This is a genomic window from Streptomyces sp. NPDC026301, from assembly GCF_055567935.1.
The window spans coordinates 279,960-336,534 of sequence record NZ_JBVHPN010000002.1; the positions used below are offsets into that span (position 1 = coordinate 279,960).

A 56,575-nucleotide genomic window follows, 5' to 3' on the forward strand; every position below is an offset into this window, starting at 1 on the left:
TGGCCTTCGGCCTGATGCTTGCGGCTGGCCTGCTCGTCCTGAGCCTGTGCGTCCCCACGCTTGCCGGGCCGCTGCAGACGGCCATCGCCGGAACCGCGCTGTACGCCGCTCTCGTCCGGCGCCTCATCCGTCGGCTCCTCCGGTAGCCGACGGCCGCTCTGGCTGGGATGTCTCCTCCCGCCGTGTCGCTACTCGGCGGGAGGAGACAGATAGTCGCGCAGCTCGATGTCGTTGACGGTGATCCCTTTGCGTTCGGCGAGGCGCTGCAGCTGTTCTTCCCGCATGGGAAGGGACGCTTCGCCGTCCAGGAACTCTTCCAGCCATTCACCGGTGTGCCGGTTGTACGGGAGTAGCCTCGTCGCGGCGCTGCTTGCCCAGACCGAGGTTCGATTCACTGAGAAGCCTGTGCCCTCGGCCACTTGGCGAACCCGCGCTTCGCACTGTTCGACGAACTGCTTCGGCGGGTGGTCTGAGCCATTGCTGAAAAAGGCGGAGATGGCCCCGGGCTCCAATCGGTCCCTCTTGGCTGTGATGCCTGCCGCCTGGATCGCGGACAGTGCGCTGTCGAAGAGGTCGGCTGGTCCGTAGAGGATCACGTTCACTACGCCGCGTACGTCTTCCATGGCACAACTCTACGGGCGGCTCAGATCGGGCCTCTGCTCAAGTCGGGCGAGCAACCGCAACCGCTGCTGAGCCTGCACGCTTTCACTGTCTTCCTGAGCGCGGCCGCTGGCGGATCAATCGTGGGCCTCCTGACGTCTGCTCAGACTCACTGCTTGCCGGTGCCGCGGCCGTCGGTGGGGGTAGCTTCTGCTTCGACGTGCCGAGCCTGCACAAGCTCGTCGGTAAGGAGCCACGCGGCCGCGGTACGGCACGACGGGGCCCAGGAAACAGATCCGGGCCCCCGTTGGCCAGCGACGTCATGCGCTCACGTGGTCTGGTCGTCGCAATCGTCGATTCCACCTATCGGGATCGCTCGGTCTCGCGCAGGGCCTGCTCGATCTGTGCGTTGGCCTGGTCACGCTTGCCGTCCAGCACCTTGGCGTAGAAGCGGTAGAGCACAGCCACGCTGTGGCCGGCGCGACGGGCGACTTCGGTGGGGTCGACGCCGGAGGCCAGCCACAGCGAGACTCCTGCGTGCCGGAGTGAGTACGGCACCTTCGCGAGCGGCGTCTTGACATGTTCCTCGGAGAGCGCTGCCTTGCGGGCGTCCTTCCAGACCTCTGCGTACTCCTTGGTGAGCAGAACGCCCCCGCGCGACGCTCGGAACAGTCGGCCGTCCGGGGCGGTTCCGTAGCGCGCCAGGTGACCACGTAGGAGAGCGACGAGCACCGGAGGGATGGGTACGTCCCGAGTCGCCGAGCGGGCCCGCCGCTTCAAGCCGCGCTCCTCGTACGACTTCCCGTCGTCCGTCCACGAAGACCCTGACCGGGGCGAACTGCCGGAGAGCAGCAGAGAGCCCCAGCCGTTTTTCGGCAGCGTGCAGTCGGCCTTCCGGAGGTTCATGGCTTCCGCCGGCCGGGTGGCCGCGTAGTAGCCACAGCCGTAGAACGCCTGCAGGTGCTCACCGCGAGGGCCAAGCGTGCCCACTGCGTCTATCAGGGCCTTGGCCTGGCGTGGATTGGGGACGTACCGCCAGTCGATCTCATCGTCGGTGTCCGGGGGAGTCCAGTCCACGAACTGCAGTGGATTGGTGGGTAGCAGTTTGCGCTCGACCGCGTAGCGCAAAGCGTTGTTGAAGACCATCCGCTTCCGCTTGGTGGTGTTGGCCGCGGCGGTTTTGCCGTCGAGCTTCAGGCTCAGCGCCTCCAGAGCGAGCCGGACAGTGTCGGAGTCCTCCAGCCGAGGCATCGGGAGAGACTTCCTGGCGATCCATTCCAGGGCTACGGCGATAGGCGCCGCTGGCTCACCGCGCTGGTCGGAGAAGTTGAAGGCCCAGCAGGACAGTGCCCGACGGAGGACGGCGGGCTTTGGTGCCCCTTTGGAGTCCACCACCAGCGCAGACGTGACGGTGGCGAGCGCGTCGGCACGTGTGGCGCGACTCTTCGCGGAGGATCGCTTCCACTTCATCTCGGCGTAGTGCCTGGCGTGCTCGTACCAGGTCGGTTGCGGCTCCTGAGCGCGCAGTTCAGACTGCGGCAGTCCGGTCTTCACGTCGAACATCTCGCCGCGCTGAGCTGCGGCCATCAACTGTGCCCGCCTGCCATCGGCGAGCGTCTTGGTCCGGAATGCCTTGGAGTGGGGGCGCGGACCGACCTTCCACCGCAGCTGAAACGGCTTGGGGCGGTCCTGCCTCTCACGGATCGAGTAGATGGTGAACTCGAAGGTCAGCACCGAGGGGGCTCCTGAGAAGGGAAGGGGCCCGGCCATGGTGCGGCCGGGCCCATCGGGTGGGTGTCAGACTGCGCAGTCCTGTTCCTGGCTGGCCCACCAGGCATCCAGGTCACTGCGGCGTACGCGGAGCTGGCCGTTCGGGAGCTTGTAGAGCTTGGGTGCCTTGCCGCGGGCGCGCATGCGGTAAAAGGCGGCGCGGCTCATGTCGATCTCTTCGAGAACTTCGGGGAGCTTGAGCATCTTGGCCTTGGGCATGTCAGTGCTCCTCTTGGTGCGAGATGTGCTGCCGGGCTGGGATGGAGCGATAAGCGCGGTAGGGGTGGTAAGCCCTTTGACCTGCGGTTTCGTGGAGGCGGTAAGGGGGCCGGGAAGCGGGGCGATAAGTCTTGGCGCACTGGATGGCTGGCTTATCGCTCCGCTAACCGCTCCTCTTTCCGCGCTGGTGTTTCCACAGGTCGGGAGGCTTATCGGCTATCTCGCCTTATCGCGCTCAGCCCGCATAGCTCACGACGGTGGTGGGGCGACCACCCGTCGGCTTCTGATGGCGGCTGTAACCGGGAAGGTCGAGCAGTTCGGCGACCAGCCGGTCCCGCTCCGCTCGCGTGGTGTTCTTGAACAGGCGCCGGATGCGGTCGGCCGTGAGCCCGTCCGGTCCGGCGGCGCGGACCGCCTCGGCGAGCTTGTTCACCTTCGGGTCGCCGGTGGTGTCGCCGAGGAGGTGAACGGCCGAGGCGCGGGCGTAGTTGAGGAGCTGCCAGGCGGCGCGCATGTGGGCTTCGGAGATGGTGTCGGTGTGGTCGCACAGGGCGTAGACCATGGCGACCCGCTGGACGTACGGGGCGGCGCGGGCGGTGAACTGGGCGATGACGCCGCCGGCGGAATCGTCGCTCAGCGCCGGGTAGACCTCATCGCAGTACAACTCCCAGGCGCCTGAGCTGAACTTGACCTCGTCGACGCGAGAAGCGTCGGCGAGAACCGTGCGCCAGCCGGCGGCGAGGTTGGCCACCAGCTCAGGGCTGGCGCCGCGCGAGCCCGGCAGGACGAGGTTGCGGTGGCAGAAGATCGGCAGGAACCGGTTGTACGTGCCGCCGGCCATCTCCGAGTCCTGCATCTTGGCCCGGAACTCCTCCGGAGTGATGTGCCCCAGAATCGCGATGTGCGGATCCGTGGCTGTCAGCGAGTCCCGGACCATTGAGCCGAGGGAGTCCCCGTCCCATGCTTGCCGCAGCACGCCGGGCAGGGAGCTGCCCTCTCGGCGGCCGCGGCTCATGGTCACCGCGTACTCCGATTCCAGCACCCACAGCCGCTTGTCGATGCTGGCGTGCGAGGCGTCGTCGCTGTCGTCGTCCTTGACGTACTCGATCAGCCCTTCCCCGGAGTTCAGCCCGCGCGGGGTGTGCTCGGGGCCGAAGAAATCCGGCAGGGCCTCCGCCAGCACCCGCCGGGCGGTCGACGTCGCCGACCCCTTGCGGCCCGACGACGTGGGGCCGATGGTCAGGGCCCAGATCAGGGTGGGGTGCCGGTCGTTGCCGATCATCAGGTGCGGGCGCCGGCCGATGGCCGCTCCGGCTGCGGAGAGGAGGTTGGCCAGCACCGCGACCGGATCTGCCTCCGTGGTGGGGTCCAGCTCTCGGACCGTCTCGCCCACCCAGCCGCAGAACACGTCTGGATGCGGCGTGGGGCCAGGCCGGTGCGGGCGGTGGAGGCCCGGACGCCGGTCGTACAGCGGATTGGGCGGGCCGCTCGGTGCCGCGTCCTCGTCGGACGGTTCGGTGGGGCGTGCGGTCAGCTCGGTGATCTGCCGCAGCACCGTGGCGCGGAGCTCGTCAGCGTCGGTGTTCGGGGCGGAAGCCGCCTGTACGAGACGCGTACCGGCTTCGATCAAGCGGCGGCGTTCGGCCTTCTCCCGCACGATCTCTGCGTAGTACTCGGCGTTGGCCGCGGTCGGCACGGCCTGGACGAGGGTGTGGAGGTAGGACGCTCCGCCGACCTTGCGCAGGTCTCCGCGCTTGTTGAGATGGTCCGCAACGGTGATCGGGTCGGAGGACTGCCCGCGGTCGTACAGGTCGCAGATCGCGCGGTGGATCATCTCGTGCGCGGGCCGGTAGTAGTCGCCGGGGTCCATCGTTTCGATCACGTCCGCGATGGCCTGAGCGGAGAGCAGCATGGCGCCCAACGCGGACTGTTCGGCTTCGAGATCCTGGGGCGGCTGGGAGCCGGCCAGGGGTGCGAGGTCGCCGTGGAGAGACCGCACATTGTCGTACGGTGCCGGTGCGGCCTCAGGTGACATGATGGGTGTCTCCTGTTCTGTCTTCGGACGGGCAGGGAGAACCGGGGCGGCGGCGTGTCCTTGCACGGGAGTGCCGCCGCCTCGGCGCATTCAGAGTCAGGTCGCGGTCATCCGCCGCCAGGCCGCGTACTCCTGGCGGACGTACGGCCGGTAGCTCGGGTCCCACAGCGGGGAGTCGGGCGGGATCGGGCCGTTGCTCGTGGCGAACGGTCCGCCGCCACGTTCCCGGTCGTACTGAGCGAGCCGGTGAGCCGCCCTGGCGGCGAGGGTGCTGGCCTCCGCAATGGCCTCGGGGATGCCCTCCCCCTCGGTCTCGCGAAGGGCGAGCCGGTCCAGCAACGCGGCCTTACGGAGCCAGAACTCCCGGCTCAGCCGCATGCCGGAGGCGTGGGTAGCCACCTGGTCAGTGACCCAGGTCATTTCGGCGAGGAGGTGCGGAGCTTCGTCGTACGCGTCGATGGACGTGGTGTGTTCGTGCACGAGCGGTCCCTACAGATTGTGGACGGCGTAGACGACTGCTGCGGTGAGCTGGTTGACCTGGTGGGCGATGCCGGTGGAGGCGAGGTAGAAGCCGAACATCACGGCGATGAAGGCGGAGCCGTAGCCGAGGGTCTTGGAGCGGAGCAGGAAGATCAGGACGAGACCGAACAGGGCGACGAGGGAGACGGTGACAGCCACGAGGGCCTCCTCTGTGGGGTGAGAGGTGAAGGTCAGCGGGTGCCGGTGCGGTGGATGCGGGACGCGATGTTGAAGAGGTGGCGGCCGATCCGTATGCGCTTGCGGTCGCCGTGGCAGCGGCGGCAGAGCTTGCCCGGCCGCAGACGGCCCTTCCGGTCCTTGATGAGCTGGAAGCCGAAGCCACGGCACTTGCGGCAGTCGCCGAACGGGCTGACCGCGCAGAGCGCGGCGTAACACAGCGTGTAGCCCGTGAAGAGCGTGATAGCAGCTGAGGTGAGGGTCATCGCGGGTCCTCTCTGGCGTTTTCAGGGCACGCTCGAAGGAGGCCGCTAGCCGCTAGCGGCCTGGTCAGAGTGGAAATGGGGCGCTAGCGGGGCCGCTAACGTTAGCGAGGGTTGCTGCTAGCGCTAGCGGCCCCGGAGCGTTATCCGGCGTCGCGGTTTCCGTCACGCTCCGCGACAGCGGCGGTAATGTGGGCGCGCTCGATGCCGCGCCGGTTGACGACCTTGCCGTTGATGCGGCGGCCGATCTGGACGGTCTCGATGCCGTACGGCTTGAGCGCCGAGGTGAGCTGTTCGGCGGCCCACTCGCCGTAGACGTCCGGCCGTAGCTCCGCCAGGCGGGCCACGACGGTCTCGCTCCAGACCTTGGCTTCCTCGACCGGGATGACGCCGAGCAGATCGCGGAGCAGGTCGAAGGAGGCCACGGCGGTTTCCGGTTCCTCGCCGAGGGCGTGGCCGGAGAGGGTGCCGGCGTCTTCGCGGGCCTTGCGGGCCCGCAGCGCGATGTTGTCCGCGCCGACGCTGTCGACATAGGTGGAGGCCACGATCCGGGCATCCGCGCCTTCGCCGACGAAGTAGTGCACGCCCTTGTCGGCCCAGGAGAACATCGTGGCCCGCACCCCGCGCTTGTACGCGGAGGTGCCCAGCACCATGTCGTTCTCCAACTGCCCCATGACCTTCAGGCACCACCGGGCCGAGGCGTTCGCGCTGATGCCAGTGGGCAGGGCCTTGGCGTCCGGGCGCTGGGTGGCGAGCAGCAGCACAATCCCGGTGGCGGGGCCGCGCTTGACCAGGTCGGTCGCGATCTCCTCGAACTCGTCCTTGTATTTGGGGTGCTCGAAGAGGACCTGGCACTCATCCACCCCGACCACGATCGGGTGCAGGCCGAGCTCCTTCTTGTCCGCCAGCTCGCTGGTCACCTTCGACTCCGGGCAGATGTCCCGCGGCAGCGAGCGGATCATCTTGGTGCGACGCCGCAGCTCCTGCCGCAGTTCGCGGAAGTCGCGGATGGCGTACTCGATGACCTCGTCATCGTCGCCGGCGCCGTGGCGGTGGGAGACGCGGTCGCCGACCGGATCCAGGTCGCCGGTGCCCTTCATGTCGTAGGTGTGCAGCTCCGCCCGCGGATCCAGCGCCGCGATCAGCAGGAGCAGGCGGAGCAGGAAGGTTTTGCCCATGCGCGGGATGGCGCCGATGATGCCCGCGATGTACATGAGCGTGACCTCGACCCAGCGCCCGCGCGGATCGGTGCCGAACGGCACCGGCTTGAACAGGTCCACGCTGCCGCCTGCCAGCAGCGGCCACATGGGCTTCTTGGCCTTGGACATGTCCTGATCGCCGACCCACAGCACCAGCCGCCCGGTGTGCTCCTCGGGCACCGCCTCGGGCCACACGCAGCCCAGCGGGCGGCGCAGGCCGGAGGCGAGCTTGTCCCGCCGGTCGATGACATCGGTGACCGTCACCCCGTACGGCAGGTCACCCTCGGCCCGCCAGCCGGGGCCGTCCCGGGTGATGGGGGCGGTGAAGGCAAAGCCGTCCCGGCCCTTGGACTGGGCCTGGTTGATGGCCGGGATGCCCAGCGCTCCCAGCGCGCGCAGCACGATGTCGCTGGTGAGCTTGGGCGCCTTGGACGTCTCGACGGCGCGGGTGATGACCGGGGCGTCCGCTTCGGTGCCGGCCGCCCCCAACGCCAGTACCAGGGCGCCGAGGGAGACGGCCTGCAGCCACCCGGGCGCCAGCACGTACAAGGCGAGAGCCGTACCGAGGCCGACCAGGGAGCCGAGAAGGGCGACGAGGGTGCGCAGCCGGACGCGGCCGTCACGTTGCCGGGAGAGCTTGAGGTACTCGGCCGCGTCCTCCCGCCGCACCGCGGCCAGCCGGACCGGCTCACCCTCCTTGTCGGCCACCCACCGCATCGTCCCGCCCAGGAAGCGGGCAGTGCCGCGGGGCGATTGGAAAGCAAGCCGGACGCCATAGATGGGGGTGCGGACGCCGTGGTAGGCGGCCATGTGGCCGTAGTGCCCAGCCACCCACCGCGTCGCGGTGGTCAGCTCCTGCCGGGAGCGCAGCCAGCCGGGCAGCACCGGCCGACGCTTGGCGCCGGACAGCCGGGCCAAGAGGCCGGGGCCGGCCGGGCCAGGGCCGTCGACCGGCACCACCGCGTCCGGATCATCCGAAGCCCCGGACGCCGTACGAGCGGTACGAGCGTGGCGTGCCTTGTCCAGGTCGACGATGTCCGCGCCGCAATCGGGCTTGTCGGAATCGGACTCCTCGGAATCAGGCTCGTCGGAATCAGGCTCCAACTCCGCCTCCAGGCGGCGGAACAGTTCGTTTTCGTCCTCGTGCTTCAATGCGAATGTCCTTCCGATGCCGTGAGGGACGAGTGGGGCGGCCGGTCGCTTGGCCGTGGACGGCCGCCCCACATCAGGACGTCAGGTCAGCCAACGCCTCGCGTACAGGTGCGCGAGGGATTGGCAGTCGTGCAGCGGATCAATCAGGCGCTGAGTTCGAGCACCGCGGCGATGACGGCGTCCTCGAAGCCGTCTTCCTCGGCCAGCCGCCGGCGTGCCGCACGGATGCGATCACCGCCCCACGTCTCGCCGTGTCCGTACGACTTCGCGAGCTCGACGGGATCCGGCGTGCGGTTGTCCAACAGGACTGCGGCAGCCTCGCGTTCGGCCTTCTCCCTCTGCGCCGCACGCACTTCTCGAGGGATACGCGCCTCGTTGTTCGAGGCGCGGTCGTCAGAATTCGAGGCGCCTACGCGGCCGGCTTTCGAGGAACTTTCCGAGGCGGTCCGCGTGTGCCTCATCCGATCGCGCTCGGAGCGGGAGCGCCGTGCGGCTGCGGCCTCGCGCTTGGCCCGCTCGTTCTCCTCATGGGCTCTGGCCTCGGCTTCCGCCTTGATGCGCAGCATTTCGCGCTGGGCCTCTCGGTCACGCTCAGCGGCCTCGATCTCGGCCTGGACCCGGCGGCGCTCGGCCTCACGCCGGGCCGCTCGTTCCTCCTTTTCGCGTTCAATGCGGTCCAGTTCGCGAGCCTTCTCGATTTCTGCCTGCTTGACCTCGCGGGCGAGGCGCGCGGCGTGTTCGCGCTCCTCGCGCTCGGCCTCACGCTGTGCTTGTTCTCTTGCCAACCGGGCCTGTTCGCGAGCCTCTTCGCGCTCCGCTTCCTCGGCCCGCGCACGCTCTTCGCGGGCCTGCCGGGCACGAGCCTCGCGCTCGGCAGCTGCCGCATCCTGATGCGCCTTGATCGTGCGTTGATGCTCTGCGGTCTTCCGCGCGAGGTAAGTGCGGTACCCGGCGGACGCCTCGGCCAAGGTGATGAGGAGAAACGGTGCGACCGAGTGGAGCAGCAGCCCGCCGGCGTCGGCGTGGACCGGGATGAGACGGAAGTCGTCGTCCGGGTACAGGCTCTGCCAGCAGTTCATGATCCAGGTGGACAAGCCTGCGAACCAGCGAAGCATGAACGGCCAGCCGCTCGGCCGGTAGCCGCCTTGCTCGGCCAGCACCCCGTCGACGTACAAGACGGTCAGGAGAGCCAGCGACGCCAACGGATCGAGCATCCACGCGACCCAGCCCGGCACGTCATGCTCGGTAGCGAATCTCGTGACGTTGATGCAAGTGAACACCAGCGCCCCGAACCCGAGGACCAGCAGGGAGCGGGTCACGAGCTGCCCGGTCCTCTCCAACTGCTCGATCGCTCTTCGGGCGGCGGTGGCTTCCTGCTCCGTCACGGACCGCCCGGGAGCCGGCGACGGTACCGGTGCCGGGCTGGAGCAGTCAGTCAGGGATTCCGTCACCGTCCGCGTCCCCCTCCTCGGGCCCGCACTGGCACACCTCCTCGGTCGCGCCCTGCCCCATCCAGCAGGCGCACACCACGGTCAGCCCTCCGACGGTCACCGCCTCACCCGGAAGCAGCCGGCAGCGGTCGCACGTGCCAGCGGTCTCCGACTCGTCGGTCATGACCGCGAGGGCGGTGGAGGGGTAGTCCTGGGTGAAGTCGTAGTCCTCGTAGTCGAAGTAGCCGTTCATCAGCCGAGTCCTTCCGTCGGGGTGTGGTCGTAGTGGCCCGCGAAGGCCATGCAGCTCTGGTGGGCGGCCAGCAGATCGGGCGTTTCCGTCTCGATCGCCTCCACGGTGATGCGGGTGACGAGATCCATCAGCTCCGGCTCGTCGGCGAGGATGTCGCGCGCCGCATCCAGGCGAGCGAGGCGCTCCTCGTCGGATTCGCCCGGCACCCCGAGCCACAGCTCGGTAGGCGTGCCAATGACCAGGTCCATCGGGTCGTCGTCGACGTCCTGGAGGCTGTCGATCACATAGGCCATGAGGCTCTCCTGATCTGAATGAGTAAGCAGGGAGACCCGGGGCGGCAGTGGTGTCCTTTTGCACGGGAGTACCGCCGACCCGGCATATCTGTGCTGAGCCAGCCGCTGTTCTGCGCGAGGCAGCCGCGGCAAACCGCTCGTCGGAGACGAGTGGTCATGGCCGCCGGTGGCTCCTCGCTAGGGAGCCACCAGGGCTAAAGCCACTGGTCAGGGCACGGTCTTGCTTGCCAGGCGCCGTGCCATTCAGTTCTCAAGGAACGTCCTCTTCCAGCTGGCCCCTCGGCGTGCGACGACGTCGCCTTCCCGGGCTTCCGGCTGGTTCGGTACTGCGGGTTCGCGCGGCGCTGCCGGTGCAGGCAGGCATGGGCGAGCAGGGCAAGACGGTCATCAAGACCTCTTGTCCTCAACTCCTCTTTAGGAGTTGCTATGAACATAGGGCTCGCTCCGGTTGTCGTCAACTCCTCTTGAGGACTTATGCTGAATCCGTCCGACGGAGAGGGACGGTGAGCACCGCATGGCCAAGAAGTACGAGCGGATCGCTGACGCGCTGCGGCAGAGCATCCGTGCAGGCCAGCTGAAGCCGGGAGACCGCCTGCCGGCCGAGACCACGCTCGCGGAGCAGTACAAGACCAGCGTGCCGACGATGCGCGACGCGCTGGGAGAACTGCTCGCCGAAGGGCTGATCGACAAGCGGCACGGCGTCGGCAACTTCATCCGCGAGCCGCGGCCACGGGTGGAGCGCAGCAACCAGCGTCATCAGTGGGAAAAGAACCGCGCGCGACTCTTGGAGTCCGAGCGTCTGAAGACCGGCTCCACTGAGCACGACACCGGCCTGACCGTCTCTGATCTCGCCTTCAAGGCCACCTACCGGGAAGTGAAGGCCGACGAGGACCTGGCGGCGGTCTTCTCCGTGCCGGTCGAAACACGCCTGCTGGAACGGGAGTACCGGACCTTCCCCCGCGAAGGCGATGCACCGCTCAGCCTCGTCTGCTCGCACCTTCTCTACGACGCGGTGTCGTCGAATCCCGACCTCCTCGACGACTCCAACGAGCCGTGGCCTGGGGGTACGCAGAACCAACTGCTCACGGTCGGCATCGAGCTGGACCGCATAGTGGAGCGGATCACCGCCCGGCCTCCGACAGCAGAGGAGGCCGAGGAGCTCGGCCTCCAGAAGGGCGTCTCAGTGTTCGTTCTCCGAAAGATCTCCATCGATACCGAGGACCGAGTGGTGGAGGTCTCCGACGTGATCCTGCCCGGCGACGTCACTGAGCTGGTCTTCACGACGCCCCTGGACCGGTGGTGATGATGCCGAACATCATCACGGTCATGACGGCCGTCCATCCGCCGGCCGCCAAGTACCTCGCCGACGCCTACAAGTCGCTGACGGAGCAGGAGCTGCCCGACGGCTGGGACTGGCAGTGGGTGATCCAGGAGGACGGAGAGACGGACGAGGTTCGCCCGCACGTCCCCGATGACCCGCGCATCAGCTTCGGCCAGGGCCGCCACGGTCGCGCCGCGATGGCCCGTACTCTCGCCCTCTCGCGCGCCAAGGGCGAGTACATCAAGGTCCTCGACGCGGACGACATGCTCGCCCCCGGCGCCCTCGCCCGTGACCTGCGCGCTCTGACCAGCGACCCGTCGATCGGCTGGGCAACGGCCCGCGTCCTCGACCTGATGCCCGACGGCTCGACCGTCGGCTTCGACCAGGACCCGCCGGAGGGCCCGATCGAGCGCGGCGCCGTGCTTGAACACTGGGAGGCGCACAACTTCCGCGCCCAGGTCCACCCCGCCACCCTCTGCATCCGCCACGACCTCCTCCTGGCCCTCGGCGGCTGGATGGCCCTGCCGGCCTCGGAGGACACGGGCCTGCTGCTGGCGCTGAGCGCGGTCAGCCGCGGCTGGTTCTCCGCAGAGACTGGCCTGCTGTACCGGAAGTGGCCTGGGCAGGTCACGAGCCAGGCTGCGCACTCCGATGAGGAGGAGCGGGAGGCACGGTTCGCGGTTGTGCAGGCTCGGGCTCGGGCCCTGGCGGCTATGACGAATTGGCGTCACGGATAGGGCTGATCCACTGCAACCGAATGGTCCTGCCGGTGCGTTTCTAACCCACCGGCACTGCCCTTCCGGGGTACTCCACCACCTACTCCATGTCTCGCGCTTCTCGCATCCCAAGGGCCATACTGGAAGTTACGGCAGTTGGCACGCGAGCCCCCGCATCGCGACGCTCGTAAGACCCCGAATGAAGATCTACTGGGCATCTTCGGGCGGATGGAGCGGCAGCTAGTAGAGCGCGCGGCTTGTTCCGCCGTGGAAGGTGGTTTTGAGATGTCTGGAACGCTTCACGCGACATCGAAGGTCGACGAAAAGCATGCAAAGAGATGGGCCGACCAGCTTCGGCCGCACCTCTTTCCTGGCGAGGCCTTGGTCATGCTCTCCAAGACTTCTCACGCCAAGCCCATGGCCAATGCGCTGGCCCTCACAACGACACGCCTTATGGCGTTCGACAGTAGCGGCGGCGGCAGTACGCCAGGGCCACGGATCGAGATGATGTTGGCTGACGCCCGGGCGGCAGAGATGCGATCCCGGATGGGGAGCAAAACACTTCACCTGGTCAGCGCTGATGGTGAAGACATCTCCTTCGGCGCCATTTCGGCAGCAGATGCCGACGAGGTGTTGAAGGACGTCCAGCAGGCTATCGAGCAGGGGCCGGACGTTGAGGTGCACGACCGAGTCGAAGCCGAGCAGCAGCAGACCACTGACGCCTGGGCGAAGACTCTCCTCGTAGGAAAGAAAACCAGCCGAAAGGCGCGGAAGGTGATCGAGGAGCACTGCTCGCCCGGCGAAGCGCCATGGTTCATCCTACATTCTGCTGCCGGATCGGGCGTTCTCGCCGCATTCTCCGACCGCTGCATGATCATCAAGACCGGCGGGATGACCAGCATGATGGCCGGAAGTTTCGGCGGATCACGGATTTCCACCTTCCCCTACCAAGAGGTCACCGCCGTCGAGTACAACTCCGGCATGATCAACGGCGTTCTGGAAGTCCTCACTGCCAGCTATCAAGGGACGGCCAACAAAGACTTCTGGCGAGGCGCTCTGTCTTCGCCGAATGCCAACGCCAATAACCCATACGCCTTGAGCAACACACTTCCGTTGTCCAAGCGCGAATACGCCGCGGCCCTGAACCCTCTCAATGAAATGCGTAAAATGATCACGGAGAGGCGCCAGGTTCCCCCTTCCTCGACAGTGCCTCCAGCCCCGCTCCCCAAGTCGAACGGACTGGCCGAGGAGCTCTCCGAGCTCGTCGATCTGCACTCCTCAGGCGCTCTCACTGACGAAGAATTCACTGCGGCCAAGAAGCAGGCGATCGGCCGCCATCGCTCGTGAAGCTACTGAGCCGGCCAGCACAACAGGAGAGCGGCCGCCTTCAGGGTCGCTCTCCCACTCGCACAGCCACTGCCTATCGGCCGAGGTCAGGTTCCCTCGCGGAAGCCCACTGACGTGGGTGTGGCCCGCTTCGCGGCTTGTGCACGGTCCGTCAGACGCCCAGGGCCAAAAGGTTCGCCACTGGCCTGCGCCTCCACAGCAATAGGAGGCAGCCGACGAGAAGGAGAATGCCGGCTTCGGCGAGCGCGAGGGCGGAGGCGGCGGGGTGGATCGGCCAGGCCCAAGGCTGTGCCGTGCCACCCGGGCGGCGCCCGGCCGCTGCGCAGAAGAGCGGGAGCGCGGCGATGGCGATGGCCGCGATGCCCGGTCCGACCAGTGCCCGCAGAATCAGCGCCACGCCGAGGAACCCGATGCTGTTACGGGCCATGGAGAGCACATCGGGCCGGTCGAAGACGGCGTGGACCAAGGCGGCCAGCACGGTGATGACGAGGACGTAGGACAGGCACAGGACGAGGGTGCGCGGGCGGGCCGGCCGGACGGCGACTTCTTCGGCCATGGTGTCGCCCCGTTCGATGCCGTACAGCAGCACCACGGTGGGCAGCATGCCCAGGATCTCGCCGAAGAGGAGCTGGCCGGAGGGTCCCACGATGGTGGGTACCGGGATCGCTTCGTCCTGGGCCAGGGCGGTCAGCAGCAGGGCGGCGAGCATAGTGGCAATCACCTGCGGCACGGCCTTGGTCTTAAGCCACCAGCTCACTGCGCGCCTCCCGAGGCCTGGGCGGGCAGCTTCAGCTGGGGACGGGTGGTGCAGTCGTGCAGCGCGCGCTCGTTGCGCTGGTACCAGGTGTGCTGTTGGGCTGCGGGGACGGTGCGAATATGAGCGGCGACGGTAGCTTCCTGCTGGCCATAGCGGTTGGCGACCTCGCTCGGGGTGGCTCCCGCGGTCAACGCCAGCCAGGAGGCGAGGGGGCCGAAGGCGGCGTCGCCGGGGAAGTCACCCTTGGCGGCGCAGGCCGGCGGATTGGCGGGCAGCAGCCCGCCGGCGACGCCGAAGCGGACATTGTCGGAGGTGGGCTGCTCCCAGGAGCCGATGTACAAAGCGCCGGCGCCAGGGTGTTCTGCCATGGTGAGTCGGGCCGACACGCTCATACCAGCGTGCTGCAGGCGCTGCCGGGCATCGGCGGCGTCGCGGGTGATGGCGGTCAGGTGGCTGCGCAGCTCGGGCCAGACGCACACCTGCGGCTGGGAGCCGCTGCAGCTCAGCGCGGCGGTGGAGCGGGCATTGGTGGGCTCGGCCGGCAGGCCGTAGGCCAGCGTGCCGCTGCCCAACAGCCCGGCCACCAGTAGACCCGTGGCGCCAATGCGGACCGCTCGCTTGCCCGCGGCTGTCAGGGCGAGCCCGGCCGCCAACACGACGGCCAACGCAAGGACGGTGGCGCTGGCGATGGCACGCCAGCTGAGGGTCTGGTCCAGGGAGCAGCAGCCGTTGACGCCGCCGGTGACCATGTGGCGAAGCCACAGCGGTTCGAGGGTGGCGGGGTAGGCGGTGAGGACGAAGCTGAGGATCAGGGCGAGCGGGGCTGCGATGACCAGCGGCAGCTTGCGGCCGAGGAGGAAGCCGGCCATGGCGTTGGCTAGCACGATCACCAGCCACATCGCGGCCACGCCGAGCGGAGGCGTGCCACCGTGGGGAGCCGTTTCGGTCACGGTGAAGCCGACCGCTACGGCCATGCCGAGCAGGCCGAGGACCAGAACGGGCAAGAGCAGGGGCAAGGCGATGGCCAGGCCGGAGCGGGCCGGTGCCCAGGCGGCGATGTTGCCGCGGGTGATGCGGGAGCCTTCCCAGGCGCCGGCGGCGGCGCAGGCAGGGGTGACAAAGGGCAGGGCGAAGGCGGCCGCGCCGAAGGCGCTGGGCCAATAGCCCGCGGTGACCCCTGCGACCAGGTCATCCCGCAGCAGGAAGGCGACGAAGGCCGCCAGCAAGGGTGCGAGCCAGGCGGCGGATGAAGAACGGAGGACGGTGCGCCAGCGCATGGCCTCAGACCTCCTGTTCGATCAGCTGGGTGTAGGCGCCCTCGGCCCGGCGGGATTCGGGCACCTCGGGGTGGGCCAGGGCCAGGAAGCCGGCGGTGTCGCCCTGGAAGCGGACCTTGCCGCGGTCCAGGACCACGACGTGGTCGTAGACGGCGTCGAGGTCTTCGGTCTGGTGGGTGGAGACCACGAGGTGCACGTCGGTGAGCAGGTCGTCGACCACTTGGCGGAAGACCTTGCGCTGGGAGGGGTCCAGGCCGGCGGTGGGCTCGTCCAGGAGGACGAGTTCGCTGTGGTGTACGAGCGTCCCGGCGATGCCCATGCGCCGCAGTTGCCCCCCGGAGAGCTGGTGGCTCTTGCGGTCGGCGAGACTGCCGAGCTTCACGCGCTCCAACGCCGGGGCAGAGCGATCCCAGGCCTCACGGCGGGCCATACCCTTGAGCCAGCCGATGTAGGCCACGTTCTCCCGCACTGTCAGTCCCGGCATGGGCTTGATGTTCTGCGGGAGCCAGCCGACTGCGGATCGGTAGGCCGCGCGGTCGCGGGCGCTGTCGGGCTTGCGGCCCCGCCAGGCAACGGTCCCCCGAGTGGGAGAAAGCCAGGAGGCGGCGATGCCCATCAGCGTCGACTTACCGGCGCCGTTAGGCCCCAGCAGGACGGTAGCTCTGTGGTCAATGGTCAGGCTGAGCCTGTCGAGGACCGGCACCTTCCGGCCGTACTGGAAGGAGCATCGGGTGAACTGCAGAGACATCTCGTCCTTGCTGGTCGTGGGGGATGACGATGCCGGGCGGGGCGCCCCGCCCGGCGGTGTGTCACAGGCTGTGCGTTACCACTTGATCGTTACGGTCTTGGCGTTGAGGTGAAACGTCCCCGACCCCGAGGCACCGTTGATCTTGTCCAGAACGAAGTAGTAGTCGGCCTTGGCCCGGTCGCCCCATGAAAGCGTCGACGAACAGGCGTTGCTCTTCGATCCGTAGTTGGTGTCGGGCCCGAAGGTGTCCTTCCATACAGAGACCGTCGCGGACGCCTTGGTTCCCGGCGAGCTCGGGATCGAGCAGCCCGAGAATCTGACCGTGGTGCTGGCGCCGTCGGAGTTGGTGTCGTGCCAGCGACTGGACTCGTAACCGGTCGCCCAGTTCGAGATGTATGTGGTCTTGCTTCCTTCGGCGTGGGCCGGAATTACGCCGAAAACCATCGTGGCCACTGCGCCCGAAAGCGCAGCACATGACAGACGCGAAACGCGCATGTCCCCTCCTTGAGATTGACTTCCCCCGCACGCTGGTCAGGCGTGAGTCGATCCGTTCGACTGGGAGCCGTGTGAGCATGCAGTGATCAAGCTGTGCTCGGCAAGAAAAAATCGAACTTTTGCGCCAGTCTCCCCGCGTAGAAGTGTCCGTTTCCTGCATGCTTCGACGGCAAACCGCCATAGAGGACCAGGAGTTATGACCTGACGCGCTCCTGGCATGGATGGCCGGTTGTGTACGGTGTGGCCAGAAAACGACAGCGGAAGATCCATCGAACTGGTATTGCCCCACCGTTGGGGCAGCTGGCGGCGTTCTCTGGGCCGCCCCCGTCCGCTACACGGATGCGTCCAACCTCATCGACACCGCCGCTACGGCTCGATTAAGCCACTGCACCTTTACGGATACCGCCGGTCCACGGAGCACACCGTCAGGCCACAGACGCTTCCTTGATTGTCTCCATGACCCGAAAGGCGCCTGCGCGGAGGGTCGGACCGTGGCGGTGGCAATCGCACACGGACATCCGGAGTCGGCCTCACGCACCGGTCGAGGCGTACTTCGGATGTGGTGACGGGCCCCTACCCGCAGGCCCCGCCACATGGACCGACCAACTCTCAGAGCAACTCTTCAGCGTCCATCCGAGAGAAGATCAGCTCGCTCTCGTCGGTGACAGGGCCACGCCAGCGAGTCGGCACTTGGACACCACGGTGCAGGGCGACCGGATAGCTGCCGGCCGCGTAGTCATTGGCCAGCCGGTACACGTTGAACCCTCGCTTGGTGAACGTCTCCAGCAGCTCGTCGGCGGACTGTCCCAGCTCGGCCATCCGCTGCGGCGTGACCTCTATGGCCAGCTCGACATCGGGGCGAAGCTGGTCGAGGACAGGTTCCAGACCCCGGACGGCGGCCCCTTCGGCGCCCTCGACGTCGATCTTGATGACGCGCGCCTTGGCGAGCTCCTCCGCCGTCAACACATCGGACAGAGGCAGGGCTTGGGCCTCGAACGTGGACTCCGCTTCGCCGGTGTACGGGACGATGCTGTTCGCGCCCATGTTGTGCGAGCTCGCGAGGATGAAGGTCAGCACCTCGTCCCGGTCGGAGATCGCGGCGTTGACGGCGCGCAGATTGGTGCAGTTGTTGGCCTCGGCCTGGTCCACGAGGACGCTGTGGAACCTCGGCGATGCCTCGATGGCCACGACCTTGCCGCTCTCCCCCACCAGATGCGAGGCGAGCAAACTGTAGTAGCCGATGTTCGCCCCGACATCCACGAAGGTGTCCCCGAGCTTGAGCCGGCTCTCAAGCCATTGCGTCAGGTGTGGCTCCCACACCCCGAAGAGGTAGATGTACCGCTGGATGAGGTCCTGCGTGTCCGTCGTGAAGGTGGCGCCGAAGCGGGTCCGGGCCTGGCGGACCACGGGGTGGTCCCGCAGCTCAGCGTTCAGGTAGTTGTCGAGCACGGCAGGCTTGCCGAGGGTGCCCGGTGCGTAACGCACGTACCAGCGCGCCAGGTCCCGCTTTAACCGATGAAGGGCAGCAGTCACGCCGGCTCCCGAGTGTGGTGGATGTCTGCGGGCAGCGGTCCTACGCGCGGTCGATCGGGACCTCGTACACGATCTCGCAGTGTGCGGCGGGAAGGATGATGTCAGCGGTTTCCACCGGCCGACCGTCCTCCGCCATGTACGTGCGCTGGATATGGGTGACCAAGGAGCTACGCGGCACCCCCCAGCAGGGTCGCTTCCGCGTCGGTGGCCTTTCTCGGCTCCGGCTGTTCGACGGCGTGCGTGATCACGACGCCGATCTCCGCCATCCGCTGCACGACGCCACGGCCGGCGTGCGGGCCGCCCTCGGGGAGTACAACGATGGTGCCGCCCGTGATGTCGTACGGCTCCCAGCTCGTCGACAGCTGCACCGGCTTTCCGTCCGCCAGGAACTCGTACTCCGTACGGACGCACAGGTCACCTTCGGGGATGCCGAGGCGCGCCGCGATGTCTGCCGGAGCCGGCACCTTCGCCTCGGTCCGGTGTTCCCAAGATCCGCGCTTACCAAGACCCGCCATGTCCGCCCGGAACGGCGAACCGTCGCGCTGCTCGCGGCACCAGGAGCGGACCATGCGAAGGCGGTCACGAGGCTCCGCCACGTACGTCCCTGATCCCGCGCGGCCTTCGAGTAGGCCCTGAGCGATGAGCAGTTCCTGTGCGCGACGGACGACGTTTTCGCCCACCTCGTACTCGCTGCCGATCTGCGCGCGGGAGGGCAGCCGGTCACCAGGCGACCATTCGCCGCTCGTGATGCGTTGCCGGAGGCGGTCGGCGACGGCGAGATAAGGCGGCTGCTCAGACATATGGCAAATCTAGTCCACTAGCTCTAGGCTAGTTAACTAGCTTCACGGTGGGTAATTTCGTTGCGACGGAGGAGACGTGCCTGCACCTGCATCCCGAGCGCAGGACATCGCGGCACGCCTTGCAGCCGCCGGCTACGAGCCGCGACTGTCCCGCCGCCCCGGCCGCATCCGCATCGAGGTCAGCGTGCCGGAAGCACCATCCGAGGCGAGCTGGCGATTCTTGCTGACCGCCTTAGAACGCGCCGACCGGTTCGGCCTTGAAGGAGGAGCCGACGGGCTCAGTGCCTGGGCGGTCATCTGGATCGTTCCGCATCCGCATGGTCGCGCGGGCCCTGATGAAGCGCCCCGCCGAAAGACGTACGGGCCGCCGCAACCCCGCGAAGACCGGCCCGGCCAAGTCGACGAGAGCAGGCCGTAGGGAGCCGCACACATGACTGGCAGAACGATCCCGGCCGCCGAGCCATCGCACCTCCCGAGAGGAGAACGAGCGCGTTGACCGGACCCCGCCCCCGATCGGAAGTACCGGAGTGGTGCCGCCCATTGAACCCGAGCGAGGAAATGGTGATTGTGGATGGCTAAGCGGTACGAGGTGATTGCTGCGGACATCCGCCGGCAGATCCAGGACGGCTCGCTCCCCGCCGGCTCGCGCCTGCCCGCGGAGACTGCCCTCGCCAGGGCGCACAAGGTGGGCTTGCCCACGGTGCGTCAGGCGCTCGGCGCCCTGCAGGCCGAAGGGCTGATCGAGAAGCACCACGGACGTGGAAGCTTCGTCCGGGCGTCGGGGACTCGGATCGAGTACGCCAATGACAGGCGGAGCAGGCGGCTCGCCGGCCCCGCTCCGGATATCGACGTGGTTGTCACCTGCTGCGAAATGAAAGCCACGGCAGAGCTTGCCGCTCGCTTGAACGTGAAGCCGCGGACGAGCCTGCTGGAATTCAGCTACCGCGGTCGGCGCCAGGAGGACGGGAGCCCATGCAGCCTGGTGCGTTCGTACCTGGTGTACGACATGGTGGCAGCGATACCGATGGCGCCGGTCGTTTCCGTCGGCGATGGCTCACCATGGGGCGACGCGTACGAGGGATGGCTCATCAACGCCGGCATTGAACTGGACCACGTCACCGAACGAGTCGGAGCCCGGCCGCCAACGGCAGACGAGGCCAGGATGCTGGGAATCTTCCCCGGCATCTCCGTCCTGGCCATCCAGCGGACATCCGTCGATACCGCGGGGCGAGTCGTTGAGGTCGCGGATCTGCTGTTGTCCGGGGACCGCATTGCAGCGGTCTACAGGACACAGGCGCCGGTCGCGGCCCACCTGCTCGGCTGAGCTTGAGCTGCTGTCCAGTCGTTCACTCACGCGCTCCGCTCGCCTCGTGCCACCACGTGGCTTCCTGGACACCATTTCGAGCGGCGAGGTAGGCCGTGGCCATGCCCTTGTCTTCTTCAGCCGTGGTGTTCGGAACCGATCGGTTCTTGGTTGTCGGTCGGCCTGGCGACTGGTCAGCGCTTCCACGTTCCAACAAGAGTGCGTAAAGGCGGACTACGGTCCGGAACGGATGAAGGGGCCGCGCCGCCGGACAGTGACGGGGCGGCCCCTTCGACCTCTGGGGGAGGTTTCAGGCAAGCGGCCAGGCCGCCTGAAGCCTGATCAGTCGTCGTCGCTGTCGTTGTCGTGGTCGTCCTGGTCGACGTGCTGGTTGAGGACCTTGCCGCTGGCAGCGTCAATGGTGACGTCGTGGCTCTTGTGGTCCTTGCCGAGGACGTCGACCTCCCAGACGGTGGAACCGTTGCGGTCGTTGTCGTCGAGGCCATAGGAGACGACGGTGCCGGGGACGGCCTTCAGGGCCTTGGCGGTGGCCTTGTCGTGGCCGATCTTGTCGGCCTTGACCTGAACCTGGGTCTCGGCGGCGTCCTGGGCGGCGTCGTCGTCGCGGTCGGTGTGCTTGTTCAGGACCTTGCCGTTGCCGGCGTCGATAGTGACGTCGTGGTTCTTGTGGTCCTTGCCGAGGACGTCGACCTCCCAGATGAGGGAGCCATTGCTGTCCGCGTTGTCGAGTTCGGCGGAGGTCGCGGTGCCGGGGACGGCCTTGAGGGCCTTGGCGGTGGCCTCGGACTCGCTGATCTTGTCGGCCTTGACCTGGGCGCGGTCCTTGGCGGTGTCGTCCAAGTGGCGCTCGCTCTGGGAGAGCTTGACCGAGGAGTGCGGGGCCGGGGCATCGTCGTTCGCGAAGGCGGTCGCGGCACCCGTGCCGCCGATCAGTGCGACGGCGGCGGCCGTGGCGAGGACGACGGCGCGGGGGACGAGCGTGCGCTTGGCGTTGGCCTGCATGGGGACGTTCCTCCGGAGCGTGGTGCGGTCGGTTCCGCCGGCGGGCCTTGTCGCGCCCTTCCGACGTTGATCACAGTGCCGAACGGAACCTGAACACAGCCTGAAGGGCGCTGAAGCGCTCTTCAGGTTCCGGTCCCGGGACGAGTGAAAGGGCCGCCCCGCCGGACAGTGTCGGTATGGCGCCAGTCCTTCTGCGTAACACCCGAAGATCAAGCACAAACTGAGCGGGGCGGCCAGAACCTGCAGGCGGTCGCACCGATCCAAGAGGCCGGTACGACCGCCTTCCACTGTCTCCCGGGCCGCTACTTGTCGAAGTCGAGATCCAGCATCCTGATCGCATTGCCGCGAAGCAGCTTGTACGTCACATCCGGCGGCAGGCCGGCGACGTGGTCGGCAGCGACCTGCTTGGTGTGCGGCCAGGTCGAGTCCACGTGCGGGTAGTCGGTCTCGAAGGTCGCGTTGTCCACGCCGACGGACTCCAGCGAGGCGACGCCGTGCTTGTCGCGGAAGAAGCAGCAGAAGATCTGGCGGTAGTAGTACGTCGACGGAGGCTCGGGGATCAGGTCCCGTACACCGCCCCAGGCCCGGTGCTCCTGCCATACGTCGTCCGCGCGCTCCAGGGCGTACGGCACCCAGCCCATCTGCCCCTCGGCGTAAGCGAGCTTGAGCCTCGGGAACTTCACCAGGACCCCGCTGAACAGGAAGTCCATCATCGAGGCCATCGCGTTGTTGAAGCTGAGCGACGCCTCCACCGCCGGCGGCGCGTCCGGCGAAGCGGCAGGCATCTGCGACGACGAGCCGATGTGCATGCACACCGCCGTGCCCGTCTCCTCGCAAGCGGCGAAGAACGGATCCCAGTAACCGGAGTGGATGCTCGGTAGCCCGAGGTACGTAGGGATCTCGCTGAAGGTCACGGCCCGCACGCCCCTCGCGGCGTTCCGGCGGATCTCCTGGACCGCGAGGTCGACGTCCCAGAGCGGGATGAGGCACAGGGGGATCAGCCGGCCACCGCTGTCACCGCACCACTCCTCCACCATCCAGTCGTTGTACGCACGGACGCAGGCCAGCCCCACTTCGAGATCGCTGGCCTCGGCGAACGTCTGGCCGCAGAAGCGCGGAAAGGTGGGGAAGCACAAGGAGGCCTCGACATGGTTCATCTCCATGTCCTCGATCCGGGCCTTCGGGTCCCAGCAGCCCTTGCGCATCTGTTCACGGGTGATGCCTTCCAAGGTCATCTCGTCCCGTGAGAAGCCCACCGCGGCAATGATCCGCTTGTACGGGAACAGGTTCCCCTCGTACTCCCACCAGTCCGCCAGCGGGCCGTCCGGGTCCGTCGTGAACCGGTACTTGCTCGCGACCCGCTCCAGCCCCCCGATTCCGGCGGTCATGGGCTTCGGTCCGCGGTCCCGGTACTTCGCCGGCAACCAGGTCTGGAAGAGGTGGGCGGGCTCAATCACGTGGTCGTCCACGCTGATGATCATCGGTACGTCGGCAGTGTCGTTCGCCTGGCCAGTCACAGAGCCCTCCCGAGGGTCAATCGGTCACCGATCTGACGGCCCGTCAGGTGGAGGGTATAGACGACCCCTGCAAGCAACAAGAGGCGAGCGGGCCCCCTTCGTCGACCTTCACCGACAAGCAAGGCGACGACCCCGGCGCGGACGCCAAGCCTTCGACCGATTGTGTAGCGCGCCACCTCCTCGCACTCTAAGCTAGTTAACTAGATTTACGCCAGGTGATCACACCTGGTGGTGGCATCGCTGTGCCCTCCTGCGCCGACGCGCACCCGAGCCTGCGCTCCAGGCCCTGCGCTGATCCGAACGGGCACTCCACATGCCGACAAACACACAGCCCCCGCGACCGCGTGACCGGTCCGGGGGCATGGCCAACCTGAGAGCAGGTCGTCATGCCACACCGTATCGCCGGATTCTTCGTTGCGGTCCTGCGCCGGTTACTGCCGGCGCCCGGTAGGCACCGAACCGCGGCCGCATGCCCGGGGGCGAGCCCTTACCGCACCCACCACCCCCGACCTCAACACATCAGCGGCGAGGTACACCAGGTTCACCAGCAAGCAGAGCTGACCTGGGACCTCCCTCTCGTCCGTCCGTACCTACTCGCTCACGAACGACAGCAGGAAGAACGTCGTCGGCTCGCCGCGTCCTCACTCGACGCGTGGTGGAAAGGCCAGTACGTCGCGGAGGTGACCGCATGAATCAGACCCACGTGGTCCGGCTGCTGCCGTGGTCCCGAGCGGACGGCAAGCCCTGTTACCTCAGCACGGACAACAGCAATGGGTACCTGTGGCAGCTGGCCGACAACATGGAAGCGATACAGCTCGGCATGGGTGCCGGGCTCATCGAGCACGCTGAGCAGGTCCTCAGCGCCCCCAAGGTGACCCTCGAAGAGGTCCGCTACCTCGCCAACCGCCTGGTCGAGTCCCTTGCCGACACGCTGCGGATCGCGGAGAGCCGTGGTGAGCGCCTCCAGGCATCGGCACCGGACGGCAAGAGCGATGGGGAGGGAGAGGACGGCGATGGTCCGTCGCTGCCGACGGATGCATTCGGATGATCCGAGCTGCGGAGTGCCGACCTGGGTGAGGATCTGCCTTGCTGTGGACGAGTTCCCGCGCGGACGGGAGAGCGGGCGACCGCACACCTCACCGCACCCCACCCCGAGGCTCCTGAAGAAGGTCCGAGCAAGTTGGGCCCGCGCCCTACTTGAAGCCGATCACGTAGCACTGCACGGCAGGCTCACAGAGGCCGTGCGCGGCTGACGGTGGGCCATCTACCTCGCGGGATGGACCCGAGCTCCGCGCGAAAGTCCGGCTCGCCGTGAACACACCTCGGGCGAGCCGGACTTTCGCGTACCGCAGCACCCACATGCGCCGACAGCCAACCCCTTGCGCCCCCAACAGCGATGCGCTGAACTGACGCCCCGTCAGGTCATGCGCCTGGCTGACGACGCGGGAGGTGCGCACAGTGCAGACGATCTGGTTCAGCGGTGCCGAGTGGCTCGCCGTGCTACGCATCGGGCTCGGGTTGTGGTGGCTGGAGAGCTGGCGACACAAGGACAAGAAGGAATGGTTCAAGGGCGGCGGTGTGACATGGGCGGCGGGCATCGCCGCGAAGCACCGCTGGCCCTTCGTGCGCAGCAGCTTCGATCGCCTGGTCAAGCCGTATCCGCGGGTGATGGCGTACGTCGTCGCCTACGCCGAGCTCGCCCTCGGGCTCGGCCTCATCCTCGGCTTCCTCACGCCCATCGCGCTCGCTGCCGGCTTCGTCCTGAACCTCATCTACCTCGTGCTCATGATCCACGACTGGGCTGAGCAGGGACAGAACTTGATGATGGCGCTGATTTCGCTGGTCGCCCTGTTCTCCATGAGCTGGCAGGTCTGGTCAGTGGACAAGGCATTCAGGCTCTTCATGTAACGCGAGTCATGTAGCGCGACGGGCTCGGCGTGGCCGCGCCGGTCAGTCGATGACCCCGAGCGCGGTGTCCGGCCGGCAGTACGGGCAAGCGCCGATTCCCTGCGCGAGGGCATGAAGGGCCTGCTCCCTAGAGAGGCCGGCCCCCTTCCCCATCCCGCAGTCACCGAGGTGTACGTACACGGGCGCAGCGTCGCGGCCACCAAGACGCTCACGCTCAAGCTTCCACTCGGGCGGTGGCGGCACCTCGTGCTGCGGTTGCACCGTCTGCCGTTCCTCTTCCTGCTCGATCCACCGCCGCGTCTGATCGAGCTGCTGCAGCTGGACCCGCTGCAGGAAGCGCAGCAGCTCCAGGCGAGACGGCAGTCGGTCGTTCATAAGTTCGATTTTAGACGGGCTGAGTGCGCCGATCATGGCGAGGGGCGGCTGTCCTGCGCCATCGAGCCTTGAGCGCGTGACCCTGAAGTTTGAGCGGTAGCTCGTTGGCGGTCTCAGAGCCGACACTGTCAGGGATCTCAAGATTCACATGGAAGACCGTGCGATCTCCTGGTGGTTCCGGACACATCCCGTCCCCACTCCGCCGGCCTCGGCGGTTATCGGCGGAACCGGCGGGACTGGCCGCGCAGCTTGGGCATCCAGCTCGGCCCCCAGGTCATGATGGTCGCCGTCGCGGCCAAGCTGCCGAGTACCACGAGGAAGGCGCCCGGATAGAGGTGGTTCACCCAGCATGGTGCCCACTCGCTGGTGCAGGGCTTCGAGGAGGTCCTCCTTCCGGGGATCGCGCGGGAGACGGCCATCCCGCTCACCACGGCCACGGCCGCCCACGCGATACCGGCCACGGCCCATCGAGGCGAACGCTCACCCTCGGCCGAGTTGACCCGGCGAAAGGAGCGCTTGGCGGCCGTGAACGTGATCGGCAGCAGCACGCCGACGGTGACGCCGAATCCGATGCCGGTAGCCGGCCAGTACACGGCCAGATCCCACAGCTCGTCACCGAGCCACAGCGATACCGCAAGGAATCCGACGAGGGCTATGACCGCAGCGACCTGCTTGGCGTTCTTCTTCCGGCTCGCCTCGGAACGGTTCATCAGCGGGTCCTCTCGGTGGTCTTGCGCGTGCGGTCGGTGCATGGCCATGGCCTCGGTGAGCCCTCGAGCGCCGGGTTGGTCATAGGTCATCGCTCAGCTCAGCTGCGTGGGCCCCGTAGATTCCCAGCGGAACGGCCGCACGGGCGCCACCAGCTCCAAACGGACACCCAGCAAGAGGCGAGAGACCGCCGAACTTGTCCGCCGCCTTCGAAGAACCTCCGGTCAAACGCCACAGCGCCCGGATTTGCGTACGGCGCACGCTGCCGCGAGCTCCCCCACTGTCACCCCTGACGCCCCAGCACGTCATGCCACTCCAACTTCGGTGGCACAAACCTAATGATCACCACGGCACGCCGGCAATGATCAAGGTTCGATGACGCGGGGCAGCGGCCCCCTGTACGCCCGCCGTGCCGCTGCTCCCTGATTCGCGATGCGGGACGTCTCTGGCCGATACACCTCACCCAAGCCACTCGACATCCCTTTCCAGCCATCAACGAACCGCGTTGTCGCGATCATGCCTAAGATCCTCAACACATCAAGATGAGTGTTGGGTCTGAAGCATGAGTGCTGGGTCGGGGGGCGCCGTGGGAGCCGGCGAGCAGCTAGTAACGATCGCCGCTGTACTGCTCGGTGCGCTGACGTCGTACGTCGGGAGCTACCTGTCCGAGCGGAACCGCACCAGGTACGAGCTGCTGACGAGGTGGGACGACAGGAAGCTCACCGCGTACGAGGGCTACATCGACCGGATGAGGGCGGTCATCTTCCTGGCCGTCCAGCTCTACGAGGACCGAGAGGGCATCCGCGCAGCGGACAAGACGCAGGAAGAGATGCTCGTGGAGCATCTGGAAGCGAGCCGTCTGAGAGGACGCTCCTTCGAGCGGATCATGCTCCTCGGAGGCGACGACGTCATAGAGGCGGCCCACGAGCTCAACGCCATCGCCCAGGAGATCGACTGGCAGGCGACGGGCAAGACCGAGGGAACCTTGGAGGAGTGGCGCAGCCGACACCGCTCCGTGTTCCGCGCGATCAACAACTTCCACGAAGCAGCCCGCACAGACCTCGGCGTCCAGGGCAACGCGACTGGCGAGAAGCATCCTGAGCGGGACCTTCTACTTCCCCCGGCGCGCTCCGAAGACGACAACAGGGCATGAGCCCTCTCAGCTCGCCAGCCCACCCAACCGAGACAGTCCGCCACAAAGCTGCCGACTCGTCTCGACGCCCCCGATACCGGCCGTCAGTGCAATAGCCAGGCTGAGTAACTACCTTCTTTTGCGAGTTCAAGGCGGCTCGCTCCGCTCATCGCGCGCCGCCCGGCCCCCGGCCCGGCCTGCGCTCCTGTCTACGCCCCGCTCCAGACCAGCCAGCGCCCGTACCGCACGCACAGCATGCATCCACCTGACGCCAGAGCTGGGCTACGTCGTGGCAGGGGCGGTCGACTCCACGGCTTTAGACAGCCACTTTGGGGCGAGCCTCTACGATCACGGCCCCCAACGTCGTGCTTTACCGGGCAGGTCCACAGACTGCCCGACGCGCCGCAAGCTTGCGGGGCCGTGATCACTCGCCCCCAAGCAGCCTCACCCCAAAGCTGCTCCATCGACCTCGTTACTGTGTGCGCCTCTCAAGAACGACAGCCGTCGCCAGAGCCATTGGCGAAGCCAACTCAGGGACGTAGTAGGCGGCAGTAAACATGCCCACCGCCACTGCCCAGCGGGCAGCTCGCTGACGCTTCGGCTTGTTCCACCAAACCGTGCGAGAGCGCCAGACCACTCCCGCCGACGAAACCTTCTTGGACAACGATTCCTCCTCAGGCTGAACCCGCCTCTCAGCACCACGCGGTCACGCAGCGCTGTGGGCCTGACCGTTCCACCGCGCTGCCGGAGCTTGAAGAGAACAGGGACTACTCAGCTGGGGCTGACAACTAGGCTGGTGGTCAGGGTCGTTGTCCGAGAGGTCCATGTCGGACCTGCCAGGACTGAGTACCAAACGAGGCCGGGGGTGCATGTGACTGGAGACAGCCCAGCTCAAACGCTGCAAGAGGAACTCAGGTCACTTGAGCGACGGGCTCAGTCCGTCCGTAAGGGGCAAGGGCGAGCATGGACTCGGAATGCGGCCGTTCAGCTTTCAGGGCTTTCAAAGCAAACAGTAAGCGGCTGGTTCAGCAAAACGAGTCCGAGGATTCCCAAGAATTCTGATGACCTCTGGAAATTGGTAGCGACCTACAGCTCTTGGGCGAATGAACAGCTGCGTCGCGCCTTCTGGAATGACCTCTGGGAGGCGGCCGCCAGGGTCAATAATAAGGGATCATTAGTAACCCTAGGTCAGAAAATAAAGCACTGGACCGACCCATTCCTCCTTGAAGTTCACCGTTCCATTGATGTCGGAACTGGCCAACCAGAGCTGCCTCACCTTCCGGCTTATGTCAGACGACGCCACGATGATGAACTCGACGATATTGTGGCCCATGCAGTCGACGGTCAGAGCGCGCTCGCAATGCTGATCGGAGAGTCGGCTACAGGGAAAACCAGAGCATGTTGGGAAGCCGTTCAGAAGTTGCCCGACTCATGGAGTCTGTGGCATCCGATCAACCCTGGTCATGCAGAGTCACTACTCGACTCTCTCCGCAAGGGCATCCCACCAAGAACAGTTCTCTGGCTTAACGAAACACAGCTCTACCTGGACACACCCGCAAGCACCCTTGGGGAGAAGGCGGCTGCTGGCCTGCGCGAGATCCTCAGGGACCCAGGGTCCAGTCCTGTACTAATCCTTGGAACAATATGGCCAAGATACTGGGATAAGCTAACACGATACCCATATAGGGGAGGCGAAGACACACATTCACAAGCGCGGGCTCTCCTTGCCGCATCAGATATTGCAGTTCCAAGCAGCTTCTCAGAAGATTCATTGGAGAAGTTGAAAGAACTCATGAAAGTCGACCCCCGCCTAGCGCAGGCGTATCACTACAGCGAGGGGAAGCAGGCACGCATCACGCAATTCCTCGCAGGTGCACCTGCTCAAATGGAGCGCTATCGGAACGCCCCCGAAGAAGCTAGGGAAATTATTGATGCCGCTATTGATTTGCGCCGATTCGGTCATACGCCAACTATCCCAGAGCCCTTGCTGGCTCAACTGGCCTCTGCGGCCCTCGATCCCGAGGTACTTAATGCGCTGGATGAGAACTGGTTTCACGAATCGCTTGAATATACCCTTGCCCCGTGCAAGGGCGTAGGTGGTCCCCTCAGCCGAGTACGAAGCCGTCCGGGGGAGTCCAAGCGGGCGGCCTCATACCGACTTTCCGACTACATAGAGCAGGCGGGCCGAGCAAAGCGCGGCACGATCTTCCCTTCAGTCGAATTCTGCCCTATATTGCTCAGAAACATTCGAAAGGCTGAGCAACTCCGCGCTATCGCCTCTTCACTAGAAGACGCTGGGCGAACCTTTTACGCGGCACAACTCTACCTGCGAGGAATGGAACTCGGGGATTATCACTCCGGTCATCAGCTCGCTGAAATATTGGAGTACGTAGGCGATACGTGCGGAGCGCTGGAGGTCGCGCAAATCCAGTTTTCTCATGGTGACCCAGATGGCGCCGAGCACCTTGCGCACTACCTCTACGCAGAAGGCAAGACAGCGGCAGCTGAAGAGCTATGCATTGGTGAATTCGACAAGGGTAACTATAGACCTCTTGCGAAATTGCGCGAAAGCTACGACTTCGATGGAAATGCGGAAGCCTACCGAACTCTTGAAGGTAAGGTACTGAGCCCTAGGCTGCCTGGGCTGTACTTTATAGCGTTCGAGTCTGGGGGGGCTGGATCTCCATACGATAAATCGGTTAGAGAGGCTGTCAAGCGCCTTCAAGTATCTGAGGATGAGGCGGCGAGAATAGTCAACGAAGAGCTCCAAAACATGAAGCCTCGGCTTGATCTTATTGTGCGCAGCCTTAAGGAACGCACCGAAGAAATGGCAGCCGCAACCGTTCGCCTGCAAAATCTTATTGACGAGGGTCCCCATGGAGAGCGTAAGGCAATCCATGAAGAGATTATGGAACTGCACGCAAAGGGAGACCTGGAAGGGGCTCGGAAGGAAATCGTCAAGGGGTTGAACGCTGGCTTGATTGGCCTAGAAGCCATGGAAAAACATCTAGTGCTTTGCGGTCAGTCGAATCCTGAGGAACCCGTAATGCGCCTAGGTGTCGACTGGGACGCTAATCCAATGGGCGCTTGGAACCTCGCTGAGGTTCGGCGCGCTTGCCGCACGGCTGTCGATCCCTGTGACTCTCTTGATCAGTAGCAACTTGCCGTCGAGCAGTCCTAGCCCGCGACAGGGAAAGCGCACCAGGCGGGGCAGGGACCAGCGGCCAACGGCGGTTTCTGGGCGACGGTCGCCGGCGGGGTGTTAGGCATTCTTCTTACTGGGTCAGCGAGCACATCGACCGCAAACGATCAGTGATTGCCAAGCTAAGGGCTTCCTGGCCCGGGAGATCGGGACCACCGGCCGCGTGGAGTATGCCCGCACCTCGCCACCCACTACCTGGCCTTGTCTTCGACTCTTCCGGCGCTCATTCGGAAGTTCCCGTTGGAGTGCAGCGTGGGGCGGGCCTCAACGTGGTTACCGCTGTGCTTCTCCGCGTACTGGGCCGGGGCGTCGCCGGGAACGATGAAGTCTCCTCGCGCGCGTGGACCATCTGTGGACCACACCACGGGTCCTTCAAGGCCGAGCAAGTAATTCAGCAGGTCAGGGCCCATGACTGCGCTCGAAGCAGCCTTCTCTTGAAAACTGTCGTGGCGGCAACGCCACCGTGGGTTCAAATCCCACAGCCTCCGCCACAGGCCACATAACTGCAGGCCAGAAGGGGTGCCCGAAGCAACCGGGCACCCCTTTCGCGTTGAGCCTGTCTCACCACCTGGGCTCGCCTATACCCCGCCCGCGACAAGTGGGTGCGGCCAAGCCGCCGCTTGGATCGGTCTCGGCAACGTACTTCGTGCAGCGGTTTGATGAGGCCATCGCCGCTGGTAAACACGCTGTCGCGACGCTATGTGAGACGAAGGACCCGTCCGTGCCGGCAAGGCCATGGGAGAACTCGCCATCACCGTGCTCGCCGCCCAGGCCGACATCATGGAAGTGCGAGCCAGGTGGCGGCGCGCCGCAGTCGCCTATAAGTAGGCCGATGCCAAGAAACAGGGTACGGAAACGGAATAATGTATTCCGTGTGACTTCTCTTTGCGCGGGGGCGTCCATGGGTAACGCGGTTAGCGTTTGCGGGAAGTGGTCTTCGCTTGCTGTGATCGCCGGGGGTGTGGAGCTGTGGTTTGCGAGAAGGCGTTTTTGTGAGACGGCTTGCTCGCCCGAATGGTTCCACGCGATGAGCAGTGTCACATTCGCCGCTGCAGTGGATTAAACGCTTGCCAGATCCCGTGGACTCCGCTTGGATCTTGGTCGGAAGTCATGCGCAACCAAGAATCGGGGGATTCATGGGTATACGTAGAGCCGGAACGACCATTGCCGTAGCTCTTCTGCTGTCCGTTGGGGCAGCCATACCGGCATCCGCGGACAGCAGCGGATCAGGTGTCGAATCCACTGCCACTTCTGATGTCTTCGGGCGGAGCGCTTCCGAGGGGGCAAAAGGAAACCTCAGGGCAGCTGCCGAAGCCGGTGTCTTCATCACTGATGGCGACCGGGTTCACATCTCCAGCAACAAGAAGGAAGGCCGAGTCGCTTCGGCTCACGGCTGGTGGCGGAAGATAAACGGCCCGGGCACGAAGGCGAAAGTGACCGTTTGGCTCCAGGTAAAGGCAAAGAGCGGTAACAAGTGGCACTCGGTAAGCAAGAAGTCTTCCAACGTCAAGTCTGCCAATAAGCGCAGCAGCAAGCCGCGCACAACTGCCCGCAAGAAGTGCAGCAACAAGCAGAGTCGGCAATGGCGGACTGTGATCGACGTGGATATCATCGGCGTGAACGACTCGCCGGAGAAGGCGTACACCAAGCCCGTGAAGGTCCGCTGCGGCGTCTGATTTCAGTTGGCTGGCCGGTTGGGGGTAAATATGCATAGCGGGATGACAGTGGAAGTGCACGGAATCCTCAACCGGCACCACTGGCTCGAAAATATCGGTGAGGAACAGCTCCGCGAATCAACCATGGAACTTTCCATGCAGCGCGCGGAGGCCTACGGCTGGCACGCGCCCTACGGCTGGCGGACTCGGAACGGGAAGAAGTTCTTTCACCTGCCCGACCGTTGGCTCGACTGTGACACGGGCGGTGACTGGTCGGGAGCCCCGGAGATCAGGGAGTTGGCCTGGGTCCAGGCGGATATCCCGGAGGACGGACTCTATCCCCGTCTTCCGGTGCTCCCAATGGCCCGGACTGTCTTCGATGCCCTCACTCGGGTGGGCACGGTGGACTTCACGGCTCTCCGCACCTACCTCCCATTGCAGGTTGCCGCAGGTGATGCCTCTGGTGACCTCGATGACATGCGGGAATGGTTCGGGCTCGCGTCGCCCGCCGAGCGCGTGGACAGCTACCTGACGCTATCGGCCGCTCCTTCGGCGGCGTGGGCCGCTGGAGAGTGGAAAACTCGGGTTCAGAGCGCCATGACGGAACACCTGGGTGACGTGGCCACAGTTGAGGCGCGCAGCAAGATCAGTACGTCGCATCTTGCGGCACAAGCAACGGGCCGGTCGCCCATCGAAGGAGCTCAACCCGTGGGGCAGTTCTTGTTCCGCACGCGTGAGTGGACACCGGACGTCGCGGTGTGGCTGAGCGAAGTAGCCGGGGAGGCTCTTCGGGTAACAGGGCACGCAGTACCTGTCATCGTGACTGTCTCGGTCGCCCGCGCGAACTGACCAGGTTCGCGTCGGTGGTCAGCCGGTCGAGTCGGCGACTCTGTACATCTCGGCGGGGGGGGGGGGGGGGGGGGAGGGGGGGTGGGGGGGGGGGGGGGGGGGGGGGTGGGAGGGGGGGGGGGGGGGGGGGGGGGGGGGAGGGGGGGGGGGGGGGGGAGGGGAGGGGGGGGGGGGGGGGGTGTTCCCCCCCCCCCCCCCCCCCCCCCCCCCCGCCGCCGTACGGCCCCTGCGTCCTCCTCGCTCAGACCTTGAAGGACGCCGCCAGTGGGAGATGGTCGCTGCCGGTGGACGACAGCGTCCACGCGGTGGTCGGGTCCACGCCCTTGACCATGATCTGGTCGATCCGGGCCATCGGGAACGCGGCCGGCCAGCTGAAGCCGAACCCGTCACCGGCCGCGCCCTGCGCCGACCGCAGCTGCGAGGTGACCGGCGCCAGCGACCGGTCGTTCATCGTGCCGTTCAGATCGCCCAGCAGCACGACCTTGGACAGCGGCTCGTCCGCGATGGCCTCGCCCAGCGCCTCGGCGCTGTTGTCCCGCTGGTTCGCGGTGAACCCGGCCTTGACCTTCACCCGTACCGAGGGCAGGTGCGCCGCGTAGACCGCGACCCGCTGCCCGTCGGGGGCGGTCACCGTGGCGCGCAGCGCCCGCGTCCAGCCCATCTTGATGTCCACCGGGCGGGCGTCGGAGAGGGGGTACTTGCTCCACACGCCGACCGTGCCCTCGATCGTGCGGTACGGATACTGCTTCGCCAGCGCCGCGCGGTACGCGGGCAGCGCCTTGGCGGTCAGCTCCTCCAGCGCGATCACGTCGGCCCCGGAGGCCGCGACCTTCCGGGCGGTGCCGGCCGGGTCGGGATTGGCCGCGTCGACGTTGTGCGTGGCGACCGTCAGATTGCCGGTGGCGCCGGACTTGTCGGTGAGCTGGCCGCCGAAGAGGTTGGCCCAGACGACCGCCGGCAGCACGAGCGCGATCAGCGCGGTCGCCGAGCGGCGCAGCAGCGCGGCGACGAGCAGCAGCGGGATGCCGAGGCCCACCCACGGCAGGAACGTCTCCAGCAGGCTGCCGAGATTGCCGATGGAGTTCGGCACGTCGGCGTGCAGCACCATCAGCAGGCCCAGCGCCACGGCCAGTACGGCGAGCAGGAGGCCGCGCCGCCACATGCCCTCGCGCTGCCACCACCCGGTCAGGCGGCCCGTCCGGCGGCCGGTCCCGTCGGGGCCCGCGCCCCGCCCCGCCTCCGACATGTACGCCTGCGTCATCCCGATGCCCTCACTGCCGTGCTCGTGCGCCCCGCCTGGCCCCCGACCCTAGGGCCTTGACCATAGGCGATGCTCAGCCTGTGCTGTCCCCTCAGGGGACGAAGCGCGGATGGCCAGGGTTCCGCCGGCGCCCGCGCCGACAGGTGCTGTGACAGAACGGGCATGAACCGCTCATCGAGCGGTCGGATTCGGGCGGCGGGAAGATCATTCTGCCCGCCACCCCGAACGGCCCGCAACGTCGGGTGTACGCGGCCGGACGCCGTCCAGGACCGTGTCGACGATCTGCTCGGCGAGGCCCTCGGGCAGTTCCTGCCACTCGTGCAGCAGCGCCCGGGAGAGCATCGGCGCCACGAAGAGGTCGGCCAGGACGTCGACGTCGCAGTCGGCGCGTATCTCGCCGCCCGCGATGCCGCGCCGCAGGACGGCCAGCAGCGCGTCGCGGCGCGCCCGCACGACCGTGTCGTGGTACTCGCGCCAGAGCTCGGGCTGCGCCTTGACCTGGGTGATCACCGTCCGCAGCAGGGCGGAGTTGCGCTTGGCCAGGCCGCGCCGGCGCAGGAACTCCAGCAGCAGTACCAGGTCGTCGCGGACCGACTCCCCGGGCAGCTCGGGATTCTCCTCCTCCAGCGAGCGCATCACGTCGAGCATCAGCCCGGCCTTGCCGGACCAGCGCCGGTACACCGTGGCCTTGCCCACGCCCGCCTCCTTGGCGATGCGCTCCATCGACAGGTCGGCGAGCGGGACGTCGCGCTCCAGCAGGTCCAGCACGCTCTCGATGATCGTGGACTCCAGCGCTTCGTTGCGCGGCCGCCCGGGCCTGCGGGTGGCCGCCGCTGCACAGGGGGGCTCGCCCCCGCCGGCCGCCGTCCCGTTCCGTTTTCCGCTGGTCACGCGCCGGCCCGCCTCTCGTTCCGTACTGCCAGGAGTGCCGTCAGGAGTGCCGTCAGGAGTGCCGTCGGCCGCTACGGCTTCCCCGCGGGAGAAGTCTCTCGCGACGTCTCCCGGCCCTGGCCGGCAGCCCGGTCGGCCGCCTTCCCGGGCAGGAAGAACCCGACGACCAGCGCGCCGACGACGGCGACCGTGGCGGAGCCGAGCGCGGTGACGTGCATGGCGTGCACGAACGCGTCGTTGGCGGCGGCGGCCAGCTGCCGGCCCGCGGGCCCCAGCTTCTCCGCGACGCCGAGCGTGGCCTCGATGGACTCGCCCGCCGCGTGCCGCGCGCCCGCCGGCAGGCCCGGTACGGAGTCCAGCGTGCCCTGGATGCCGTCGCGGTAGCTCGCGGACAGCAGCGAGCCCAGCACGGCGACCCCGAGCGTGCCGCCGACCTGCCGGAACGTGTTGTTCAGCGCCGAGCCGGAGCCGGCCTTCTCGCGCGGCAGGGACTGCATGATCGAGACCGTGACCGGCGGCATGATGTGCGCCATGCCCGTGCCCTGGAGGAAGAAGAGCACCTCCAGCACGAAGATCGGGGTGTCGGTGTCCATGAGGAGGAAGCCGGACATCGTGACGGCGACCAGCAGCATGCCGACCGTGCAGACGGCCTTCGCTCCGAAGCGGTCGACGACGTGCCGGGCCCGCGGCGCGAAGATCATCTGGGCGGCGGCCAGCGGCAGGATCAGCAGGCCGGCCTGGAGCGGGGTGTAGCCGCGCACGCTCTGGATGTAGAACACCATGAAGAACGTGACGCCCATCAGCGCGAAGAAGACCAGCGCGATCGCGGCGACGGCGGCGGAGAAGGCGGGCTTGCGGAAGTAACTGATGTCGATCGAGGGATGATCGATGCGCTTCTCGTACAGGACGAAGCCGGCCAGTACGAGCAGCCCGGCGAGGACCGTACCGAGCACCTGCGGGTCGGTGAAGTCGGCGAGCTGGCCGCCCTTGATGATGCCGTACACCAGGAGCACGAGGCCGACGACGGACAGCAGCACGCCCACCGGGTCCAGCCTGCCGGGCCGGGGATCCCTGCTGTCCGGTACCAGGAGCACCATCGCGGCCAGCGCGATCAGCACGATCGGCACGTTGACCAGGAAGACCGAGCCCCACCAGAAGTGGGCCAGGAGCAGCCCGCCGGCGATCGGGCCGATCGCGATGGCCAGGCCGACGCCGCCGGCCCAGATGCCGATGGCCTTCGGCTGCTCGTCGCGCTCGAAGACGTTCATGAGGATGGCGAGGGTGGCCGGCATGACCAGCGCGCCGCCCAGGCCCATCACGGCGCGGAAGGCGATGAGCTGGCCGGGCGAGCCGGAGATCGCGGCCAGTACGGAACCGAGGCCGAAGACCACCAGGCCGGTCAACAGGACCTTCTTGCGGCCCAGCCGGTCGCCGAGCAGACCGGCGGTGAACAGCAGGCCCGCGAAGACCAGCGTGTAGGAGTTGATCGCCCACTCCAGCTGGCTCTGACTGGCGCCGAGGCCGGTCGGGGCCGGGGTGGCGATCGTCTTCATCGCCACGTTCAGGATCGAGTTGTCCAGCACGACGATCAGCAGGCTGAGCATCAGCACGGCGAGGATCGCCCACCGGCGGCGGTGGACGGCCTCGGAGACGTGCCGCGCGCCGGCCGGCGCGGCGCCTATGCCCGCACCGGGCGAAGAATCGGATGAACGTGCCATACGAACCAGCGTACGCCCTTTTCGATACGGCACCGTTCCGTATCGTTGATTGTACTGAGCACGCATCACGGCCCGGCCCTCTTCCGTCGCCGCGCGCGGGCGTGTCAGCATGGGTGGTGAGTCCGGGGACGCCGTCAGGGCGCCTCGAGATGATGAACAAGGAGCCGTCGTCATGACGCAGCTTTCGCCTGCGCAGAGTCCTGCGAAAAGTACCGAAAAGTCCTTGTACGGCGGCACGGGATCCCGCCGTGTCACCGTCCGCGACATCGCCTCCGCCAAGGCCCGCGGCGACAAGTGGCCCATGCTCACCGCGTACGACGCGATGACCGCGTCCGTCTTCGACGAGGCGGGCATCCCCGTCCTGCTCGTCGGCGACTCCATGGGCAACTGCCACCTGGGGTACGAGTCGACCGTCCCGGTCACCATGGACGAGATGACGCTGCTGTCCGCCGCCGTCGTACGCGGCACGAAGCGCGCCCTCGTCGTCGCCGACCTGCCCTTCGGCACGTACCAGGAAGGCCCCGTCCAGGCGCTCCGCAACGCCACCCGGCTGGTCAAGGAGGCCGGCGTGGGCGCGGTGAAGCTGGAGGGCGGCGAGCGCTCGGCGGAGCAGATCAAGCTGCTGGTCGACGCCGGCATCCCGGTCATGGCCCACATCGGGCTGACCCCGCAGTCCGTCAACGCCTTCGGCGGCTACCCCGTGCAGGGCCGCGGCGAGGAGGCGGCCCAGCAGCTGCTGCGGGACGCCAAGGCGGTGCAGGACGCGGGCGCGTTCTCCGTGGTCCTGGAGGCGGTACCGGCCGAGCTGGCCGCCGAGGTCACCCGCTCGCTGCACATCCCCACCGTCGGCATCGGCGCGGGCCTGGAGTGCGACGCGCAGGTCCTGGTCTGGACGGACATGGCAGGGCTCACCAAGGGCCGGGTGCCGCGCTTCGTGAAGCAGTACGCGCAGCTGCGCGAGGCGCTGGGCGGCGCGGCGCAGGCGTTCGCCGAGGAGGTCGTGGGCGGCACGTTCCCGGCGGAGGAGCACACCTTCCACTGAGGATCCCCGCGAGGCGCTGCCGGTGGTCCGGCAGCGCCTCGCGCATGTCCGGCGGCGATCCGCGCCGGCGGCCTGCCGGCGAGCCGCGTCGGCGATCCGTGTCGGCGGTCTGTCGGTGGCCCATCGGCGCCCGACCTGCGCTGTCGGTGCTCTGTCGGGGCGTTGTCAGTGGTGCCTGTCACTGTGGATCCATGACGCAGAAGACACACTCCGCCGACGGCCGCGCGGCCGTCCAAGTCCGTGGCCTGGTCAAGCACTTCGGCGATGTCAAGGCCGTCGACGGAGTGGACCTGGACGTGCGGGAAGGCACGGTCATGGGCGTGCTCGGGCCGAACGGCGCGGGCAAGACCACGCTCGTGCGCTGCCTGTCCACGCTCCTCGTCCCCGACGCCGGCACGGCGATCGTGGCCGGGTACGACGTCGTGCGCCAGCCGCGCGCGCTGCGCCGCACGATCGGCCTGACGGGGCAGTACGCCTCCGTCGACGAGAAGCTCTCCGGCCGGGAGAACCTCTACATGATCGGGCGGCTGCTCGACCTCTCCCGCAAGGACGCCCGGGCGCGCGCGGACGAGCTGCTGGAGCGGTTCTCGCTCACCGAGGCCGCCAAGCGCCCCGCGGGCAAGTACTCGGGCGGCATGCGCCGCCGCCTCGACCTGGCCGCCTCGATGATCGGCCGCCCCGCGGTGCTGTATCTGGACGAGCCCACGACCGGCCTCGACCCGCGCACGCGCAACGAGGTCTGGGACGAGGTCAACCACATGGTCCGCGAGGGCGCGACGGTGCTGCTGACCACGCAGTACATGGAAGAGGCCGAGCGGCTGGCCGACGAGCTGACCGTCGTCGACCGCGGCCGGGTGATCGCCGAGGGCCGGGTGGACGAGCTGAAGGCCAAGGTCGGCGGGCGCACGCTGCAGATCCGCCCGGCGGTCCGCGGCGAGCTGGACCGCATGGTCGGCGTGATCGCGCAGGCCGGCCTGGACGGCATGGCGGGCGCCACGGCGGACCACGAGGACGGCGTGGTGAACGTCCCGATCGTCAGCGACGAGCAGCTGACCGCGGTGGTCAACGTCCTCGGCGAGCGCGGCTTCGCGCTCGCCGGCATCAACACCCATCTGCCCAGCCTGGACGAGGTCTTCCTGGCCATCACCGGCCAGAAGACGTCCGAGGCCGACACGGCCGCCGAGCCGGCGGCCGCCCAGTACGAGGAGGTCGCGGCATGAGCGCCGCAACGATCACGGCGCCGGCCGCGAAGCCCGGGGCCGCCGAGGGCCGGATCGGCCTGCGGGCCAATTTCCGCCACATCGGCGCGCTGGTCCGGCGCAACGCCCTGCAGATCAAGCAGGACCCGGAGTCGATGTTCGACGTCCTGCTGATGCCCGTCATCTTCATCCTGCTGTTCGTGTACGTCTTCGGCGGCGCCATCGCCGGCAAGGGCAATCAGCAGCAGTACGTCCAGTATCTGGTCCCCGGCATGATGGCCATGATGGGCATGAACATCGCCATGGCGGTCGGCACGGGCGTCAACGAGGACTTCCGCAAGGGCGTGATGGACCGCTTCCGCACGATGCCCATCGCGCGGTCCTCGGTCCTCATAGCCAAGATCGTCGTCGAGATCGGCCGGATGCTGATCGCCACCGCGATCCTGCTGGGCATGGGCTTCCTGCTCGGCCTGCAGATCAAGGGGTCGGCGCTGGAGTTCGTCGGGGCGATCGCGCTGTCGACCGTGTTCGGCGCGGCACTGATGTGGATCTTCGTCCTGCTGGGGCTGACGGTGAAGACGCCGCAGGCCGTACAGGGCATGGCGATGCTGGTGCTGATGCCGCTGCAGTTCGGCTCGTCGATCTTCACGCCGCCCACGTCGATGCCCGGCTGGCTGGAGGCGTTCACGAAGGTCAACCCCCTCTCCAACCTCGCCGACGCGGCCCGCGGCCTGCTGGGCGGCCAGGGCCCGGTGGCCCATCCGACCCTGATCACGCTGGCCTGGGCGATAGGCATCACGGCCGTCACGATGCCGCTGGCGGTCCGGAAGTTCCGGTCGAAGACCTGACGCGAGGGGGATGTCAGATGAGGTCGAGGGCCTCGTCGAGGGGGAGGGCGGCGCCCTCGGCGTGGGCGGACGCGTAGTCCGCCGCGCCGAGGACGGCGCGTACGGCCTCCTCGGCCGCCTCGCGGGAGGTGCGGGTGATGCGCTGCGCGTGCTGCCGGGGCGCGCGCAGGGTGTCGAAGGCGCCCAGCAGCCGGGCCCCGTCCGTGGCGCCGTCCGGGCCGCCGGTCAGGGCCAGCACCCGGGCCGCGACGAGCAGTTGGGACAGCGGCAGGTCGGGGGCGACGGCGTGGGTGAGCGGGGAGCGCATCTTGGCGACGGCCCCGCGCACGGCCGCCAGTACACCGTCGTACCGCCCCTCCTCCACGTCCAGCGCGGCCAGCGCCCCCTCGACCATGCCGAGGAACATCTCCGGCGCCGACCGTTCGTCGAACTCCTCCCGCACGAGCTGGAGATGGTGCCGGGCCTCGCCGATCCGGCCGGCCGTCGTCAGCCAGGTGGCCAGCTGGACGCGGGCGAACGGCACGGCGTCGCGGTTGTGCCGCCCTTCGGCCAGCACCTCGTGCAGCAGCCGCTCGCCCTGTTCGACGTCGCCCGCCTCGATCAGTACACCGCCCAGCCGGGTCTTGAGCAGCGGGAGCTGGCCGTGCGCGCCGAGCTCCGCCGCGTACCGCATCGCGGCGCGGTAGTCGTCGGCGGCCGGGCCGTACGCGCCGTGCCCCTCGTGGGTCTCGCCGCGCCCGGCCAGCGCCTCGGCGACTCCCCAGGCGTCGCCGAGCCTGCGGAAGATCTCCAGCGCCTCGTCGGCGTCGCGGCTCGCCTGATCCAGGCCGCCGGGCCGGTCGTTCTGGATTCTCGCCCGCAGCTGGAGGATGAACGCCAGCTCCCAGTCGTAACCGAACTCCCGGCAGCCGCGCACGGTCTCGTCGACCATGCCGACCAGGTCGACGAAGCAGCCGGTCAGCATGACGGCGTAGAACCACAGCACGCCCGGCACGCGGCAGGTCTGCGGCAGCCCGCCGCGGTAGGCGCTGACGATGCCCCGCAGCTCCTCCTGCTGTTCGAAGCGCTGCAGCGCCTGCATGTCGCTGTCCACGCTGGCCAGCGCGACCAGCCGGACCTCCCGGCGGGCTTCGAGGAACTGCTCGGGCGGCATCGGGGGCGGGGCGTCGATCGGCCGGGCGGACAGCGGCGGGGCCGGGGTGACCGGCGGCAGGAAGGGGTTCGGGCCGAGCGCGGCGGCCGCCGTCGACCAGGTACGGGCGTCGCCGCGGTGGTCGCGCAGCGTCCAGAACCACTGCAGGGACAGCACGAGGCAGAGCGCCTCGTGCTCGTCGCGCGCGGCGACGGCGCGGCGCAGGGCGGTGCGGAGGTTGTCGTGCTCCCGCTCCAGCCGGTCCAGCCAGTGGCGCTGCTCGGGGCCGCGGAGCAGGGGGTCGGCGGCGCGGGCGAGCTCGCGGTAGGCCACGAGGTGGCGGCGCTCGGCGGCGGCCCGCTCCCCCGCCTCGTCCAGCCGCTCCCCGGCGTACTCCCGCACGGTCTCCAGCAGCCGGTACCGCATCTCGCCACCGGCCGACGGCACGGCCACGACGAGCGACTTGTCGACAAGCGACCCGAGCAGCGGGGCGATGTCGCCGGGGGCGACGAGTCCGGCGGACCCGGCGGCCCGGCCCGTGTTCCGGGCGCCGGCCGGCTCCTGGAGGCCGACGCCGATCGGCTCCTGGAGGCCGGCGCCGATCGGCTCCTGGAGGCCGGGCGTGTTCTCCGGGGCGTCCGCGCAGACCGATTCCGCGGCGGTGAGGTCCGTGCCGCCGGAGAAGACGGAGAGGCGGCGGAGGACCGCGCGCTCGGGCGCGTCGAGCAGGTCCCAGGACCAGTCGACGACCGCGCGCAGGGTCTGCTGGCGCGGGAGTACGGTACGGCTGCCGCTGGTCAGCAGCCGGAAGCGGTCGTCCAGGCGGTCCGCGAGCTGACGCGGCGCGAGCGAGCGGAGCCGGGCGGCGGCCAGTTCGACGGCCAGCGGCAGGCCGTCCAGCCGGCGGCAGATCTCGGCGCACGCCTCCGGGTCGTCCTCGATGCGGAAGCCGGGCCGGGCCGCGGCGCCCCGGTCGGCCAGCAGCCGCAGTGCGACGGGGTCGGGCAGCGGCTCCACCGGCCGGACCAGCTCACCCGGTACGGCGAGCGGCTCCCGGCTGGTGGCCAGCACGCTCACGCCCGGGCACTCGGCCAGCAGCCGTTCCGCGAGCCGGGCCGCCGCGTCGACGACGTGCTCGCAGTTGTCCAGTACGAGCAGCATCCGGCGGCCCGCGCAGTGCTCGGCGAGCTGCGCGAGCGGGTCGAAGGCCAGCGGGTCGGCGGCAGCGCGCAGCCCCTCGGCCGCGCTGCCGCGGACCACGGTCTCGCGGGCGCCGAGCGCGGTGAGTACGGCTTCCGGCACCGTGCCGGGGTCCGCGACGGGGCCCAGCTCCGCGAACCACACGCCGTCCGGCCAGGCCCCGGGCGCGCCGGCCGCCGCGGCCTCCGCGCCCTCCTGCGACAGCCGCGTCTTCCCGGCACCGCCGGGCCCGAGCAGCGTCACGAGGCGGTGCGCGGCCAGGTCGGCGCGGAGCGCGCCCAGCTCCGCCTCACGCCCGACGAACGAGGTCAGCCGCGCCCGAAGATTCCCGGCCGGCCGCCACCCGCCGGCGACGCCGCCGGGCTCCACGCGGGCGCCGGAAGCCGTACCGGTACCGGTACCGGCAGCCGCTCCGGACGCCGTCCCGGACGCCGCCTCCAACAGCTCCGCGTGCAAGGCGCGCAGCGGCGGTGACGGGTCCGTGCCGAGGCGGTCGGCGAGGTCGGCGCTGAGGGCCGCGTACGCGTCCAGCGCCTCGGCCGTGCGGTCCGTGGCGCGCAGGGCGCGCAGCCGCAGGAGGTGGAGCGGCTCGTCGAGGGGATGGCGGCGGCACAGCGCGGTGAGCGCGGGCAGCGCCTCCTCCGCGCGGCCGAGCGCGAGATCGGCGGCGAGGCGGGTGCGCCGCGCGTCCAGGCGCAGCCGTTCGGCCCCGGCCGCCTCGGCGACCGCGTCCGGGAGGTCGGCGAGGGCGGGCCCGCGCCACAGCGCGAGCGCGTCGTCCAGCAGCGCGGCGGCCTTCGCCGGGTCGCCGTCCGCCAGCGCCCGCTCGCCCTCGCCCGCCAGCCGCTCGAAGCGGTGCAGGTCGACGTCGTCGGGGTCGGCGGCCAGGTAGTAACCGCCGGTCACGGAGACGACCGCGGCATGGCCGAGGGCCCGCCGCAGCCGTCCGACGAGCGCCTGGAGCGCGCCGCCCGCGTCCCGCGGCTCCGCATCCGGCCCCCAGACCTCCGCGATCAGCGTGTCGGGGGTACGGGGGCGCCCCGGCGTGCGCGCGAGGGCGGCGAGGAGTGCGCGCAGGCGGGCACCGCCGAGGGCGACGTCGGTCCCGTCGTCCTGGCGTGCCTGGGTCGTCCCGAGGATTCCGTAGCGCACCGGCCCATTGTCGTCCACGTCCCGCACGCCCCGCCCGTCCCCCACCACTGTCCCCACTCGTTCCCCCGTCGCCCCCGTCCCGGACATTCTCGTCTTCCCGAGGGGTACGGGCACGCACACGGGTCCAGACTGCCTGGAACCACCGGCATACGCTCCTCGTTTTCCGGTGTACGATCCGCCGCCCGCCCACAGACGACCTCACGCACGACCGCACCCCTCCGCGCACGACCCCTCTCGCACGACCCGCCCCGCACGACCCGCCCACCCCTCAGGAGCACCGCACGATGACCACCGCAGTACGGCGCGCGGACCGGCGCGTCAGTCCCGTCTTCCTCGCGCTCGTCGCCGTCATGGCGGCGTCGGGCTGGTACGTGTGGACGGACCAGCTCGCCGAGAACACCGGCGTCGCCGTGTTCCTGTTCGTGGTCTCGGGGTGGATCGTCTCGCTGTGCCTGCACGAGTACGCACACGCCCGTACGGCGCTGCACAGCGGCGACATCTCGATCGGCGCGAAGGGCTATCTGACGCTCAACCCGCTCAAGTACACGCACGCGCTGCTCAGCATCGTGCTGCCGGTGATCTTCGTGATCCTGGGCGGGATCGGCCTGCCGGGCGGCGCGGTGTTCATCGAGCGCGGCCGGATCAGGGGCCGCTGGCGGCACAGCCTGATCTCGGCGGCGGGCCCGCTGACGAACATCCTGTTCGCGGCCGTGGTCACCGCGCCGTTCTGGCTGGGCGCGATGGACGGCGTGCCGAAGCCGTTCCGGTACGCGCTCGCGTTCCTCGCGCTGCTGCAGGTGACGGCCGCGATCCTGAACTTCGTCCCGGTGCCGGGGCTGGACGGGTACGGCGTGATCGAGCCGTGGCTGTCGCACAAGCTGCGGCGGCAGGTGGAGCCGTTCGCGCCGTTCGGCCTGCTCGCGGTCTTCGGACTGCTCTGGGCGCCGGGCGTGAACCAGGTGTTCTTCGAGGCGGTGGACGCCGTCCTGCGGGTGCTGGGCGTCTCCCAGATCGACAGCTACCTCGGGCAGGAGCTCTTCCGCTTCTGGCGGGGCGAGCCGCAGCTGTTCTAGCGGGGCGAGCCCTCCGGGGCCCCGTCCGCCGCCTGCGCGGCCTCCCGCTCCAGCTTGGCCCGGCGCAGGTAGAACCACGCCATGTTGCTGGAGACGCCGGCCACCAGGACCCAGGCGATGCCGATGAGGTTGCCCGCCACGAAGGAGACGACGGCCGCGACGACCGCCAGGACGCAGACGACGAGGGCGAAGACGGCGAGGCGCCGGGCCGGGCCGGACGGGGGCAGGGCGGGCATGGGAGGGGGCTCCTGTCGGGGTACTGCGTATGCGGTCCCCTCCAGTGTCCCCCATGCCCCGCTCCGCCCGACTCCGGCCCGCCGCTCGCCCCGGCCGGAGCTCACACGTCCGTGGTGCGCAGCCCCGCGTGTGCCTTGTACCGCCGGTTGACCGAGATCAGGTTGGCGACCAGGGACTCGACCTGGTGCGCGTTGCGCAGCCGGCCGGCGAAGACGCCGCGCATGCCGGAGATGCGGCCGGCCAGCGCCTGCACCACATCCGTGTCGGCCCGCTTCTCGCCCAGCACCATCACATCCGTGTCGATCTTCTCGACCGACGGGTCCTGGAGGAGCACCGCCGAGAGGTGGTGGAAGGCGGCCGTGACGCGCGACTCCGGGAGCAGCGCGGCGGCCTGCTCGGCCGCGCTGCCCTCCTCGGGCTTCAGCGCGAACGCGCCCTTCTTGTCGAAACCGAGCGGGTTGACGCAGTCGACGACGAGCTTGCCGGCCAGCTCCTCGCGCAGCGCTTCGAGGGTCTTGGCGTGACCCTCCCACGGGACCGCCACGATCACGACGTCGGAGCGGCGCGCGCACTCCGCGTTGTCCGCACCCTCGACGCCGAGGCCGAGCTCGTCCGCCGCGGCCTGCGCCCGCTCCGCCGCGCGCGAGCCGATGATCACCTTCTGGCCCGCCCTGGCGAACCGGTACGCCAGGCCGCGGCCCTGGTCACCGGTGCCGCCGAGCACGCCGACGACCAGGCCGGCGACATCCGGCAGGTCCCAAGGGTCCCGCTTGAGCGCCTTCTTGGCTTCGGTCGCGACATTCACGGGAGTCGCGGGCTTCGCATCGTCAGGAGTAGTCATGCCAGCGATACTGGCACGCCTGGTGCGGCCCGGGCAGCCGGGCGCGGCGTGCCGGTGATCACGCCTTCACGCTGCCCTCGGTGAGCCCCGTACGCCAGTACCGCTGCAGCACGGTCATCAGGATCATCAGCGGCAGTACGGAGAGGAACGCGCCGCCGACGGTGTACTGGTACAGCTCCGGCTGCCGGTCGGCGTAGCCCGTCCAGGAGGTCAGGCCCAGCTGGATCGGGTACAGGTCGGAGTCGGAGAGCATCACCAGCGGCAGGAAGTAGTTGTTCCAGATGTGCACGAACTGGAACAGGAAGACGGTGACCAGCGCGGGGATCATCAGCCGCAGCCCGAGGCCGGAGAAGATCCGCCACTCCCCCGCGCCGTCGATCCGGGCCGCCTCCAGCAGCGAGTCGGGCACGGCGGCGGCCACGTAGATCCGGCACAGGTAGACGCCGAAGGGGCTGACCACGCTGGGGATCAGCACCGCCCAGTAGGTGTTGGACATCCCGAAGCCGCTGAAGAGGAAGTACAGCGGCAGGGCGAGGGCGGTGCCGGGGATCAGCACGCCCGCCAGGATGACGTTGAAGATCCCTTCCCGCCCCGGGAAGGGGAACTTCGCGAGCGCGTAGCCGGCCGCCGCGGACAGCAGCGTCGCGGCGAGCGCGCCGACGCCCGCGTACAGCAGGGAGTTGGCGAACCAGCGGACGTAGATGCCGTGGTCGTAGGTCAGGACGTCGCCGAGGTACTGGAGCGGCCGCGGGTTCGCGAACCAGAAGCCGAAGCTGCCGAAGAGGTCGCCGCTGCTCTTCGTGGCGGAGACCACGAGCCAGTACACCGGTACGAGGAAGTAGACGGCGGCGACGGTCAGCAGGGAGCAGGTGAGGATGCGGTAGCGGAGCGCCGAGGGGGTCACCGGCCGTCCTCCTTTCCGCGCTGTCCGACCAGCCGCAGGAAGCCGAAGGAGAGGACACACGCGACCAGCGCGAGCAGGACCGCCTCGGCCGCCGCGAGGTGCTGGTTGTTGCCGACGAACGCCTCGCTGTAGGCGTGCAGGTTGGGCGTGTAACCGGAGTCGATGGAGGAGGCGAGCGGCCGCAGCACCATCGGCTCGGCGAACAGCTGGAGCGTGCCGATGATGGAGAAGACGCAGGTCAGGACGAGGGCCGGGCGGATCAGCGGGATCTTGATGTGCAGGGCTACCTGGCGCGCGTTCGCGCCGTCGATGCGCGCGGCCTCGTACAGCTCCTGTGGCACGGCCTTGAGCTGGGAGATCAGGACGAGCATGTTGTACCCGGTGAACTGCCAGGTGACGATGTTGGCGATGGACCACAGGACCGTGCCGCGGGAGAGGAAGTCCACGTCCCAGCCGACCTCCTGGGCCATCTTCACCAGCGGGCTGATCCCGGGGACATAGAGGAAGCCCCACAGGATCGAGGCGATCACGCCGGGCACGCCGTACGGCAGGAAGAACGCGCTGCGGAAGAAGGTCACCCAGCGGGCGCTCGCACTCTCCAGGAGCAGCGCGAGGGCGGTCGCCAGAATGATCATGAGCGGGATCTGTACGGCGCCGAAGAGCAGCACCCGGCCGAAGCCGGCGAGGAAGCGGTCGTCGGAGAGCGCCTGGGCGTAGTTGGCCAGTCCGGCGAAGACCTCGTGTTCGGCGCCGCCGAGGCCGAGCGGCCCGGTGCGCTCGGTCCTGTGCAGGCTCTGCCAGATCGCGTACGCGATGGGCACGATGAAGCAGAGCAGGAAGAGGGCGAGGAAGGGCAGCAGGAAGCCCGCGGCGGCGCGCGCGTTGCGGGCTTCCGTACGGGTCGGCCGTCTCACCCGCCGCTCTCCACCTTCAGGCCCTTGCCCTTGAGGTCGCTCACCGTCTGCGCCTGGACCTTCTTCAGCACCGAGCGGAAGGAGTCGCCGCTGCTCAGCGCCTCGGTGAAGGCGTCGCCCAGGCGCTGGTAGAGGGTGTCGACGCCGGGGCCCCACTGCCAGCTGGTGTCGACGTGGTCGCCGGCCTCCTTGAAGACCGTGCTGTACGCCTGCCCGCCGAAGAAGCCCTTGTGGACGTCGAGGTCGGTGGTCTCGTAGCCGGTCTTCGCGCTGGGGAAGCCGTAGCCGCCGTCGATGAGCAGCCCGATCGCCTCGGGGTCGGTGTTGAGCCAGACGGCGAAGTCGAGGGCGTCCTTGGGATAGGTCGCGCCGGCGAACACGGCAGTCGTGGAGCCGCCCCAGTTGGCCTGCGCGTCCGCGCCCTTGGTCCACTGCGGCAGCGGCACGGCGCGCCACTTGCCCTTGGTGTCCGGCGCGTTGCCGACCAGCAGCGCGTCGCCCCAGCTGGCGCCGAGCCAGGCGGGGATGGCGCCGGTCTGGATGTCCTTGTACCAGGCGTTCTGCCGGTCCGGGATGGTCTTGACCAGCTTCCGCTTGACCAGGCCCTCCCAGTAGTCGGCGACCTTGCGGGTGGGGTCGTCGTCGAGGTGGACGGTCCAGGTGTCGCCGTCGGCGGCGTACCAGCGGGCGCCGGCCTGCCAGGCGTACCCGGCGAAGCGGTTGCCGTTGGTGGGCGCGAAGGTCTCGATCCAGGCGCCCTTCGTGCGGATCTTCTTGGCAGCGACCTCGTACTCGTCCCAGGTGGCGGGCGGCTCGATGTCCCACTTGTCGAAGAGGTCCTGGCGGACGAAGAGGCCCATCGGGCCGGACGCCTGCGGGATGGCGTAGACGCCCTTGCCGAAGACGGACTGCTGCCACTGCCAGCCGACGAACCTGCTCTTGTACCGCTCGCCGCCGACGGTGGTCAGGTCCAGCAGCCCGTTGTCCAGCAGGAAGCTCGGCACGACGGGGAATTCGATCTGGCCGAGGTCGGGCGGGTTGCCCGCCTTGATGGCGGCGTGCATCTTGGCGTACTGGGCGCCGTTGACGGCCGACACCTTCTCGACCTTGACCTGGACCTCGGGATTCTTGCTGTTCCACAGGTCGACGGGCTTGTCGATGCCGGGCACCCAGGACCAGAAGGTGAGGGTGATCTTCTGCCCCTTCTTGCGCTCCTTGGGCGCGGCATTCTTGTCCTCGGCACCGTCACCGCAACCGGCAAGCGCGAAGCCGGCGGCAACGGCCGCGGCACCGCCCAACACGGTTCTGCGGCGCGCACCACTCAGGGGGCTCGTGTCGTACGTCCTCATGCCAGCTCCTCCACGGGGATGCGGCGGAAGGTGATCGTCGAGTAGGCGCTGAAGTCGCCGGTTTCGTAGAGCAGTCCGACGGTGTCGGGGTCGATGCGGACGAGGTCGGAGTAGGCGGCCGGGAGGCCGCTGACGGTGTGGGCGTTCTGCCAGGTCAGGCCGCGGTCGCGGCTGGCGCGCACGGTCATCAGGGCGCGTGCGGCGCGGTCGGCGGGGGCCGAGAAGAGCAGCACGTCCGGGGCGCCGAGGTGCAGCACGCTGCCCTGGACGACCGGCGCGGCGAGCCCGGCCTGGGCCCGGAAGGGCTTCTCCAGGTGGGCGCCGCCGTCGGCGGAGTAGGCGTCGACGCGGGTGCCGGGCGCGTCGGAGTCGTTGCGGGCGTTGAAGTAGAGGCGGCCGCCGGGGAGTTCGGCGGCGGTGGTCTCGTTGGTGTTGATGTAGCCGTTGGGGTTGGAGTCGGTGTAGCCGATCCGCCAGGTCGCGCCGGAGTCGTCGCTGAGCAGCACGTGGCCGCCGTTGTAGCGGCCCTCGGCACCGGTGTCGCCGGGCACGGTGGGCGCGATGGAGTGGTTGGCGGGCACCACCAGCCGGCCGGCATACGGGCCTTCGCGGATCTGGAGGGCGTGGCCGGGGGTGGTGGCGTACCACCGCCAGCCGGCGCGTTTGGCCTGGGCGGTGATCTCGCGCGGGGTGCTCCAGGTCAGCCCGTCGTCGTCGCTGTACTGGAGCCACACGCGGCGGCCGTCGGCGGCGGATACCTCGCCCCGCAGGATGGCGCTCTCGGTGGCGGTGCCCGCGTTGCGTACGTGGACGAGGACCGTGCGGCCGCGGTGCGGGCCGGTGTGCAGGACGACGGGGGCCGGGTTGCCGGCCGTGCCGGTGCCGTTGCCGTCGACGACGGTCAGTGGGCCCCAGGTACGGCCGCCGTCGGTGGAGCGCCGCAGGACGAGGTCGATGTCGCCGGTGTCGGACGACGAGGCGACGCGGCCCTCGGCGAAGGCCAGCAGGGTGCCGGCCCGGGTCACGACCGCGGCCGGGATGCGGTAACTGGCGTAGCCGCCGGTCCCGGCGCGGAAGGGTTGCGAAGTCTCGTACGCCACGGGCAGCCCCTAACGACCAGACGTAGGACGTCCCTTGTCCTGCGGTGACCATAGGGAGCGCCCAACGGGGCGTCAAGGCACCCGACATGGCCCGTGTCGCCCGCCTCGCGCGAATGCCACAGACAGCGGAACTGCGGGTGAACTGCGGCTGTACGCAAGGCGTACGGGCGTGGCGGACCTTCTGGAGCGGGCCGGACACTGGCCCGTTACACGGCTGCCCCGCCAGCCCTCACGGCCGCCCCGCCGTCCGTCACGCGACCTCCCCACCGGCCGCTACGCGACGCCCTTCAGCCGCTCCCGGATGCCGTCGAAGTGCCGGTGCATCGCCTCGACCGCGCGGTCGCCGTCGCCGGTCTCCAGCGCGGTGACGATCTCCGCGTGCTGACGCCACGTCACCTCCGGTTCCTGGCTGCTGTCGTCCAGGTCCTTGCGGACCCGGCGCAGCGCGTCCCAGAAGGCGTCCAGCACCTCGCTGAGCAGGTGGTTGCCGAGCGAGCGGTACAGCGCGAGGTGGAAGGCGCGGTCGGTGCCGCTCTCCACCCGGCCGGCCGCCGCCTCCTTCTCCATCCGGTCGACCAGGCCCCGCAGTACGTCCAGGTCCTCGGCCGGCAGGCTGCGCGCGACCGCCCCGACGAGCCCGGCCTCCAGCGCCTCGCGGACCTCCATCAGCTCGTACAGGCTGGCCTCGCCCTGGTGGTGGCGGACCGCGGCCCGGAAGGCGATGCCCTCCACGAAGGGGTCGAGGGTGAGCGTCCCGACGTACGTGCCGAAGCCGTGCCGGATCTCGACGATGCGCATGGCCTGCAGCGCCTTGAGCGCCTCGCGGACCGAGTTCCGGCTGACGTCGAGCAGCTCGACCAGCTCGGCCTCGGTGGGCAGCGGGTCGCCGGGCACCAGCTTCCGCCGCAGGATGAGCCGCTTGATCTGCGCCTGGACGTCCTCGGACATCGTGCCGCGCGCCATGTGTCTGCCTCTCCGTCTCGCCGGGGTGGATCCGGGTGATCCGGCCGGCGACCTCTTGACCGACCGCTCCGGGCCGGGTCTATTGTGACCCAGACATCGGACATCCCATGTCCCACGTCCGACCACCGCCCGTCACTCGATCGGCGGCAGTCCCGTGACCGGCCCGCACCACACCGCTGGAGTACCGCATGGCTCTGCCCACCCCGCTGCACGGCGTCGTACCGCCGGTCTGCACCCCCCTCGACCCGCACGGCGAGGTCGACACCGGCTCGCTCGGGCGGCTGGTGGAGCACTTGGTCGGCGGCGGGGTGCACGGCCTCTTCGCCCTCGGCTCCACCAGCGAGGTCGCCTACCTCACCGACGCGCAGCGGGCCACCGCGCTGGAGGCCGTCGTCAAGGCGGCGGACGGCCGGGTGCCGGTGCTGGCGGGCGTCATCGACACCACGACCGCCCGGGTGCTCGACCACGCCCGTACGGCGAAGGCACTGGGCGCCGACGCGCTCGTGGCCACCGCGCCCTTCTACACCCGTACGCACCCCAAGGAGATCGCCGGGCACTTCCGCGCGCTCCGGGCCGCCGTGGACCTGCCGCTCTTCGCGTACGACATCCCGGTCTCCGTGCACAGCAAGCTCCCCGGCGCGCTGGTGCGGGAGCTGGCCGAGGACGGCACGCTGGCCGGGCTCAAGGACAGCAGCGGCGACGAGGGCGGGCTGCGCCGCCTCCTCGTGGAGCTGGGCGGCAGGGCCGGCCGCCGCACCGGCCCGGCTCCCGACTTCGCGGTCCTCACCGGCTCCGAGCTGACCGTGGACGCGGCACTGCTCGCCGGGGTCGACGGCGTGGTCCCGGGCATCGGCAACGTCGACCCGGCCGCCTACGTCCGCCTGTACGACGCCTGCCGCGCGGGCGACTGGGCGGCGGCAGCGGCCGAGCAGGAGCGGCTGGTCGCGCTCTTCGGCATCGTCGACGCGGGGCCGGAGGCGGAGATGGGCCGCAGCTCCTCGGCGCTGGGCTCCTTCAAGGCCGCGCTGCACCTGCTCGGCGTCATCGACCACCCGGCCACCGCGGCGCCGCAGCTCCCGCTGGGCGCCGAGTCGGTGGCCGAGGTCGCCCGCCGGCTGACCGCCGCGGGCCTGGAGCCGGTCCGTTGACCGGCGCCGCGCGCCCGGCGCGCAAGGCCGCCCTCCCCTGGTACCGGGAGGTGAGCCCGACCCAGTGGAAGTCGTTCTTCGCCGCCTGGATCGGCTACGTCCTCGACGGCTTCGACTTCGTGCTGATCACGCTCGTGCTGACCGAGATCAGCGCCGAGTTCGACCTGAGCACGGTGCAGGGCGCGAGCCTGATCTCCGGCGCGTTCATCACCCGCTGGCTCGGCGGCGCTGTCCTCGGCGCGCTCGGCGACCGCTTCGGCCGCAAGGCGTCGATGGTGGCGAGCATCCTGCTCTACTCCCTCGGCACCTTCGCCTGCGGCTTCGCGTGGGACTACACCAGCCTCTTCGTGGCCCGGCTGCTGATCGGCATGGGCATGGCCGGCGAGTACAGCGCCAGCGCCACGTACGTGCTGGAGAGCTGGCCGGCCCGGGTCCGCAGCCGGGCGAGCGGCTTCCTGATCTCCGGCTTCTCCATGGGCTCGGTGCTGGCCGCCGAGTGCTACAAGTGGGTCGTGCCCGCGCTCGGCTGGCGCTGGATGTTCTACATCGGGCTGGCCCCGATCGTGATCGCGCTGTGGGTGCGGCGGTCGCTGCCGGAGGCCGAGGAGTGGAGCGCGGCGGTCGCCGAGCGGGAGACGAAGCCGAATCCCTTCCGGCCGCTGTTCGCCACACCGCTGCGCGCGACGGTCAACACCGTGCTGACGGTCGTGGCCACGCTGTCCCTCTTCGGCGTCTTCACGCCGGTGGGCGCGGGCGCGGTACCGCTCCTCTCCGTCCTCTCGGGCGTCACCCTGGCCGCGCTCGCGGTCCAGCTCGGCGGCCGCCGCGGCTGGCTGCTGTACCTCTCGCTGATCGTGACGGTCTTCGTCGCCTTCCTGTACACCTGGCCCATCCAGGCGCTGCTGCCGACGTACCTGAAGACCGAGCTGCACTACTCCCCCGGCCAGGTCACCAACGTGCTGTTCTTCGCCGGGTTCGGCACCATGGCGGGCTGCTGGCTGGCGGGCTTCGTCGGCGACCGGATCGGCACGCAGAAGGCGTACGCGTGCACCCTGCTCGCCTCGCTGGTCTTCGTCTTCCCGGTCTTCGCCGCGGGGAACAGCCTGCTGCTGCTCGGCGTCCTGCTGTTCGTCCTGCAGGCCCTCAGCTTCGGCATCTCCGGGCTGCTGCCGCGGTACATCGGCGGCCACTTCCCCACCGAGAACCGCGCCGCAAGCCTGGGCTTCACGTACAACGTGGGGGCGCTGGGCGGCGCGGTGGCGCCGGTACTGGGCGCGAGCCTGGCCGAGGGCCGGTCGCTGGGCAGCTCGCTGGCGCTGCTCACCTTCGCCGGCACGGTCCTGGTCGTGCTGCTGGTCGGCTTCGACGTGCCGGCCCGGCTGAACCGGCTGCTGGACCCGGAAGCGCCCAGCGACCACCTGGCCGGCGAGGAGTCGGCGGTGGCGGGTGCGGGGCCGGGTACCGCGCGCGTGCAGCAGGAGGCGTAGGGGGTGTCTTACGGATCATGCCGGGCTCGCGACAGCGCACCGAACAGCCATGACTCGTACGAGTGACGGCGTTCGAAGGGCGCTCCGGCGGCGGGCGGGCGGCGGCAGGATGCGGAGCCATGGATGCCGTACGCGTCGCGCTGCTGCGCGAAGTCCTCGCCGGTACCGAATGGGTCCAGGCCACCCGCCGCTTCGCCGGGTCGCTGCGCGCGTCCGTGGCACCGCACGGCGGCGGGCTGCTGCTGGTCGGCAGCGCGGAGTACGAACCGTGGCATCTGGCGGCGCACCTCGACGACGAGGCCGCGTGGTCGGGCCTGCCGGAGCTCTCGCCGACGCTGGTGCGGCACCGCGTCCCACTGGGCGTCCCGGCGCACCTCTCGGTGGGCCTCGGGCGGCTGGAGACGGCGCGGCGGGGCGAGACGCTGCTGGTCGTGGCGCCGGACGCGCCGGGGCCCCGCCTGCTGGAGCGGGTGCACGACGCCCGGCGGAACGGCGCGACGGTGCTGGCGCTGGACGCGGGCGACCGGGATCTTGAGGCGCTGGCGCACGACGCGCTGACGGTGCCGGGACCGGCGGTGCCGGCGGAGCTCGCGGTGGACGGGCCGGCCGGCCCGTCCGCCGCTGATCTGGACCTGGACACCGTGCAGCACCTGGTCAGCGCGGCGGCCGGCGAGAACAGCCTGCCCGCGCCGCGCCGCCACCGGCGCTTCCGCGACCGGCTGTCCCGGCTGGCCGACCAGCTGACGGCGCCTCCGCCGCCGCGCTGGTGACCTGCGAGCCTCCGTCATGTGCTGTGCGCGCCGGGCGTCCGGCCGGGTCCCCGTAGAATTGCTCGAATGCACGAAGAACTGCGCGGGGCCCTGGCCGGGGTCCTCGACGGGCTGCCGCCGAAGCAGGCCACGGCCGCCGTCGAGCGGCTGATCGCCAACTACCGCGGGCGCACGCCGACGGACGCCCCGGTGCTCAGGGACCGCGCCGACGTCGCCGCGTACGCCGCGTACAGGATGCCTGCGACGTTCGAGGCCGTACGGTCCGCGCTGGCCGCGGCCGGCGAGCGGCTGCCCGGCTGGGCGCCGGGCACGCACCTCGACATCGGCGGCGGTACGGGCGCGGCCGCCTGGGCGGCGGCCGACGTCTGGCCGGAGCTGCGCACGACCGTGCTGGACTGGGCCGAGCCGGCCCTCGCGCTCGGCCGCGAGCTGGCCGCCGGGACGCTCCCCGGCACCCGCTGGCAGCGCCAGGTGATCGGCGAAGGGCTGACCGTCCCCGAGGACACCGACCTGGTCACCGTCTCGTACGTGCTCGGCGAGCTGACCGGCGCCGACCGGGACGCGGTCGTCGCGGCGGCGGCCCGGGCCCGGACGGCCGTACTGATCGAGCCGGGCACCCCGGACGGGTACGCGCGCATCCGCGCGGCCCGCGAGCAGCTGGTGGCGGCCGGGCTGCGGGTCGTCGCGCCGTGCCCGCACAGCGCGGCCTGCCCGATCGTCCCGGGCGAGGACTGGTGCCATTTCGCGGCCCGGGTGAACCGCTCCTCGCTGCACCGCCAGGTGAAGGGCGGATCGCTGCCGTACGAGGACGAGAAGTTCGCGTACGTCGCGGCGACCCGTGTCGACGCCCGCCCGGCCCCGGCCCGCATCGTGCGCAAGCCGCTGCTGCGCAAGGGCCAGGTGCTGCTGGACGTGTGCACGGCGGAGGACGGCCTGCAACGCCGTACGGTCACCAAGCGGCAGGGGGCCGTCTACCGCGCCGCGCGGGATGCCTCCTGGGGCGGCACCGTGCCGGGCGAGGAGCAGCCGGACAACGAGCGGCCGGGCGAGGCGTAGGCCGGATCCCGGCGCTTCCGAGGTGAAAGGGCGCGCACGGGGTCCAGCCTGCGCCCCCTATGCGCCCCTGATGCGCCCTCGTACAACGCGTCCCGTACACCCCGAATCTCCGCTCCGGTCACCCAAGGAGGAGGATGGTGGCAGCATTGATCCCAGACCACCGCTCGAAGTGAGGGGATAGATGGAACGCAAGAGCAGGTTCTCCCAGTGGCTGCGCCGGCCGAGGAGCGGTTCGGACGGCGTCGATACGGACACGGGATCATCCGCGGCCCAGGGCGGCCGCGAGGACCTGCTGCTGGCAGCGGCCGAAGCGGGTTTCCCGCTGGCCCCGGCGGCGCACCCCTCCGGCTACGGCTGTTCCTGTGAGCGCATCGGCTGTCCGACCCCCGGCCGGCACCCCATCTCGTTCGGCTGGCAGACCGTCGCCACGACCGACCCCGAGAAGGTCACCCAGTGGCTGCGGAAACACCCGCAGGCCAATTTCATCACCGCCACCGGCATCGCCCACGACGCGCTGGACGTACCCCTCGCAGCGGGCCGCAACGCGCTGGCGCGGCTGGACGCCGAGGGCGTGGAGGTCGGCCCGGTCGTGCTGAGCGGCGCCGGGCCCCGGGAGGGCCGGATGCTGTTCTTCACGGCCACCCGCGGCACCCCGGACGACGAGGACGAGTGGTGGCCCTGCGAGCTGGACTGCCACCCCGAGACCATGGACGAGCACCCCGGGCTGCGCTGGCACTGCCGCGGCAGCTATGTCCTGCTGCCGCCCTCCCGGCTGCCCGGCGACCAGCCCCCGGTGACCTGGCTGCGCGGCCCGGAGCGCCCGCTGCCGGACCCGCTCACCCTCCTGGAGGCGCTGACCGACGCCTGCGCCGCGTTCGCGCGCGAGGACAACGAGCACGAGTCGGCGGCCTGGCCGATCGGCCGCTGACCGCTATCCGGCCTTGGCGGCCGTTTGCCGCAGCAGCCGGGTGAGGAAGACCACCCGGCCGCCGTCGTCCTCGGCCGGCACCTTCACGACCTGTTCGGAGACGGTCGTGAAGGTCATCTTGTTGGTCTTCTCCTTCGGCCCGTCCAGCACCGCCTCGACCTCGGGCGTGATGTTGATCGTGCTGCCCGGGGACAGCGTCTTGTGCTGGAAGTGGTGCGTCGCGAAGAAGGCCAGCGCGCCGCCGTCCTTGGTGCGCAGCGCCATCGCCGGGAACTTGTACGCCTGGTCGATGGTGTCGATGCGCCGGCCCGGCTGCTTGGCGACGGCCGCGCGCTGCTGCCGCAAGCGGTCGGTGTACGGCCCGGGCGCGAAGGTGTCGCCCTCGCCGGTCTTGAGGTACCTCGCGTACGTCCTGCCCAGCTTGCCCGGGTCGACCGTCAGGCCGGCGGACCCCTTGCCGGCCGGTACCGCTTCGGCGTAGCCGTCGGCGTCGGTGGCGAACTCCGGCACCGCACCCGCACTCAGCGGCAGAAGGTAGGCGGCCTTCCACTTCTCCTGCGGGCCGCTGCGGGTGAAGGCCAGGGTCCAGCGGCTGTTCTTGCGGTTGCTGACCGTGTTGGCGAGGAAGAACTTCGGCCAGCCCGCCATCTTCGGGATGACGAACTCCGGGTCGCGCAGTTCCAGCGGCTGGAAGCCCGTGCCCAGCCGGCGGTCGGTCTTGATGACGGCCTCGTCGATGTCCTGCAGGGCGCCCGTCTCGTACGTGGCGGTCACCGCCGGGTCATG

The 56,575-nt window shown here is 69.0% G+C and carries 52 protein-coding genes and 1 pseudogene (2 of these 53 only partly in view); 20 read left to right on the forward strand and 33 right to left on the reverse strand.

Going from position 1 to position 56,575, the window contains the following annotated elements; translation table 11 throughout:
* On the forward strand, positions 1-146 hold the 3' portion of the coding sequence (locus tag ACZ4MH_RS04365) for a hypothetical protein (protein ID WP_351593519.1). The gene continues 85 nt to the left of window position 1, outside the view; the window shows 146 of its 231 coding nt (coding positions 86-231); its start codon lies off the left edge, out of view; the stop codon is at positions 144-146.
* Between the two features lie 42 nt (positions 147-188).
* On the opposite strand, the gene ACZ4MH_RS04370 is transcribed toward ACZ4MH_RS04365, so the two are convergent.
* The 11 genes from ACZ4MH_RS04370 to ACZ4MH_RS04420 all read right to left on the reverse strand — a co-directional run bounded on the left by ACZ4MH_RS04370 (position 189) and on the right by ACZ4MH_RS04420 (position 9,910).
* Positions 189-623, reverse strand: coding sequence for a hypothetical protein (locus ACZ4MH_RS04370; RefSeq protein WP_351593516.1), 435 nt, complete (start codon positions 621-623; stop codon positions 189-191).
* Between the two features lie 340 nt (positions 624-963).
* Positions 964-2,334 (reverse strand): tyrosine-type recombinase/integrase, encoded by a 1,371-nt coding sequence (locus tag ACZ4MH_RS04375; protein ID WP_351593513.1) that lies wholly within the window; start codon positions 2,332-2,334, stop codon positions 964-966.
* Positions 2,335-2,397: 63 nt separating this feature from the next.
* Complete coding sequence (locus ACZ4MH_RS04380; RefSeq protein WP_351593510.1) at positions 2,398-2,589, reverse strand: helix-turn-helix transcriptional regulator; 192 nt, start codon at positions 2,587-2,589, stop codon at positions 2,398-2,400.
* Between the two features lie 235 nt (positions 2,590-2,824).
* Positions 2,825-4,624 (reverse strand): DnaB-like helicase N-terminal domain-containing protein, encoded by a 1,800-nt coding sequence (locus ACZ4MH_RS04385; RefSeq protein WP_351593507.1) that lies wholly within the window; start codon positions 4,622-4,624, stop codon positions 2,825-2,827.
* 96 nt (positions 4,625-4,720) lie between these two features.
* Complete coding sequence (locus ACZ4MH_RS04390) at positions 4,721-5,104, reverse strand: hypothetical protein (RefSeq protein ID WP_351593504.1); 384 nt, start codon at positions 5,102-5,104, stop codon at positions 4,721-4,723.
* A gap of 9 nt (positions 5,105-5,113) precedes the next feature.
* Positions 5,114-5,302 carry a hypothetical protein gene (locus ACZ4MH_RS04395; protein ID WP_351593501.1) on the reverse strand — a complete coding sequence of 63 codons (189 nt, stop codon included), beginning with the start codon at positions 5,300-5,302 and terminating at the stop codon, positions 5,114-5,116.
* 32 nt (positions 5,303-5,334) lie between these two features.
* Positions 5,335-5,586: a hypothetical protein gene (locus tag ACZ4MH_RS04400; protein WP_351593499.1), complete on the reverse strand. Its 252-nt coding sequence runs from the start codon at positions 5,584-5,586 to the stop codon at positions 5,335-5,337.
* Positions 5,587-5,726: 140 nt separating this feature from the next.
* Positions 5,727-7,934, reverse strand: coding sequence for a cell division protein FtsK (locus tag ACZ4MH_RS04405; RefSeq protein WP_351593497.1), 2,208 nt, complete (start codon positions 7,932-7,934; stop codon positions 5,727-5,729).
* 143 nt (positions 7,935-8,077) lie between these two features.
* Positions 8,078-9,319, reverse strand: coding sequence for a hypothetical protein (locus ACZ4MH_RS04410; RefSeq protein ID WP_351593494.1), 1,242 nt, complete (start codon positions 9,317-9,319; stop codon positions 8,078-8,080).
* Positions 9,320-9,365: 46 nt separating this feature from the next.
* Positions 9,366-9,617 (reverse strand): hypothetical protein, encoded by a 252-nt coding sequence (locus tag ACZ4MH_RS04415; protein ID WP_351593492.1) that lies wholly within the window; start codon positions 9,615-9,617, stop codon positions 9,366-9,368.
* On the reverse strand, positions 9,617-9,910 hold the full coding sequence (locus ACZ4MH_RS04420; protein ID WP_351593489.1) for a hypothetical protein: 294 nt from the start codon (positions 9,908-9,910) through the stop codon (positions 9,617-9,619). Before ACZ4MH_RS04420 ends, ACZ4MH_RS04415 begins: the two co-directional genes overlap by 1 nt.
* Positions 9,911-10,424: 514 nt before the next feature.
* On the opposite strand from ACZ4MH_RS04420, the gene ACZ4MH_RS04425 reads away from it, so the two are divergent.
* The 3 genes from ACZ4MH_RS04425 to ACZ4MH_RS04435 all read left to right on the forward strand — a co-directional run bounded on the left by ACZ4MH_RS04425 (position 10,425) and on the right by ACZ4MH_RS04435 (position 13,294).
* The gene (locus ACZ4MH_RS04425) at positions 10,425-11,213 is read left to right on the forward strand and encodes a GntR family transcriptional regulator (protein ID WP_351593486.1); all 789 of its coding nucleotides are present in this window, start codon (positions 10,425-10,427) and stop codon (positions 11,211-11,213) included.
* 2 nt (positions 11,214-11,215) lie between these two features.
* Complete coding sequence (locus ACZ4MH_RS04430) at positions 11,216-11,968, forward strand: glycosyltransferase family 2 protein (protein WP_351593484.1); 753 nt, start codon at positions 11,216-11,218, stop codon at positions 11,966-11,968.
* Between the two features lie 135 nt (positions 11,969-12,103).
* Positions 12,104-13,294, forward strand: a complete 1,191-nt coding sequence (locus ACZ4MH_RS04435) for an SHOCT domain-containing protein (protein WP_351593482.1) — start codon at positions 12,104-12,106, stop codon at positions 13,292-13,294.
* Between the two features lie 151 nt (positions 13,295-13,445).
* Here ACZ4MH_RS04435 and ACZ4MH_RS04440 read toward each other — a convergent pair whose 3' ends face one another.
* The 6 genes and pseudogenes from ACZ4MH_RS04440 to ACZ4MH_RS04465 all read right to left on the reverse strand — a co-directional run bounded on the left by ACZ4MH_RS04440 (position 13,446) and on the right by ACZ4MH_RS04465 (position 18,904).
* Entirely contained in the window at positions 13,446-14,051 is a 606-nt protein-coding gene (locus tag ACZ4MH_RS04440; RefSeq protein ID WP_351593479.1) for a hypothetical protein, read from the reverse strand.
* Positions 14,048-15,328, reverse strand: a complete 1,281-nt coding sequence (locus tag ACZ4MH_RS04445) for a DUF7224 domain-containing protein (protein WP_351593477.1) — start codon at positions 15,326-15,328, stop codon at positions 14,048-14,050. The genes ACZ4MH_RS04440 and ACZ4MH_RS04445 overlap by 4 nt, the downstream gene beginning before the upstream one ends.
* A 4-nt stretch (positions 15,329-15,332) precedes the next feature.
* Positions 15,333-16,076, reverse strand: a complete 744-nt coding sequence (locus ACZ4MH_RS04450) for an ATP-binding cassette domain-containing protein (RefSeq protein WP_351593475.1) — start codon at positions 16,074-16,076, stop codon at positions 15,333-15,335.
* A 75-nt stretch (positions 16,077-16,151) separates the two neighbouring features.
* Complete coding sequence (locus ACZ4MH_RS04455; protein WP_351593472.1) at positions 16,152-16,571, reverse strand: hypothetical protein; 420 nt, start codon at positions 16,569-16,571, stop codon at positions 16,152-16,154.
* 609 nt (positions 16,572-17,180) lie between these two features.
* Entirely contained in the window at positions 17,181-18,104 is a 924-nt protein-coding gene (locus ACZ4MH_RS04460) for an FkbM family methyltransferase (protein ID WP_351593469.1), read from the reverse strand.
* Between the two features lie 40 nt (positions 18,105-18,144).
* Positions 18,145-18,904: pseudogene (locus ACZ4MH_RS04465) on the reverse strand (GntR family transcriptional regulator).
* 571 nt (positions 18,905-19,475) lie between these two features.
* Here ACZ4MH_RS04465 and ACZ4MH_RS04470 point away from each other — a divergent pair.
* Positions 19,476-20,228, forward strand: a complete 753-nt coding sequence (locus tag ACZ4MH_RS04470) for a GntR family transcriptional regulator (RefSeq protein ID WP_351593466.1) — start codon at positions 19,476-19,478, stop codon at positions 20,226-20,228.
* 321 nt (positions 20,229-20,549) lie between these two features.
* Here ACZ4MH_RS04470 and ACZ4MH_RS04475 read toward each other — a convergent pair whose 3' ends face one another.
* Together ACZ4MH_RS04475 and ACZ4MH_RS04480 are read right to left on the reverse strand one after the other, a co-directional pair.
* Positions 20,550-21,230, reverse strand: coding sequence for a PepSY domain-containing protein (locus ACZ4MH_RS04475; RefSeq protein WP_351593464.1), 681 nt, complete (start codon positions 21,228-21,230; stop codon positions 20,550-20,552).
* A 302-nt stretch (positions 21,231-21,532) separates the two neighbouring features.
* Positions 21,533-22,711 carry an amidohydrolase family protein gene (locus tag ACZ4MH_RS04480; RefSeq protein WP_351593527.1) on the reverse strand — a complete coding sequence of 393 codons (1,179 nt, stop codon included), beginning with the start codon at positions 22,709-22,711 and terminating at the stop codon, positions 21,533-21,535.
* A 724-nt stretch (positions 22,712-23,435) separates the two neighbouring features.
* Here ACZ4MH_RS04480 and ACZ4MH_RS04485 point away from each other — a divergent pair.
* Both ACZ4MH_RS04485 and ACZ4MH_RS04490 read left to right on the forward strand, forming a co-directional pair.
* Positions 23,436-23,795, forward strand: a complete 360-nt coding sequence (locus ACZ4MH_RS04485) for a hypothetical protein (protein ID WP_351593461.1) — start codon at positions 23,436-23,438, stop codon at positions 23,793-23,795.
* 410 nt (positions 23,796-24,205) lie between these two features.
* Positions 24,206-24,655, forward strand: a complete 450-nt coding sequence (locus tag ACZ4MH_RS04490; protein WP_351593458.1) for a DoxX family membrane protein — start codon at positions 24,206-24,208, stop codon at positions 24,653-24,655.
* 42 nt (positions 24,656-24,697) lie between these two features.
* On the opposite strand, the gene ACZ4MH_RS04495 is transcribed toward ACZ4MH_RS04490, so the two are convergent.
* A complete protein-coding gene (locus tag ACZ4MH_RS04495) occupies positions 24,698-25,030 on the reverse strand; it encodes a DUF6233 domain-containing protein (RefSeq protein WP_351593455.1) in 333 nt (110 codons plus the stop codon).
* A 215-nt stretch (positions 25,031-25,245) separates the two neighbouring features.
* Positions 25,246-25,740, reverse strand: coding sequence for a hypothetical protein (locus ACZ4MH_RS04500; RefSeq protein ID WP_351593452.1), 495 nt, complete (start codon positions 25,738-25,740; stop codon positions 25,246-25,248).
* A gap of 560 nt (positions 25,741-26,300) precedes the next feature.
* On the opposite strand from ACZ4MH_RS04500, the gene ACZ4MH_RS04505 reads away from it, so the two are divergent.
* The 4 genes from ACZ4MH_RS04505 (at position 26,301) to ACZ4MH_RS04520 (ending at position 32,576) form a co-directional block, all read left to right on the forward strand.
* Complete coding sequence (locus ACZ4MH_RS04505) at positions 26,301-26,891, forward strand: hypothetical protein (RefSeq protein ID WP_351593449.1); 591 nt, start codon at positions 26,301-26,303, stop codon at positions 26,889-26,891.
* Between the two features lie 1,771 nt (positions 26,892-28,662).
* Positions 28,663-30,027 carry a hypothetical protein gene (locus ACZ4MH_RS04510; protein WP_351593446.1) on the forward strand — a complete coding sequence of 455 codons (1,365 nt, stop codon included), beginning with the start codon at positions 28,663-28,665 and terminating at the stop codon, positions 30,025-30,027.
* A 1,181-nt stretch (positions 30,028-31,208) separates the two neighbouring features.
* A complete protein-coding gene (locus ACZ4MH_RS04515; protein ID WP_351593443.1) occupies positions 31,209-31,748 on the forward strand; it encodes a hypothetical protein in 540 nt (179 codons plus the stop codon).
* Between the two features lie 42 nt (positions 31,749-31,790).
* Positions 31,791-32,576 carry a hypothetical protein gene (locus ACZ4MH_RS04520; protein ID WP_351593440.1) on the forward strand — a complete coding sequence of 262 codons (786 nt, stop codon included), beginning with the start codon at positions 31,791-31,793 and terminating at the stop codon, positions 32,574-32,576.
* 241 nt (positions 32,577-32,817) lie between these two features.
* Here the strand turns inward: ACZ4MH_RS04520 and ACZ4MH_RS04525 are convergent, their stop codons facing one another.
* The 3 genes from ACZ4MH_RS04525 to ACZ4MH_RS04535 all read right to left on the reverse strand — a co-directional run bounded on the left by ACZ4MH_RS04525 (position 32,818) and on the right by ACZ4MH_RS04535 (position 36,446).
* Complete coding sequence (locus tag ACZ4MH_RS04525; RefSeq protein WP_467754190.1) at positions 32,818-33,738, reverse strand: endonuclease/exonuclease/phosphatase family protein; 921 nt, start codon at positions 33,736-33,738, stop codon at positions 32,818-32,820.
* Between the two features lie 303 nt (positions 33,739-34,041).
* Positions 34,042-34,728 (reverse strand): TetR/AcrR family transcriptional regulator, encoded by a 687-nt coding sequence (locus ACZ4MH_RS04530; protein WP_467754053.1) that lies wholly within the window; start codon positions 34,726-34,728, stop codon positions 34,042-34,044.
* 71 nt (positions 34,729-34,799) lie between these two features.
* Positions 34,800-36,446, reverse strand: a complete 1,647-nt coding sequence (locus ACZ4MH_RS04535; RefSeq protein ID WP_351592084.1) for an MFS transporter — start codon at positions 36,444-36,446, stop codon at positions 34,800-34,802.
* A gap of 172 nt (positions 36,447-36,618) precedes the next feature.
* On the opposite strand from ACZ4MH_RS04535, the gene panB reads away from it, so the two are divergent.
* The 3 genes from panB (at position 36,619) to ACZ4MH_RS04550 (ending at position 39,535) form a co-directional block, all read left to right on the forward strand.
* Positions 36,619-37,488, forward strand: coding sequence for a 3-methyl-2-oxobutanoate hydroxymethyltransferase (panB, locus tag ACZ4MH_RS04540; protein ID WP_351592086.1), 870 nt, complete (start codon positions 36,619-36,621; stop codon positions 37,486-37,488).
* A gap of 191 nt (positions 37,489-37,679) precedes the next feature.
* The gene (locus tag ACZ4MH_RS04545) at positions 37,680-38,708 is read left to right on the forward strand and encodes an ATP-binding cassette domain-containing protein (protein ID WP_351592088.1); all 1,029 of its coding nucleotides are present in this window, start codon (positions 37,680-37,682) and stop codon (positions 38,706-38,708) included.
* A complete protein-coding gene (locus tag ACZ4MH_RS04550) occupies positions 38,705-39,535 on the forward strand; it encodes an ABC transporter permease (protein ID WP_351592090.1) in 831 nt (276 codons plus the stop codon). The genes ACZ4MH_RS04545 and ACZ4MH_RS04550 overlap by 4 nt, the downstream gene beginning before the upstream one ends.
* 13 nt (positions 39,536-39,548) lie before the next feature.
* Here the strand turns inward: ACZ4MH_RS04550 and ACZ4MH_RS04555 are convergent, their stop codons facing one another.
* Positions 39,549-43,019 (reverse strand): ATP-binding protein, encoded by a 3,471-nt coding sequence (locus ACZ4MH_RS04555; RefSeq protein ID WP_351592092.1) that lies wholly within the window; start codon positions 43,017-43,019, stop codon positions 39,549-39,551.
* 284 nt (positions 43,020-43,303) lie between these two features.
* Here ACZ4MH_RS04555 and ACZ4MH_RS04560 point away from each other — a divergent pair, with 284 nt between their 5' ends.
* Positions 43,304-44,092: a site-2 protease family protein gene (locus ACZ4MH_RS04560; RefSeq protein WP_351592094.1), complete on the forward strand. Its 789-nt coding sequence runs from the start codon at positions 43,304-43,306 to the stop codon at positions 44,090-44,092.
* Here the strand turns inward: ACZ4MH_RS04560 and ACZ4MH_RS04565 are convergent.
* The 7 genes from ACZ4MH_RS04565 to ACZ4MH_RS04595 all read right to left on the reverse strand — a co-directional run bounded on the left by ACZ4MH_RS04565 (position 44,089) and on the right by ACZ4MH_RS04595 (position 50,400).
* A complete protein-coding gene (locus ACZ4MH_RS04565; protein WP_351592096.1) occupies positions 44,089-44,328 on the reverse strand; it encodes a hypothetical protein in 240 nt (79 codons plus the stop codon). The two genes, ACZ4MH_RS04560 and ACZ4MH_RS04565, sit on opposite strands and share 4 nt — an antisense overlap.
* A gap of 101 nt (positions 44,329-44,429) precedes the next feature.
* Positions 44,430-45,170, reverse strand: coding sequence for an NADPH-dependent F420 reductase (gene npdG / locus ACZ4MH_RS04570; RefSeq protein WP_351592099.1), 741 nt, complete (start codon positions 45,168-45,170; stop codon positions 44,430-44,432).
* A gap of 58 nt (positions 45,171-45,228) precedes the next feature.
* Positions 45,229-46,074 carry a carbohydrate ABC transporter permease gene (locus ACZ4MH_RS04575; RefSeq protein WP_351592102.1) on the reverse strand — a complete coding sequence of 282 codons (846 nt, stop codon included), beginning with the start codon at positions 46,072-46,074 and terminating at the stop codon, positions 45,229-45,231.
* Positions 46,071-46,988, reverse strand: a complete 918-nt coding sequence (locus ACZ4MH_RS04580) for a carbohydrate ABC transporter permease (RefSeq protein ID WP_351592105.1) — start codon at positions 46,986-46,988, stop codon at positions 46,071-46,073. Before ACZ4MH_RS04580 ends, ACZ4MH_RS04575 begins: the two co-directional genes overlap by 4 nt.
* Entirely contained in the window at positions 46,985-48,337 is a 1,353-nt protein-coding gene (locus ACZ4MH_RS04585) for an ABC transporter substrate-binding protein (RefSeq protein ID WP_351592108.1), read from the reverse strand. The genes ACZ4MH_RS04580 and ACZ4MH_RS04585 overlap by 4 nt, the downstream gene beginning before the upstream one ends.
* Complete coding sequence (locus ACZ4MH_RS04590) at positions 48,334-49,437, reverse strand: sialidase family protein (RefSeq protein ID WP_351592111.1); 1,104 nt, start codon at positions 49,435-49,437, stop codon at positions 48,334-48,336. Before ACZ4MH_RS04590 ends, ACZ4MH_RS04585 begins: the two co-directional genes overlap by 4 nt.
* Positions 49,438-49,710: 273 nt before the next feature.
* Complete coding sequence (locus tag ACZ4MH_RS04595; protein ID WP_351592114.1) at positions 49,711-50,400, reverse strand: FadR/GntR family transcriptional regulator; 690 nt, start codon at positions 50,398-50,400, stop codon at positions 49,711-49,713.
* Positions 50,401-50,588: 188 nt separating this feature from the next.
* On the opposite strand from ACZ4MH_RS04595, the gene ACZ4MH_RS04600 reads away from it, so the two are divergent.
* From ACZ4MH_RS04600 to ACZ4MH_RS04620, 5 genes are all read left to right on the forward strand, one after another.
* Positions 50,589-51,548: a dihydrodipicolinate synthase family protein gene (locus ACZ4MH_RS04600; protein WP_351592117.1), complete on the forward strand. Its 960-nt coding sequence runs from the start codon at positions 50,589-50,591 to the stop codon at positions 51,546-51,548.
* A complete protein-coding gene (locus tag ACZ4MH_RS04605) occupies positions 51,545-53,035 on the forward strand; it encodes a sialate:H+ symport family MFS transporter (protein ID WP_351592120.1) in 1,491 nt (496 codons plus the stop codon). Before ACZ4MH_RS04600 ends, ACZ4MH_RS04605 begins: the two co-directional genes overlap by 4 nt.
* A 119-nt stretch (positions 53,036-53,154) precedes the next feature.
* Positions 53,155-53,805 carry a hypothetical protein gene (locus tag ACZ4MH_RS04610; RefSeq protein WP_351592123.1) on the forward strand — a complete coding sequence of 217 codons (651 nt, stop codon included), beginning with the start codon at positions 53,155-53,157 and terminating at the stop codon, positions 53,803-53,805.
* 66 nt (positions 53,806-53,871) lie between these two features.
* A complete protein-coding gene (locus ACZ4MH_RS04615; RefSeq protein WP_467754060.1) occupies positions 53,872-54,861 on the forward strand; it encodes a small ribosomal subunit Rsm22 family protein in 990 nt (329 codons plus the stop codon).
* Between the two features lie 181 nt (positions 54,862-55,042).
* Entirely contained in the window at positions 55,043-55,789 is a 747-nt protein-coding gene (locus ACZ4MH_RS04620) for a bifunctional DNA primase/polymerase (RefSeq protein WP_351601215.1), read from the forward strand.
* A 3-nt stretch (positions 55,790-55,792) separates the two neighbouring features.
* Here ACZ4MH_RS04620 and ACZ4MH_RS04625 read toward each other — a convergent pair whose 3' ends face one another.
* On the reverse strand, positions 55,793-56,575 hold the 3' portion of the coding sequence (locus ACZ4MH_RS04625; RefSeq protein ID WP_467754192.1) for an SCO2278 family lipoprotein. 147 nt of this gene lie beyond the right edge of the window; only the last 783 of its 930 coding nucleotides appear in the window; its start codon lies beyond the right edge, outside the window; it ends in the stop codon at positions 55,793-55,795.

Coding starts and splice junctions, on each gene's coding strand:
- ACZ4MH_RS04450 (WP_351593475.1), bottom strand. CDS start 16,076: ATGTCTCTGCAGTTCACCCGATGCTCCTTCCAGTACGGCCGGAAGGTG.
- ACZ4MH_RS04560 (WP_351592094.1), top strand. CDS start 43,304: ATGACCACCGCAGTACGGCGCGCGGACCGGCGCGTCAGTCCCGTCTTC.
- ACZ4MH_RS04470 (WP_351593466.1), top strand. CDS start 19,476: ATGGCTAAGCGGTACGAGGTGATTGCTGCGGACATCCGCCGGCAGATC.
- ACZ4MH_RS04370 (WP_351593516.1), bottom strand. CDS start 623: ATGGAAGACGTACGCGGCGTAGTGAACGTGATCCTCTACGGACCAGCC.
- ACZ4MH_RS04500 (WP_351593452.1), bottom strand. CDS start 25,740: ATGAACCGTTCCGAGGCGAGCCGGAAGAAGAACGCCAAGCAGGTCGCT.
- ACZ4MH_RS04545 (WP_351592088.1), top strand. CDS start 37,680: ATGACGCAGAAGACACACTCCGCCGACGGCCGCGCGGCCGTCCAAGTC.
- ACZ4MH_RS04485 (WP_351593461.1), top strand. CDS start 23,436: ATGAATCAGACCCACGTGGTCCGGCTGCTGCCGTGGTCCCGAGCGGAC.
- ACZ4MH_RS04430 (WP_351593484.1), top strand. CDS start 11,216: ATGCCGAACATCATCACGGTCATGACGGCCGTCCATCCGCCGGCCGCC.
- ACZ4MH_RS04445 (WP_351593477.1), bottom strand. CDS start 15,328: ATGCGCTGGCGCACCGTCCTCCGTTCTTCATCCGCCGCCTGGCTCGCA.
- ACZ4MH_RS04475 (WP_351593464.1), bottom strand. CDS start 21,230: ATGCAGGCCAACGCCAAGCGCACGCTCGTCCCCCGCGCCGTCGTCCTC.
- ACZ4MH_RS04385 (WP_351593507.1), bottom strand. CDS start 4,624: ATGTCACCTGAGGCCGCACCGGCACCGTACGACAATGTGCGGTCTCTC.
- ACZ4MH_RS04565 (WP_351592096.1), bottom strand. CDS start 44,328: ATGCCCGCCCTGCCCCCGTCCGGCCCGGCCCGGCGCCTCGCCGTCTTC.
- ACZ4MH_RS04610 (WP_351592123.1), top strand. CDS start 53,155: ATGGATGCCGTACGCGTCGCGCTGCTGCGCGAAGTCCTCGCCGGTACC.
- ACZ4MH_RS04380 (WP_351593510.1), bottom strand. CDS start 2,589: ATGCCCAAGGCCAAGATGCTCAAGCTCCCCGAAGTTCTCGAAGAGATC.
- ACZ4MH_RS04525 (WP_467754190.1), bottom strand. CDS start 33,738: ATGTGGCGGCGCGGCCTCCTGCTCGCCGTACTGGCCGTGGCGCTGGGC.
- ACZ4MH_RS04600 (WP_351592117.1), top strand. CDS start 50,589: ATGGCTCTGCCCACCCCGCTGCACGGCGTCGTACCGCCGGTCTGCACC.
- ACZ4MH_RS04620 (WP_351601215.1), top strand. CDS start 55,043: ATGGAACGCAAGAGCAGGTTCTCCCAGTGGCTGCGCCGGCCGAGGAGC.
- ACZ4MH_RS04595 (WP_351592114.1), bottom strand. CDS start 50,400: ATGGCGCGCGGCACGATGTCCGAGGACGTCCAGGCGCAGATCAAGCGG.
- ACZ4MH_RS04425 (WP_351593486.1), top strand. CDS start 10,425: ATGGCCAAGAAGTACGAGCGGATCGCTGACGCGCTGCGGCAGAGCATC.
- ACZ4MH_RS04520 (WP_351593440.1), top strand. CDS start 31,791: ATGACAGTGGAAGTGCACGGAATCCTCAACCGGCACCACTGGCTCGAA.
- npdG (WP_351592099.1), bottom strand. CDS start 45,170: ATGACTACTCCTGACGATGCGAAGCCCGCGACTCCCGTGAATGTCGCG.
- ACZ4MH_RS04455 (WP_351593472.1), bottom strand. CDS start 16,571: ATGCGCGTTTCGCGTCTGTCATGTGCTGCGCTTTCGGGCGCAGTGGCC.
- ACZ4MH_RS04505 (WP_351593449.1), top strand. CDS start 26,301: ATGAGTGCTGGGTCGGGGGGCGCCGTGGGAGCCGGCGAGCAGCTAGTA.
- ACZ4MH_RS04420 (WP_351593489.1), bottom strand. CDS start 9,910: ATGGCCTATGTGATCGACAGCCTCCAGGACGTCGACGACGACCCGATG.
- ACZ4MH_RS04510 (WP_351593446.1), top strand. CDS start 28,663: ATGAAAGTCGACCCCCGCCTAGCGCAGGCGTATCACTACAGCGAGGGG.
- ACZ4MH_RS04550 (WP_351592090.1), top strand. CDS start 38,705: ATGAGCGCCGCAACGATCACGGCGCCGGCCGCGAAGCCCGGGGCCGCC.
- ACZ4MH_RS04480 (WP_351593527.1), bottom strand. CDS start 22,711: ATGATCATCAGCGTGGACGACCACGTGATTGAGCCCGCCCACCTCTTC.
- ACZ4MH_RS04535 (WP_351592084.1), bottom strand. CDS start 36,446: ATGGCACGTTCATCCGATTCTTCGCCCGGTGCGGGCATAGGCGCCGCG.
- ACZ4MH_RS04400 (WP_351593499.1), bottom strand. CDS start 5,586: ATGACCCTCACCTCAGCTGCTATCACGCTCTTCACGGGCTACACGCTG.
- ACZ4MH_RS04615 (WP_467754060.1), top strand. CDS start 53,872: ATGCACGAAGAACTGCGCGGGGCCCTGGCCGGGGTCCTCGACGGGCTG.
- ACZ4MH_RS04515 (WP_351593443.1), top strand. CDS start 31,209: ATGGGTATACGTAGAGCCGGAACGACCATTGCCGTAGCTCTTCTGCTG.
- ACZ4MH_RS04495 (WP_351593455.1), bottom strand. CDS start 25,030: ATGAACGACCGACTGCCGTCTCGCCTGGAGCTGCTGCGCTTCCTGCAG.
- ACZ4MH_RS04585 (WP_351592108.1), bottom strand. CDS start 48,337: ATGAGGACGTACGACACGAGCCCCCTGAGTGGTGCGCGCCGCAGAACC.
- panB (WP_351592086.1), top strand. CDS start 36,619: ATGACGCAGCTTTCGCCTGCGCAGAGTCCTGCGAAAAGTACCGAAAAG.
- ACZ4MH_RS04415 (WP_351593492.1), bottom strand. CDS start 9,617: ATGAACGGCTACTTCGACTACGAGGACTACGACTTCACCCAGGACTAC.